The organism is Streptomyces shaanxiensis, assembly GCF_039537145.1.
Lineage (GTDB): Bacteria > Actinomycetota > Actinomycetes > Streptomycetales > Streptomycetaceae > Streptomyces > Streptomyces shaanxiensis.
In genome coordinates this window covers 452,954-510,624 of record NZ_BAAAZY010000007.1, presented here as the reverse complement: position 1 = coordinate 510,624, position 57,671 = coordinate 452,954, and the positions used below count along the sequence as shown (strand labels likewise).

Genomic DNA, 57,671 nt, shown 5'->3' with positions numbered 1-57,671 from the left:
GCTGGGCATGATCATCGAGCCGCCGCTGACCGACAAGGACCTCGGCGCCTTCCTCGCCAAGCTCGCCGAACTCGCCAAGGGCGGCGACTACAAGACGGCCATGCTGCCCGTCCAGACCGACGGCACGCTGAGCGCCCAGGCCAGCGGCAGCGTCGTCAAGAACGTCCTCGGCGGCACCGCCAAGAGCCCCGACAAGGACGCCGCGGTCCGCGTGTCCGTCCAGAACGCCAGCGGCACCAAGGACAACACCGAGAAGGCCCGCGTGGTGCTGCTGAACGGCGGCTTCACCTTCCTGGAGGGCGGTACGGCGTCCGCGGAGGCCACGTCCGAGGTCGTCTACGCCGACGCCGCCGACAAGGCGAACGCCACCGAGGTCGCCAAGACCCTCGGCCTGTCCGCCGGCGCGGTCACCAAGGGCGAGGTCTCGGGGAACGCGGACGTCTCGGTGGTCCTGGGCCAGGACTACGCGCCCTCGTCCTCATGACCACAGGGCACCCCACGTGAGCGGATAACCACAGGGCACCCCACGTGAGCCGATAATCACGTGGGGTGCTGTCGGCGGTCCGTGAGACCCTTGGTGTCAAGTGCCCACCGACCCGAAAGCCTTGTAGTGACCGCTACCGACCGTTCCCTCGAGCTCGTCACCACCGCCGCCCAGGCGGCCGCCGACAAGCTCGCGCACGACATCATCGCCTACGACGTCAGCGACGTGCTGTCGATCACGGACGCCTTCCTGCTGGCCTCCGCACCCAACGACCGCCAGGTCAAGTCGATCGTCGACGAGATCGAGGAGCGGCTCCAGAAGGAGCTCGGCGCCAAGCCGGTGCGCCGTGAGGGCGACCGCGAGGCCCGCTGGGTGCTGCTCGACTACGTCGACATCGTGGTGCACGTCCAGCACAGCGAGGAGCGCGTCTTCTACGCCCTGGAGCGGCTGTGGAAGGACTGCCCCGAGCTCGAGCTGCCCGACGACGCCAAGGCCACCCGCGGCAAGGCCGAGGAGCACGCCAAGCTGCAGGCCTCCGAGGAGGCGGCCGAGCTGGGCGGTGAGTGGCGATGAGCGCCACCGGCGAGGTGCTCGCGGGCAAGCCCGGCCGGGGCCGCCGCGTCATCCTGTGGCGGCACGGCCAGACCTCCTGGAACGTGGAGCGCCGCTTCCAGGGCTCCACGGACGTCGCCCTCACCGAGGCCGGCGTCTCCCAGGCCCGCCGCGCCGCCCGGCTGCTCGTCAGCCTCAAGCCCGACGCGATCATCGCCTCCGACCTCCAGCGCGCCGCCCACACGGCCGCCGAGCTGGCCGGGCTCACCGGCCTGGAGGTGACGCACGACGAGGGCCTGCGCGAGACCTACGCGGGCGTCTGGCAGGGGCTGACGCACGACGAGATCATCGCCCGCCACGGCGAGGAGTACGCCGCGTGGAAGCGCGGCGAGCCGGTGCGCCGCGGCGGCGGTGAGCTGGAGACCGAGGTCGCCGACCGCGCCGCGCCCGTGGTGCTCCGGCACGCCGAGAAGCTCCCGGACGACGGCACGCTCGTCGTCGTCAGCCACGGCGGCACGATCCGTACGACCATCGGCCGCCTCCTGGGCCTGGAACCCCGGTACTGGGAGAGCCTCGGCGGCCTGACCAACTGCTGCTGGTCCGTCCTCGGCGAGGGCGCCCGCGGCTGGCGTCTGCTGGAGCACAACGCCGGCACCCTGCCGGAGCCGGTGCTCGGCGACGACGACTGACGTCGGATTTCACTTTCCGGCAGGTCGCAGGCTACAGTTCTTCTTGTTCGCCCGCCGAGCGGGAGGACGAGACGACATGCGGCTTACGCCGCGTGGCGCGGGGCTATAGCTCAGTTGGTAGAGCGCCTGCATGGCATGCAGGAGGTCAGGAGTTCAATTCTCCTTAGCTCCACAGTGAGACAACAAGATCCCGCCGATCGCTTCGATCGGCGGGATCTTCTGGTATCCGCCCCGAACTGTTCCGCGCCCGGCTTGAGTCACTTGGGCCTCCGAGGCGTATACCTCTCAAGAGGCGCTTTGGGGTGCGTGTTCGCACGGTTCGTACGGCCGCCACGGCTGCCGTGTCCGGACTGGTACTGAGGCGTCGCTGACCGTATTGGTCCGGCCGTGGCAGAATCAAACGGCCGGAAGGGGGCGCGACCCGACGGGAGGGAGTGGTGATGCCTGCGAGCATCCTCGGAGAGGTCGGTCACCTCTTCGAAGCAGCGTTGACACGGGATACGATCACCCGCCTCAGCTGCCCTTCCTGCGGCTCCGTCCATGTCGCCCAGCTCCTCGGAGACAACGGCGGAATTTCCTACGTGTGCACGGCCTGCGGCCACAGCTGGAGCTGATCGATGGGTGCACACAGGCGAAAGTGCGACTGGTGCGGCAGCGGAACGCCGATCGTCCGTGACATGGAACCGGTGAACCCCGACTACCAGTACTGGTGCGAGGAATGCGCCCGGGCGCTGATCATAAAAGGCGACCCCATCGAGACCTACCGTGAACTCGAGGGCGAACCGATCTACGGCCGCCTCCTCGAAGAGCACTGCACACTCAAGCGCTTCTATTCCTTCGTCACGGCTTGACGACGGCCGGGGTTTCGCAGAGTGACCCCGGCGATCAAGAGGAAAAGGCAGCCTGCCGTTCCGTAGCCGGCTGACAACATCAACTCGATGCCGTTCTGACGCAGTTCGTGCCGCCCCGGGCCGTGTGGCACCCACCACAGGGCGTACGAGGAGAACAGCAGCAGCGTGCCCAGGGCTGCGGCCCGGTACGCGTGCGTGGCGAGAAGCAGGACGACCGGCACGCACCACACCCAGTGATGCGACCAGGACACCGGGCTGACGAGCAGCGCCGTCACCGCGCACACGGTCACCGCCCAGGCCCGCCGCCCGCGCAACTCCGCCGCCACCGCCACGCCCAGCCCCGCCGCAGCCACCACGGCCGCCGTGACCGCCCAGACGGCCCCGGGCTCCGGTGTGTGCAGCAGCCGCGCGAGAACGCCGCGCAGGGACTGGTTCGCGGTGTCCTCGGCATGCCCGGCGCGGCTCGCCGCGAACACCACGCGGGTCCAGAAACGCCAGGAGTCGTACGGCAGTACAGCCGCGGCCAGCAGGGTCGCTCCGGCGAACGAGGCGGCCGCCACGCGCGCGTGCCGCAGCCAAGGGCCGCCCGAGCCGTGCCGACGACGCGCGACGACACCCGTGACGAGCAGGAACACCGCGAACAGCGCGGGCGTCAGCTTGACGGCCGCCGCGAGGCCGATGCCGACGCCGGCCCAGCGCTCGCCCGGGCGCCGTGACAGATCCCACAGCACCAGGACGGCCACCAGCAGGTTGATCTGCCCGTACCGCAGCGTCGTCCACACCGGTTCGCACCAGACGGCAAGCGCCGCGACCCACCAAAGGCTCGCCACGCGCGCGTGTCCGGCCAGCCGCAGGGACAGCCGTACGAACACCACGAACAGCGCGAGGTTCCCCGCGGTCCCCAGGGTGCGCATCGTCGCCGTGTCGAGGAGCGTCAGCGGGGTGAACAGCAGGGCCGCGAACGGCGGGTAGGTGGTCGGGAGCCGGGCGGCCGTCGTCCGCAGCGCGTACAGGTCACCTCCGGCCCGGACGGTCGCGCCCTCGGCCCGGTACACCATCAGGTCGATCATCGAGACCTGCGCGGCGCGCTGTGCGACCCAGAACGCGGCGAAGGAGACCAGGCAGGCGACCAGGGCGACCGGCGCTCGACGGCGGACTGCGAGGGACGCGATCACGGTCACGAAGGCCGACATTAACGCCCGTATCGGAGCGGACCGGAAACGATTTGGTGCTGCACCAGGTCGACCGGTAATGTTGGCGTCGCCGCCGGGGAAACCGGGCGGACCAAAGCAAGGGGCTATAGCTCAGTTGGTAGAGCGCCTGCATGGCATGCAGGAGGTCAGGAGTTCAATTCTCCTTAGCTCCACAGTAGATCCCGCCGGGTCAGTTGATCCGGCGGGATTTTTTTGTGTCCGCGGAAGCCGCTGCTGCGGAGGCCGTTGAGGAACAGGCAGAGGGGCCGTCCCGCTTGGACGGCCCCTCTAGGCGTGCGTGCCCGGTGTCAGCGTCCCAGTGCGCGCCTGCCGCGGCCCTGGGAGAGGACCGGCAGGTTGTTGCGGGAGGAGTCCTGTGCGCGCGTGTCCTCCTCGAGGCGCAGGGCGAGGGCCGGGCAACGGCGCACCGCGCGCAGGGCCTTGGCCTCGGCGTAGCGCGGCACCTTCGCCTGGGCGACGGTCGGGAAGCCGTCGGCGCCGAGCTGGAAGACCTCCGGGAGGATGTCAGCGCACAGGCCGTGGCCGCGGCACAGGGTCCAGTCGACGTAGATCTTCTGGCGGCTGGGGCCGTTCTCCTCCGCCTCGGCGCCGCCCGGGATGCCCGAGGGGCCCCTGCCGCCCTCGAAGAGCGGCAGAACGCCCTCCACGGGCCGTCCGCAGCCGTTGCCGAGGACGTGCGCCGCGAGGTCGTCGGTGAACGCCTTGATGGTCGACTCCAGGAACATCGCGGAGCCGTCCGGGTGTGAGCACGCGCCGCGCCGCTTCACGTTCTTCGCAACCTGCTTGAGCGCCTCCAGGGCGGCGGGACCACCGCCGTTGAGGATGTCCTCCATGCCGCGCGCGGCGGCCGGCAGACCGAGGTAGCAGGGGCCGCACTGGCCCGCGCTCTCCTCGGCCAGCCACTGTGCGACGCGGAGGGACTCGCCCAGGGGGCACGTCTCCTGAGTGATCGGCAGGATCGCCCCGGCGCCCAGCGAACCGCCCACCGCGTCCAGGGAGTTGCGGGAGACGATCGCCTCGTTGACCGTCGCCGCGTCGATCCACTTGCCGTGGTAGCCGCCGGTGAGCACGCCCTGTGGGACCGGCGGAGCGCCGGCGAGCTGGAGGACGTAGCGCAGCGGTACGCCCGTGGGCACCTCGATGACCATCGGTCGGGCGACCGCGCCGGAGACCGTGAGCATGACGGTGCCCGGCTCGTCGTACAGGCCGGTGTTGCCGTAGCGCTCCGGGCCGATGCGGGCGGCGATGGCCAGCTGGGCGAACGTCTCGGCGTTCGACAGCAGGGTCGGGGCGCCGCCGACGCCGTTCTGCGAGGCGCTGACCTTGCGGCCGGGCGGGATCGCCGGGCCGCCGTCGATGGAGCGGATCACGGAGGCGGCGGCGCCGGTGACCATGCGCACCGGGTTGCGCTGGACGAACGCGCGTAGCGCGGAGCGACGGCTGTTGCTGAGGCCGCGCTCGGCGAGGGCGGCCTCCATGGAGCGCTGGGTCGATTCCCGGGTGACCGCAACCACGAGCGTGCGGGCACCCATGGCCTCGGCGCACAGCAGGGCACCGTCCAGGATGAGATGCGGGGCACGGTTGATCATCACCGTGTCCTTGCGGCAGGCCGGTTCGTCCTCACTGCCGTTGACGACCACGACCGGACGCACCCCGCGCTTGATCGCGGCCTCCGCGACCGAGCGCAGCTTCTTGTGGAAGGGGAAGCCCGCGCCGCCGCGGCCCTTCAGGTTGATGTTCTCGGCGAGCTTCGCGAGCTGCTCGCCGCCCAACGGTTCGAGCGGCCCGTGCACCTTCAGGTGCATGGGTAGGTCAAGTCTTTCGACAAGGTCGAAGCCCGACGTGAGCTGGGGAAGTCCGACCACGCGGACTTCGGGTACGTCGGGCAGGGCCTCGTTCACTTAAAGCCTCCGGAAGGCGTGTTCCAAGGTTCGCCCGAACCCGGTGCGTCGAAGTCGTAGGACGCACCGGGGAAAGTTTCAGTGGCGGGACCGCTGTTGTTGTACGTGTCGTTCTGGTTGTACGTACCGAAGACGGCGTTTGTCTCAGAGGTGTCGTACACGTCACTCGAGCCATAGCCCGAAGCGCCCGAGCCGTAGCCCGGGGTGCCTGAATTGTCGTAGACCGGGATGTTGTATCCCGTGTCGTTGAGTGGATCGTAGGACGACGGGGGGGCCTCGCCGACCGGCGGTGGGGAGGGAATCGGCCAGCTGCCGGTGCCGCCTGCGCCGCCGTCGACGCGGGGGATCGCCTCCGTCGGCTGCATGTCCAGGGGCAGGTCCATGCGCGCGGTCTGGTCGGCGTACGGCTGCTGTTGTTGCCCGCGGGAGCGGGGGTTGACGGCACGGTAGGCGGCTGCGAAGCCGCCCGTGGTCTCCGCGGCCGACGGGGACTGGGCGGGCATGCCGGGCAGCGGGCCGGTCCGTTCGTCGCGCGACGGCCGTGACGAGCGGGACGGGCGCTGGTCCTCGTAACCCGGCAGCCCGGACGCCGCCCTGGCGCGGCTCTCCTCCAGGTCCTCGCGGGCTCCCGGCTCGTTGCCGATGATCTGGGCGATCCGGTCGGCGAACTTGCGCTTGACCGGGCGCGGGGCGGCGCGCAGCGCGAGGGCCGCGGCGACGGCCACCACGCACAGCTCGTAGCAGACCATGAAGAAGGTCTTCGCCGGGCGGCCCGCGAACAGGCCGTGGATCAGGGCGGCACACCAGGCGGGGTAGGCCAGCATGTGCATCGCGCGCCAGCGCGCGGCGACCGGCGCGGGGGAGGCGAACCGGTTGCGCAGCGCGCCGGTGACGCCCACGAAGATCATGAGCAGCGCGGCCAGGGAGCCCAGGCCGATGAGGAAGGCGCTGCCGGGGATCTCGTCGCCGCCGAAGAGCACGAGGCTGAAGGGGATCAGCGCGGCGATCGGGCTTGCGTGCTCCAGCGCCAGCTTGACGCCGATGTGCACCAGGAGGAACGCGATGGAGGCCACGGCGGTCACCCGGTGGACGCCCTGCGCGATGATCCGCTGGCGGGTGTTGAGGATCATCCGGTCCTGGGCGACCAGGCCCCAGATCACCGAGCAGGTGAGGCAGACGAGCGACAGGACACCGGCACCGAAGTTGAGGAACTCCTGGAGCCAGGTGCCGCCGAGCAGCACGACCAGGGGTATGAGCAGCACAACAGCAGCGGTCGCCACCCCGTAGGCCGACCGGCCCGTCCTGGGGAGCGAACTGTTACTACGACGAGGGTTCATGGGGGCAACTCCGAGCGGTTCGGGAAGGCGGTCCCGCTGCCGCACTCTAAGTGGCTCCATACCGGTGGGTACGGCGTTTGAGTTATTGCGTTGTTATCTACGGGCTGTATGGGGCTTGTGATGTCCCTTAGCGACTGTTACGCCAGGTAACAGTTGAGCGTTGTTCAACTTCTTGAGGTCTTCACAACTCTGAGGTACGCAATCGGGGGCGCTGTTGTTCATGCGTGGACCCTCCGGAAGCTCCCGCGCGCCCCCTCCGGAACCTCGTCGCGACCCGCTCGTGCGCTGCGGTACCCTGACGCCATGCGTGCCGTACGCCTTCTGCTTAGCGGGCCGCGCTGATCAGTCCCGACCGCCGGGTGAATCGGATGGTCGGAATCGGCGCGGCGTCCCCTCCTGTGCGAGGGGATTTTTCGTTTCCAGAGAACCGCAGCCGCCGGCAGAGACGATCGATGGAGCTTTGAGGATCATGAGCGAGACGAACCCCGCTGCCGCCGCCGAGGCAGCAGCGCCGCACCGCTACACGGCCGCCATGGCGGCCGAGATCGAGGCACGCTGGCAGGACTTCTGGGACGCCGAGGGCACGTACGCCGCGCCGAACCCGAAGGGTGACCTGGCGGGCGACCCCGCGGTCGTCGCCCGGCCCAAGAAGTTCATCATGGACATGTTCCCGTACCCCTCCGGTGCGGGCCTGCACGTCGGTCACCCGCTGGGGTACATCGCCACCGACGTCTTCGCGCGCTTCCAGCGCATGACCGGCCACAACGTCCTGCACACCCTGGGCTTCGACGCCTTCGGCCTGCCCGCCGAGCAGTACGCCGTGCAGACCGGCACGCACCCGCGTGTCTCCACCGAGGCCAACATCGAGAACATGAAGGTCCAGCTGCGCCGGCTGGGCCTGGGCCACGACAAGCGCCGGTCGTTCGCCACGATCGACCCGGACTACTACAAGTGGACCCAGTGGATCTTCCTGCAGATCTTCAACTCCTGGTACGACGACGAGGCGAAGAAGGCCCGGCCGATCTCCGAGCTGGTCGCCGAGTTCGAGTCCGGTGAGCGTGCCGTACCCGGCGCCGACGGCGGTGCCGATGGCGGCACGCGCGCGTGGAGCGAGCTGAGCGCCGCCGAGCGCGCCGACGTCCTGGGCGAGTACCGGCTGGCGTACGCCTCCGACGCGCCGGTCAACTGGTGCCCCGGCCTGGGCACCGTGCTGGCCAACGAGGAGGTCACCGCCGAGGGCCGCTCCGAGCGCGGCAACTTCCCGGTGTTCAAGGCCAAGCTGCGCCAGTGGAACATGCGGATCACCGCCTACGCCGACCGGCTGCTGGACGACCTGGACGAGCTGGACTGGCCCGAGGCCATCAAGCTGCAGCAGCGCAACTGGATCGGCCGCTCCGAGGGCGCCCGCGTCGACTTCCCCATCGACGGCGAGAACATCACGGTCTTCACCACCCGCCCCGACACCCTGTTCGGCGCGAGCTACATGGTGCTGGCTCCCGAGCACCCGCTGGTCGACAAGTTCACCCCGGACGCCTGGCCCGAGGGCACCCACGATGTGTGGACCGGCGGTCACGCCACCCCGGCCGAGGCCGTCGCCGCCTACCGTGCGCAGGCCGCCTCCAAGTCCGACGTCGAGCGCCAGGCCGAGGCCAAGGACAAGACGGGCGTCTTCATCGGCTCGTACGCGACCAACCCGGTCAACGGCGAGAAGATCCCCGTCTTCATTGCCGACTACGTCCTGATGGGCTACGGCACCGGCGCGATCATGGCCGTACCGGCCGGCGACCAGCGCGACTTCGAGTTCGCGCGCGCCTTCGAGCTGCCGATCGTGTGCATCGTCGAGCCGACGGACGGGCGGGGCACGGACACCTCGACGTGGGAGAACGCCTTCGGGTCGTACGACGCGAAGATCATCAACTCCACGGGTGAGGGTGTCTCCCTGGACGGCCTGGGCGTCGCCGAGGCCAAGGTGCGCATCACCGAGTGGCTGGAGCGCGAGGGCATCGGCGAGGGCACCGTCAACTTCCGGCTGCGCGACTGGCTGTTCAGCCGTCAGCGCTACTGGGGCGAGCCCTTCCCGATCGTCTACGACGAGGACGGCATCGCCCACGCGCTGCCCGAGTCGATGCTGCCGCTGGAGCTGCCCGAGGTCGAGGACTACTCGCCGCGCACCTTCGACCCGGACGACGCCGACACCCAGCCCGAGACGCCGCTGTCGCGCAACGAGGAATGGGTCAACGTCACGCTGGACCTGGGCGACGGCCCCAAGCGGTACCGGCGTGAGACCAACACCATGCCCAACTGGGCCGGTTCCTGCTGGTACGAGCTGCGCTACCTGGACCCGCACAACAGCGAGCAGCTGGTCGACCCGGAGATCGAGCAGTACTGGATGGGCCCGCGCGAGGGCCAGCCGCACGGCGGTGTCGACCTGTACGTCGGTGGCGCCGAGCACGCCGTGCTGCACCTGCTGTACGCCCGCTTCTGGTCCAAGGTCCTGTTCGACCTGGGGCACGTCTCCTCCGCGGAGCCATTCCACAAGCTGTTCAACCAGGGCATGATCCAGGCCTACGTCTACCGCGACAGCCGTGGCATCGCCGTGCCGGCCGCCGAGGTGGAGGAGCGCGACGGCGCGTACTACTACCAGGGCGAGAAGGTCTCCCGGCTGCTGGGCAAGATGGGCAAGTCCCTGAAGAACGCGGTCACTCCGGACGAGATCTGTGCCGAGTACGGCGCCGACACGCTGCGGCTGTACGAGATGGCGATGGGCCCGCTGGACGTGTCCCGGCCGTGGGACACGCGCGCGGTGGTCGGTCAGTTCCGGCTGCTGCAGCGGCTGTGGCGCAACGTCGTCGACGAGACGACCGGTGCCGTGACGGTGGTGGACGCCGAGCCCGACGAGGACACGCTGCGTGCCCTGCACAAGGCGATCGACGGGGTGCGCGGGGACCTGGAGGGCATGCGCTTCAACACCGCGATCGCCAAGGTCACCGAGCTGAACAACCACCTGACCAAGGCGGGAGGCGCGCTGCCGCGCTCTGTCGCCGAGTCGCTGGTGCTGATGGCCGCGCCGCTGGCCCCGCACATCGCCGAGGAGCTGTGGCGCAAGCTGGGGCGCACCGACTCGGTGGTCCACCAGGACTTCCCGGTCGCCGACCCGGCGTACGTCGTCGACGAGACCGTGACCTGTGTCGTGCAGATCAAGGGCAAGGTCAAGGCCCGCCTGGAGGTCTCGCCGGCCATCTCCGAGGAGGAGCTGGAGAAGGTCGCGCTGTCCGACGAGAAGGTCGTGGCGGCTCTGGACGGGGCCGGGATCCGGAAGGTGATCGTGCGGGCGCCGAAGCTGGTGAACATCGTTCCGGCGTAGGGCTCGGTGGGGGCCTGCGCCGCAGGCCTTCGGCGCAGGGCTGCGGTGGTGGGGCTCCGGCGGTTTGGCTCCGGCGGTTGGGCCGGGGCCGGTCGCCGGGCGGCTCTGGGTTGCCGGGAGCGTGCGGGCGGCTCGGGGTTGCGTGAGCTTGGCTCGGGGTGATCCCTTACGGGCAGGTTCGGGGTTCTGTTGGAACTCCGGGCCTGCCCGCTGCGTTTACCGTTGAGGAGTGACGCGGCGTGTGTCGTGTCAGGCTGGAGGAGGAGCTCGTGGAAGCAGTGATCGCAGTCGTAGCCCTGCTTTTCGTGCTCTTCGTCGTGCTTGGCGCGTACGCCACGGTGAAGGTGGTCGGCGCGGCCAAGCGTCGTGTGGACGAGACGATCACCCACGCCCGGCGCACGGTCGAGGACACGACCCTGCGGGCAAAGTCCCTGGCCCAGCCGGGCTCGGCCGGAGAGCTCGCCCAGCTGCGGCTGAAGCTGCGTACCTCCATGCGGGCCACCCAGGACGCGCTGCACGCGGGCGCGACCGAGGACGAGTCCCTCAAGGAGTCCCTCGGCCTCTTCGAGCGCCTCAGCGCGCACGGGCACGAACTGGACGCCGAACTGCGGCGCCTGGAGTCCGAGCCCGACCGCTCGACCCTTGCCGAGCGGCTGCCCGACCTGCGCGAGCGCACCGCACGCATCGTGCAGGCAGCGGACTCCCTGCGCTGGGCGGCCCGCGACCGCGCCCACCGCTTCGCCGACGACGACCTGGACTCCCTCAGCGCGCAGATCGACGTGGAGACCGGTGCCCTGCGGCACTGGCAGACGACGGAGCCCTCGGCGTCGGCGGCGGCGTCGACTTCGGCGCCCACGTCGGCGCCGGGGTCGGAACGTCCGGCGCCGGAACGTCCGTCGACGCCGCCCCCGTGGCCGGAGGCTCCGGCTCCCGAGGCCGCCGCGACGACCGAGCAGACCTGGCCGGACACCCCTCAGACACAGCGGGCCGAGGAGCCGACCAGGCCCGCCATCACCCCGCCCGGCCCCCGGCCGACGTACCCCTGGCAGAAGAAGACCCGCCCCGAGAGCACGACTTGAGCCTGCGGAGCACGCGATGATCCGGTCAAGGAAGCACCGGCTGAGCGGGGTCGGGCTGCCGCCCGGGCGCTACGCCAGGTAACCTCCAGCTCATGTCCCGCCATGTCGCGATCGTCACCGATTCAACGGCCTACCTGCCGCAGCGGACGATGGAGCGCCACGGCATCACCGCGGTGCCCCTGACCGTGGTCCTCGGCGATCAGGCGCTGGACGAGGGCACCGAGATCTCGACCCGTTCCCTCGCCCAGGCGTTGCAGAAGCGACGCCCCGTCACCACCTCGCGCCCCAGCCCCCAGGTCTTCGCGGAGCACTACCGCAAGGTCGCCGAGTCCGGCGCCACCGGCATCGTCTCCCTGCACCTGTCCGCCGAGCTCTCCGGCACCTACGACGCGGCGGTCCTCGCGGCGCGTGAGGCACCGGTGCCGGTGCGGGTGGTGGACACCGGGATGGTCGCCATGGCGCTCGGCTTCTGCGCGCTCGCCGCGGCCGAGGCGGCGGAGACGGGCGGCACCGTGGACGACGCCGTGACGGCCGCGGAGAAGCGAGCCGGGGCCACGGCCGCCTACTTCTACGTCGACACCCTCGACTATCTGCGCCGCGGTGGCCGTATCGGCGCCGCGCAGGCCCTGCTGGGCTCCGCGCTCGCGGTGAAGCCGCTGCTGCAGCTGGAGGGCGGCCGGATCGGCCCTCTGGAGAAGGTACGGACGGCGTCCAAGGCGATCGCCCGCCTCGAGGAGATCGCGGCCGACCGTGCGGGCAGCGCACAGGTCGACATCGCGGTGCACCATCTCGCCGCTCCCGACCGGGCGTCGGCGCTGGCGGATCGGCTGCGGACGCGGGTGCCCGGGCTGGCCGATCTGCATGTGAGTGAGGTGGGGGCGGTGATCGGGGCGCATACGGGGCCCGGGTTGTTGGGGGTAGTGGTTTCGCCGCGATGACTATGAAGTCCGCGATGACGATGAAGTCCGCGATGACGATGAAGTCCGCGATGGCTGCGATGACCGCGATGGCTGCGATGACCGAGTTGGCCGGCCTGTCAGGCGGTTGAGTCACTCGTGTGGGTGGCCGAGTTATCCACAACTGGGCGGTAATCCCCGGGAATTGAGCAAGATCATCGCGAGTTGGGCGAGGTGTTCGATCCTCGTCGCATGGCACTTCGATCACGTACACGTACGGGCTCACCCACACCCACACGTACCCGCACACGCACGGCCACGGTCACCAGCGGCCCGGGCCGCGGTCCTCACTCCGACGTCCGCGCTCGTCACCAACGCCTGCGTGGCCGGGCACGGCGGCGGTATGCGTCGGCGGAGGAGCTGCGCCGACGGGCGGAGGTGATTTTCGCCGAACGGGCCGAGGAGTGGAGGGAGTCGGGGGCGGGGCCGCCGACGGGCGATGCCCGGGGTGATGATGCTGCGGTGCTGGCCTCGGGCGCGGTGGATGTCGCTGCGGTCGCCGTGGACAGGCATGGTCACGGTGCTGATCCGGAAGGTCCCGCGAGTTCCCCGCGTCCAGGGAGTCCCGAAAATCCCGGGAGCCTTGGGAGTGTTGGGAGCAGTGGCTCCGGGAGCGGGGACTGGCGTGCGCGGGCCGGGCTGGCGCTGCGGGAGCGGATGCCGGTGTGGCTGCAGGCGAGGTGCGGGCTGGAGCGGCGGAGCGTGGTCGCGCTCACCGTGGTGCTCGTCCTGGCCGCCGGGTTCGCCGTGCAGCACTTCTGGAGCGGCCGGACGCAGTCCGTGCGGGCGCCCGAGGTGGTGCGGGCGGCGCCTCCGCACGGGAGCGGGGAGCCGGGTGCCCCGTACGGGGGCGGTGAGTCGGGCGGGGAAGCCGGTGCGGGGGCGTCGGCGGGCGGCGTGCCGGGTGCTGAGGGCGCGGCAGCGGCGGAGATCGTCGTGGATGTCAGCGGCAAGGTGCGTGAGCCGGGGATCCATCGCCTTCCGGCGGGCTCGCGGGTCGCGGACGCATTGCGCGTGGCCGGTGGAGTGCGTCCCGGCACGAACACCGACGGTCTCAACCGGGCCCGGTTCCTGGTGGACGGCGAGCAGGTGATCGTCGGCGGTCCGGTGGCCGTGCCGGGGGCAGCGGCTGGTACGGGTGGCTCGGGCGGTACTGCGGTCGCCGGTGCGGCGCCTGCCGCGCCGGTCTCCCTCAACACGGCCACCGTGGACCAGCTGGACACCCTCCCGGGCGTCGGCCCGGTGCTGGCCCAGCACATCATCGACTACCGCACCCAGCACGGCGGCTTCCGCTCGGTGGACGAGCTGCAAGAGGTCAACGGCATCGGCACGCGTCGTTTCGCCGATCTCCGGAATCTCGTGCGGCCATGAGCCACGACGCCCGCACACCCGCCCGCACACCCGTCCTCGCGCCCTCCCGCGCCGCCGTTCACGCCGCGTCGGGAAGCCGGCTCGGCACCTCCCACCCCCGACAGGAAGGACCGACGGACCTCCGACTCGTCCCACCCGCGCTCGCCGCCTGGGGAACCGCGGCGCTGATGCTCGATGCCTCACCAGTGTGGGTGGCCGGTGCGGCTGTGCTCTGTCTGGTCGTGGCAGGCGTACTGGTGGTGGTACGGCGGGGCGGTGGGCGCGCCGGTCATGCGACCGAACTTCCACGGGGTTCCGCTGCCGGGTGGGACAGAGCGGCCCGGCAGGCGTCTCCGGCAGGTCCGCTCAGGTGGCCGCGCAGGCAGGACACCGCGCCCGTGCGACTCACCTGGCCGCGTACCTCGGTCACCGCCGTGCTGCTCTGCGTCGCCGCGGCCGCCGTCTCCGCCGGGCTGCACGGGGCCGATCTGCGGCGGGGGCCGGTGCCGGGGCTGGCCCGGGAGTACGCCACCGTGACCGCCGAGGTCGAGGTCACCGCCGATCCGCGGCTCACCCGGCCCCGGGTCCGAGGGAATCACATGGCGCCGACGTCCGTGCTGATCAACGCGGACGTACGGCGCGTCGAAGAGGCGGACGGCACGGCCGTGGTGACGCGGGCGCCGGTGCTGGTGATCGTCGACGGTGGATGGGGGGCCTCCGGCGACGCCGATGGGCCGTCCCACTCCGCTGCCGCCCGGCATTCGCCCTGGCTGCGGCTTCTCCCCTCCACGCGGCTGCGCGTGACCGCCCGCCTCGCGCCCTCCTTGGCCGACGGGGACCGGATCGCTGCCGTACTGCGAGTCCGGGACTCGGCCGTGCCGGAGGTCGTGGGGCAGCCGACTGCGGCGCAGCGGTTGGCGGGTCGGTTGCGGGGCGGATTGCGGGAGGCGACCGACGGGTTGCCGGCGGACGCGCGGGCGCTGCTGCCGGGGCTGGTCGTGGGCGACACGTCGCGGATCACGCCGGAGCTGGACGAGGCGTTCAAGGAGACCGACCTCGCGCACACGCTCGCCGTCTCCGGCAGCAACCTCACGATCATCCTCGCCCTGCTGATCGGCCCACCCGGCCTGGCCCAGCGGGTCGAGCGTCGTGGCCTCGCACCTCGCCTCGGCATCTCCCTGCGGACCACCGCGCTGCTCGGCGGAGGTCTCACTCTGGCGTTCGTCATTGTGTGCCGGCCGGACCCGAGCGTGCTGCGGGCCGCGGCCTGCGGGACCGTCGCGCTGCTGGCACTGGCGACCGGACGCCGTAGATCACTGGTCCCGGCGCTGGCGACGGCCGTACTGCTGCTGGTGCTGTACGACCCGTGGCTGGCCCGTAGTTACGGCTTTCTGCTCTCCGTGCTCGCCACGGGAGCCCTGCTCACCCTCGCGCCCCGCTGGAGTGCGGCGCTGCGCCGCCGACGGGTGCCACCACGGTTGGCCGAGGCGCTGGCGGCCGCGGCTGCCGCGCAGGCACTGTGCGCGCCGGTCGTGGCCGTGCTCTCGGCCCGGGTGAGCCTGGTTGCGGTGCCGTGCAATCTGCTTGCGGAGTTCGCGATCGCACCGGCCACGGTGCTGGGCTTCGCGGCACTGGCGACGGCACCGCTCGCGATGCCGGTGGCCAAGGCGCTGGCCTGGTGCGCGAGTTGGCCGGCCGGGTGGATCGCGGACGTCGCCCGGACAGGCGCCGCACTGCCCGGGGCGGGCGTGGACTGGCCCGGCAGCTGGACGGGGGCGGCGCTGCTCGCCCTCGCCACGGTGGTCGTCCTGCTCGCCGGTCGGCGCCTGTTGCGGCACCCCTGGTGGTGCGGTGTCTGCGGGCTGCTGCTCCTGCTGGTGGTGCTGCAGCCGCCGCCGCTGACCAGGGTGGTCACGGGGTGGCCGCCGCCAGGGTGGCGGTTCGCCATGTGCGATGTGGGGCAGGGCGACGCGACGGTGCTCGCGGCGGGCGAGGGCACGGGTGTGGTCGTGGACGCCGGCCCCGATCCGACGCTGGTCGACCGGTGCCTGCGCACGCTGGGGATCACCAGGATCCCGCTCGTCGTGCTGACCCACTACCACGCGGACCACGTCGCGGGCCTGCCCGGCGTGCTGCGGGGGCGTGAGGTGGGTGCGATCGAGACCACGGGGCACGAAGAGCCCGTGGACCAAGTGGAGTTCGTACGCAGGGAGGCGGCCGCTCGGGGCATCCCCCTGGCGCGGGCCGCGGCCGGGGAGGAGCGGCGGACCGGGGCGCTGAGCTGGCAGGTGGTGTGGCCGCCGACCCACCCGGTGCCCGCCCCGGAGGGGCCGAACGACGCCAGTGTCACCCTGCTCGTCCGGTCGGCCGGGCTGCGGCTCCTGCTGCTCGGGGATCTCGAACCCCCGGCCCAGCGGGCGCTGTTGAGATCGCCGGCCGGGTCGCTGCTGGGCGGCGTGGATGTGCTCAAGGTCGCCCACCATGGCTCGGCGTACCAGGACCCGGAGCTCATACGCCGGGCGGCGCCGCGGCTGGCGTTGATCAGCTGCGGTGAGGACAACCCGTACGGGCACCCCGCTCCCGGCACCGTCGCGGCACTGCGGGCGCAGGGTGCGGTGGTGCTGCGGACGGACGAGGACGGGGCGCTGGCGGTCGTGGGTACGGGCGCGGAGCTCGCGGTGGCGGGAGACTGAGGGCATGGATTCCGTTGAGGTTGATGCCTATCTCCGTCGCCTGGGGGTCGAGCACCCGGCCTGGCCCACCGTGGACGTGCTGCGCGAGCTGCATCTGCGCCATCTGCAGACCGTGCCGTTCGAGAACCTGTCGATCCACCTCGGCGAGGAGATCGTGCTGGACGAGAAGCGACTGCTGGACAAGGTGGTGGGTGCCGGACGGGGTGGGTTCTGCTACGAACTGAACGGGGCGTTCGGGGCGTTGCTCACCGCGCTGGGCTTCGACGTGACACTGCTCGCGGCGCGGGTGCACGGGAAGGAGGGGCGGCTCGGGATCCCCTACGACCACATGGCGCTCAAGGTCAGGACGGTGGACGGGGGAGCGTGGCTGGCGGACGTCGGCTTCGGGGCGCACAGTCACTATCCGCTGGCGTTCGAGGCGCGGGGTGAGCAGGTGGATCCCGCGGGCGTGTTCCGGATCGTGGAGGCCGGGCCGGATGAGGCCGGGGTGCGTGGCGGGCACGACGTGGCGGAGGCGGCGGACCTGGAGGTCGGTATGGCCGGTCGGCCGGAGTACCGGCTGGAGCAGCGGCCGCGGGTGCTCGGCGACTTCGTGGCGGGGGCGTGGTGGCACAGCACCTCGCCCGGGTCGCACTTCACGCAGTCCCTGGTGTGTTCGCGGGTGACGGAGGAAGGAGGGCGGATCACGCTCAGCGGCCGCACGTTCAAGGCGACGGCGGCCGACGGGACGCGTGAGGAGCGGGAGTTGGGCACGGACGAGGAGGTGCTGGAGGTGTACCGGGAGCGGTTCGGGATCGAGCTGGACAGGGTGCCGACGGTACGGAAGCCGGGCAGGGAGGGCTGATCCCGAGCCCGAGCTGGGCAGAGAGGCCGCTCGGGCGAATCCGGCGAATCCGACCGTGGGGTTCACGGGTTGCCCGGGGTTCACGGGTTGGCCGGGGTGCATGGGGTTGCCCCGGGTGCCTCAGGGCTGCGCTGTGCCGACGGGCGGCTGTCCGCGCTCGGACCCCGGCGTGCGTTCGTGCCTCCTCGGGTGCCTGAGAATTGCTCCGTGAGCGATGTGAGACATGTACTGGTGCTGCCCGATCGTGACGCGGCGGAGGAGGCCGCGGAGGCGCTCGGGGAGCGGTTCGCGATCGATGAGCAGCCGCGGCTGGTACGGGATGCGCTGGCCGGGGAGGACGATGCCGAGGACGCGCAGTGGCTGGTGGTGCTGCGGGACGAGGCGGGGCGGCTGGATCCGGGGGAGCTGGACGAGTTCGCGGGGGAGTGGGACGGGTGGCGGGAGGAGCCGTAGCCGGACGCCTGCTCGGCGTGGGCCGGGGCTGGGCCGAGGATGGGCCGCGTCGCCCGGAGCCGACGGGGGCCCAAACTCTTCGAGCAGGGGGCGCCCCCGGTGTCCACCTGCGGCAGGAGGCGCCCCGGCGTCCACCTGTGCCGCCCCCAGCCCCCACCCATGCCGCCGGCGCCCACCCGCGCTGCCCCAGCGGCACGACCGCCCCCACGCTGAGCGGGCCCCGGCGCCCGACCGCCCCCGCCTGCGCAGACACCGCTCCCGCCCCCGCTGTCAGTCCCCCGTGCCATGCTGTACGCGATGGCCAGGAAGACTGCGAACGACGACCCCCTTGCCCCTGTGACCCTCGCCGTGGGTCAGGAGGAGCTGCTGCTCGATCGTGCCGTGCGGGAGGTGGTGGTTGCCGCCAGGGCCGCCGATGCCGACACGGACGTGCGGGAGCTGACTTCGGACCAGTTGCAGCCGGGCACGCTGGCCGAGTTGACCAGCCCCTCGCTGTTCGCGGAGCGCAAGGTCGTGGTCGTGCGCAATGCGCAGGATCTGTCGGCCGACACGATCAAGGACGTGACGGCGTATCTGGGGGCGCCCGCCGAGGAGATCACCCTGGTGCTGCTGCACGCGGGCCAGGCCAAGGGCAAGAAGCTGCTCGACGCCGCGCGCAAGGCGGGGGCGCGGGAGGTGGCGTGCCCGAAGATGACGAAGCCGGCGGACCGGCTGGCGTTCGTCAGGCAGGAGTTCCGGGCGACCGGGCGGTCCGCGACGCCGGAGGCCTGTCAGGCGCTGGTCGATGCCATCGGGAGCGATCTGCGGGAGCTGGCGTCCGCGGTGAGCCAGCTGGTCGCCGATGTCGAGGGGACCGTCGACGAGGCGGTCGTCGGCCGGTACTACACCGGCCGGGCCGAGGCGTCGAGCTTCACCGTCGCCGACCGGGCGGTCGAGGGGCGGGCCGCGGAGGCGCTGGAGGCGCTGCGGTGGTCGCTGGCGACGGGCGTGGCGCCGGTCATGATCACCAGCGCGCTCGCGCAGGGCGTGCGGGCCATCGGGAAGCTGTCCTCGGCCCGGGGTGGGCGGCCCGCCGACCTCGCGCGTGAGCTTGGCATGCCGCCGTGGAAGATCGACCGCGTCCGGCAGCAGATGCGGGGATGGACACCGGACGGAGTGGCGGTCGCGCTGCAGGCGGTCGCCGAGGCCGACGCCGGAGTGAAGGGCGGCGGGGACGACCCCGGCTACGCCCTGGAGAAGGCGGTCGTGGCGGTCGCGCGGGCGGCTCGGTCCAGAGGGCGCGGCTAGGGGCAGGAGAGGAGAATCGGGCGTATCAGCCGTATCGCCGGACTGGGAAAGGTGGCGACCGACATGGCTGAACACCCGCACGCACAACTCGTCCGCAAGGGCTACGAAGCCTTCTCACGGGGTGACATGGACACCCTGCGCACCTTGCTCTCCGGAGACTGCACGCACCACGTGCCCGGCAGCCACCCGCTCTCGGGGGACTACAAGGGGCAGGACGCGTGTATCGACATGTACGGTCGGCTCTTCACCGAGACGAACGGGACGTTTCGCGTCGAAATGAGCAACGTCCTCGTAGACGGCCGAGGCCATGCCGTGTCCGTGCACCGCTTCACCGCCGAGCGCCAGGGCAAGCGCATAAGCGAGAACGGAGCCCTCGTCTTCCGGATCGTCGGAGACAAGGTCACCGACATCGACGAGTGCGTCGAGGACATCGAGAAGGGCAACGAGTTCTGGTCGTGAGATCCGCGCCTCGCCCATACCGAAGGCCCGGACCTCCCATGCCGAAGGCTCCGTACCCCGCTCATGCCAAAGGCCCCGCCGCTCGCCCTGGGGAAGGGCGAGCGGCGGGGCCTTCGGTTCAAGCTGCTGAGCCCGTACCCGCGTGGCGAACGCAGGCCGCGTACAGGCTCGGGGTGCCGGACGGGAGCGGATGAGAGAGGGCCCGCTCGATTCCCTCCGGCGGTCAGATCAAAGAAGAGGTTCAGCCCTTGAGGGATTCGACCTTCGAAGCAAGCGCCGACTTCTTGTTGGCGGCCTGGTTCTTGTGGATGACGCCCTTCGAGACGGCCTTGTCGAGCGCACGCGACGCGGCGCGCTGGTACTCGGTGGCCTTCTCGACGTCACCCGCGGCAGCAGCCTCACGGGCCTTGCGGATCGCGGTCTTCAGAGAGGACTTGACGGCCTTGTTGCGCAGCCGGGCCTTCTCGTTGGTCTTGATCCGCTTGATCTGGGACTTGATGTTCGCCACGAATGAGCCTTTTCAGGTTCAGGCACAGGACCGCAAGGGTCCCGCACCGGTGATTTTCTGGAGAGTGCCTCGTGCTGAGAGGGGCATGAGACACAGCCACCCAGAGTACCAGTGGCCCGGCCGACGGCCCAAAACGGTCGCCGGTCGCCGCCCGTGGGACCATGGAACCTACGTATCGATCCGACCCGAGGCATAAGGCGCCTCAAGAGACAGGACCCTGCGTGCCCGCGACCCCTAACAATGTGCCCGAGCCGAGCCGTACCGACCCGGCTCTGATCCGCAATTTCTGCATCATCGCGCACATCGACCACGGCAAGTCCACGCTCGCCGACCGGATGCTCCAGCTGACCGGTGTGGTCGAGCAGCGGCAGATGCGTGCTCAGTACCTCGACCGGATGGACATCGAGCGCGAGCGCGGCATCACGATCAAGTCCCAGGCGGTGCGGCTGCCGTGGGCTCCCACCCACGAACCCGGCAACACGCACATCCTCAACATGATCGACACCCCGGGGCACGTCGACTTCACCTACGAGGTCTCACGGTCGCTCGCGGCCTGTGAGGGGACCGTCCTCCTCGTCGACGCCGCCCAGGGCATCGAGGCGCAGACCCTCGCCAACCTCTACCTGGCGATGGAGAACGACCTCACGATCATCCCCGTACTGAACAAGATCGACCTGCCGGCCGCGCAGCCCGAGAAGTTCGCCGAGGAGCTCGCCAACCTCGTCGGCTGCGACCCGGACGACGTGCTGCGGGTGTCCGCGAAGACCGGCCTCGGCGTCGACGCGCTGCTCGACAAGGTGGTCAAGGAGATCCCGGCCCCGGTCGGCGTCAAGGACGCCCCCGCCCGCGCGATGATCTTCGACTCGGTCTACGACTCCTACCGCGGCGTCGTGACGTACGTCCGTGTCATCGACGGCCAGCTCAACAAGCGCGAGCGCATCAGGATGATGTCGACGGGCGCCACGCACGAGCTGCTGGAGATCGGGACGAACTCGCCCGAGATGCTGTCCGCCGACGGTCTCGGCGTCGGCGAGGTGGGCTATCTGATCACGGGTGTGAAGGACGTCCGCCAGTCCAAGGTCGGTGACACCGTCACCAGCCAGCACAAGGGAGCCACCGAGGCGCTCGGCGGGTACAAGGACCCGAAGCCGATGGTCTTCTCCGGTCTGTATCCGCTGGACGGCTCCGACTACCCCGAGCTGCGCGAGGCCCTCGACAAGCTCCAGCTCAACGACGCCGCGCTCGTCTACGAGCCGGAGACCTCCGCCGCGCTCGGCTTCGGCTTCCGCGTCGGCTTCCTCGGCCTGCTGCACCTCGACGTGATCCGCGAGCGGCTGGAGCGCGAGTTCGGTCTCGACCTGATCGCCACCGCGCCGAACGTGGTCTACCGGGTCGTGATGGAGGACGGAACCGAGCACACCGTCACCAACCCGAGCGAGTTCCCCGAGGGCAAGATCAACGAGGTGTACGAGCCGGTCGTACGTGCCACGATCCTCGCGCCGACCGAGTTCATCGGCTCGATCATGGAGCTGTGCCAGACCCGGCGCGGCACCCTCCTCGGCATGGACTACCTGTCCGAGGACCGGGTCGAGATCCGCTACACCCTGCCGCTCGCCGAGATCGTCTTCGACTTCTTCGACCAGCTGAAGTCCAAGACCCGCGGCTACGCCTCGCTCGACTACGAGCCCACCGGTGAGCAGACCTCCAGCCTGGTCAAGGTCGACATCCTGCTGCACGGCGACAAGGTCGACGCCTTCTCCGCGATCACCCACAAGGACCAGGCGTACGCGTACGGCGTACGGCTCGTCGCCAAGCTCAAGGAGCTCATCCCGCGGCAGGCCTTCGAGGTGCCCGTCCAGGCCGCCATCGGCTCCCGGGTGATCGCCCGCGAGACCATCCGCGCCATCCGCAAGGACGTCCTCGCCAAGTGCTACGGCGGTGACATCTCCCGTAAGCGGAAGCTGCTGGAGAAGCAGAAGGAAGGCAAGAAGCGGATGAAGATGGTGGGTTCCGTGGAGGTTCCGCAGGAGGCCTTCATCGCCGTACTGAGCAGTGATGACAGCGCGGGATCGGGCAAGGGCAAGAAATAGTCCCGAGGTGTACCGATTCGATGGGCCCGTCGCGCCGTAGTGTGGCGGGCCCTCCGCTTTCCTCTGTAGGAAGTGACAGCCCGCCGCCCCTTACGCACCGGCCGGTCGGCATCTACTCTGATCCCTGCTCGATAGTTACTCGCGAGTTAAACAACAGCCGCAACCTGAGCCAGCCGCACTGTCGCGGGCCCCGGAGGACGTCGTGAGCGACACACAGACACTGATCGAGAACCGCCCGCCGAGCGTGGCGACCCTCTTCCTGGAGCGCGTAGCGGCCACGCCGGACGCCGAGGCATACCGCTATCCGGTGCCCGCCGCCACCGGCCAGGGCCCGGACGAATGGAAGTCGCTGAGCTGGGGGCAGGCCGCCGAGCGGGTCTACGCGATCGCGGCCGGGCTCATCGAGCTGGGCGTCCAGCCCGAGCAGCGGGTGGCCCTCGCCTCCTCGACCCGGATCGAGTGGATACTCGCCGACCTGGGCATCATGTGCGCCGGCGCGGCCACCACCACCGTCTATCCGCAGACCAACGCCGACGAGTCGGCGTTCATCCTCGCCGACTCCGAGAGCCGCGTGCTGATCGCCGAGGACGCGGCGCAGCTGGCCAAGGCCAAGGAGAAGCGCGCCGAGCTCCCGCACCTCACGCATGTCGTCGTGATCGACCCGGCCGGTGTCGAGACCGCCGACTGGATCCTCACCCTCGACGAGCTGGAGAAGCGCGGCGCGGCCCGGCTGGAGAAGGACGCCGACCTGGTCAAGGAGCGCGTCGGCGCGATCACCAAGGACCAGCTCGCCACCCTGATCTACACCTCCGGCACCACCGGCCGCCCCAAGGGTGTACGGCTGCCGCACGACAACTGGGCGTACATGGCGAAGGCGATCGCCGCGACCGGGCTGGTCGGCGCCGAGGACGTGCAGTACCTGTGGCTGCCGCTCGCGCACGTCTTCGGCAAGGTGCTCACCTCCGGCCAGATCGAGGTCGGTCACGTCACCGCCGTCGACGGCCGCGTCGACAAGATCATCGAGAATCTGCCGGTCGTGCAGCCGACGTACATGGCTGCCGTGCCGCGCATCTTCGAGAAGGTCTACAACGGGGTCGCCGCGAAGGCCCGCGCGGGCGGCGGCGCCAAGTACAAGATCTTCCAGTGGGCCGCCGGGGTCGGCCGTGAGTACGCCAAGGTCACCCAGGACAACTTCCGCCGCACCGGCACCCACTCCGCGCCGTTCGGCCTCGCCGCCAAGCACAAGGTCGCCGACACGCTCGTCTTCGCCAAGATCCGCGAGGCCTTCGGCGGCAACCTGCGTGCCTGCGTCTCCGGCTCGGCCGCCCTCTCCCCGGAGATCGGCTACTTCTTCGCCGGCGCCGGCATCCACATCCTCGAGGGCTACGGCCTCACCGAGTCCTCCGCGGCGTCCTTCGTGAACCCGGGCGAGGCCTACCGCACCGGCACGGTCGGCAAGCCGCTGCCCGGCACGGAGGTGCGCATCGCGGACGACGGCGAGATCCTGCTGCGCGGCCCCGGCATCATGGAGGGCTACCACGGGCTGCCCGACAAGACCGCCGAGGTGCTGGAGGCCGACGGCTGGTTCCACACCGGTGACATCGGCGAGCTGTCCCCGGACGGCTACCTGCGCATCACGGACCGCAAGAAGGACCTCATCAAGACGTCGGGCGGCAAGTACATCGCGCCGGCCGAGGTCGAGGGGCAGTTCAAGGCGGTGTGCCCGTACGTCTCCAACATCCTGGTGCACGGCGCCGACCGGAACTTCTGCACGGCGCTGATCGCGCTGGACGAGCCCTCGATTCTGGCCTGGGCGGAGGAGAACGGGCTGGCCGGGAAGTCGTACGCGGAGATCGTGGCCGCGCCGGCCACCGTCGAGATGGTCGACGGCTATGTGAAGCAGCTCAACGCCGGGCTGCAGAAGTGGCAGACCATCAAGAAGTTCCGGTTGCTGCCGCGGGATCTCGATGTGGAGCACGGGGAGATCACGCCGAGTCTGAAGCTGAAGCGGCCGGTTGTGGAGCGGGAGTACAAGGGGCTGATCGAGGAGATGTACGCGGGTACGCGGGAGGCGTAGCGCCCAAGGGGGGTGGCGGGGCTTGTGTGCGACTGGCCGGTCCGTTGTGGCTGGTCGCGCCCACGCGGCGAAGCCGCACATCGATACGGTCCCGCGCCCCTCGGGTCAGGACACTTGCCGTCCGCCTGCCAGGTGCCGTAGCTCTCGGACCTGGTCGCGCAGCCTTTCGAGGTCTGGTTCCTTCGCGTCCAGTTCCTCCTCCAGGGCTGCCAGCCGTATGAGGAACTCGGTGTTGTGCTTCGGGTTCCGGGACAGGAGCCGTTCCAGCTCCCGGCTCTTGCGGTACAGGTCCAGGAACACCGTCACCTTCGCACGCAGCACCCACGGATCGAACGGCTTGGTCAGGTAGTCCGCGGCGCCCGTCGCGTAGCCGCGGAAGGCGTAGCCGGGGTCGTCCTCCGCTCCGGTCAGGAAGATGATCGGGACGTCCTTGGTCTGGTCGAGCCGTTTGATGTTCGTCGCCGTTTCGAAGCCGTCCATGCCCGGCATGCGGACGTCGAGCAGGACCAGGGCGAAGCGTTGGCGCAGCAGCGCCTTCATCGCCTCCTCGCCCGAACGTGCGCGGACGAGCGGCTCGTTGAGGGACCCCAGGACGGCCTCCAGCGCGATCAGGTTGTCCTCCATGTCGTCGACCAGGAGGATGCCGGCGCGCTCGTCGGTCGTTGCCTCAGCGCTCATGGTGTAGTGGCCTCATTCGGTGATGGTCGGCGGGACCTCTTCCTCCTTGGAAGTGTTCGGTCCCGGTTCTGCGGTGTTCTCCGGCTCCGCGGACTGTTCCTCTCCGCGTTCCGCGCCCTCGGGGTCCAGGAGGTCGCAGACGACGGTCAACAGCTGATCCACGTCCACCGGCTTCGGTACGTAGTCGTTGGCGCCCCGCGCGATGGATTTCTCCCGGTCTCCGGGCATCGCCTTCGCGGTCAGCGCGACGATGGGCAGGTCGGTCCAGCGCGGGGTGCGGCGGATGGCGGAGATCGTCTCGTAGCCGTCCATCTCCGGCATCATGATGTCCATCAGGACGAGTTCGACGTCCGGGTTGCGCTCCAGGGTCTCGATGCCCTCGCGGCCGTTCTCCGCGTACAGCACCGGCATGCCGACCCGGCCCAGGACATGGGTGAGCGCGAAGACGTTGCGGATGTCGTCGTCGACGATCAGCACCCGTCGGCCGGGGAGCACACGGCCCGCCCGGCCCGTCTGCCACGCCTCCAGCTTGGTCGGTGTCGGCCAGCTCTCGTCGGCGTCGTGGGTGGCCGTGAAGGGCTCGGTCGACAGTTGCTCCGGGATGGGGAGAGCGCGGTTCTCGGAGACCGGCCCGGTCGCGGCGTGGCCGGGGCTGACGACCGGGACGTACAGCGTGAACGTGGAGCCCTCGCCGGGCTCGCTCTCGGCGACGATACGGCCGCCCAGCAGGCCCGCGATCTCCCGGCTGATGGACAGGCCGAGGCCGGTGCCGCCGTACTTGCGGTTGGTGGTGCCGTCGGCCTGCTGGAACGCCTCGAAGATCACCGGGAGTTTCTCCTGCGCGATGCCGATGCCGGTGTCGGACACGGCGAACGCGATCACCTCGTCGCCCTCGCGGACGTAGTGGTTGTCGGGGTCCTTCACCCGGTTCACACGCAGCTCGACCCGGCCGGTCGCGGTGAACTTGATCGCGTTGGACAGGAGGTTGCGCAGGATCTGCTGCAGGCGCTGCTCGTCCGAGTACATCTCGCGCGGCACGTCCTCGCCGACCGACACCTCGAAGGCGAGCCCCCGGTCCAGGGTGAGGGGGCGGAAGGTGGCGTGGACGTAGTCGAGGAGTTTGATGAGCGGGAGTTTCTTCGGGCGTACGTCCATCCGGCCCGCCTCGATCTTCGACAGGTCCAGGATGTCGTTGATCAGCTGGAGGAGGTCGGAGCCGGAGCGGTGGATCGTCGTCGCGAACTGCACTTCCTGGTCCGACAGATGGCCGTCCGGGTTGTCCGACAGCAGGCGCGCCAGGATCAGCAGCGAGTTCAGCGGCGTGCGCAGCTCGTGCGACATGTTCGCCAGGAACTCCGACTTGTACTGGGAGGATGTGGCCAACAGGGCCGCCTTCTCCTCCAGTTCCGCGTTCGAGCGCTGCAGCTCCGCCTGCTGCATCTGGAGTTCGTCCGAGCGTTCCTGGAGCTGCATGGCCAGGCGCTGGGACTCGCCGAGCAGGGACTCCGTACGGGAGTTGGCGATGATCGTGTTGATGGCGACGGCGATGGTGTTCACGAACTGGTCGAAGAACGCCAGGTGCACGTCGGAGAAGCGGGAGAAGGACGCCAGCTCGATCACGCCGAGGAGCTTGTCCTCGAAGAGGATCGGGATGATGACGACGCTCGTGGGCGCCGCCTCGCCGAGCCCGCTGTTGATCTTGATGTAGTCCGGCGGGGCCTCCTCGACGAGGATCCGCTTCTTCTCGCGGGCCGCCTGCCGGACCAGGCCGTGCACGGGGAGGCCGCCGGTCTCGACGGTCGCGCCCTGCGCCGAGCCGTACCCGGCGATGAACGCGAGCCCCTTCGCCGGAACGGTCGTACGCAGTGCGGCGCTCTCCTCGTCCGGGTCGGCCAGGAAGAACGCGCCGTACTGGGCGTTGACCAGCGGGGTCAGCTCGCGCAGCAGCAGGTCGGCGACCTCCATCAGGTCGCGGTGGCCCTGCATCAGGGCGGCCAGGCGGGCCAGGTTGGACTCCAGCCAGTCCTTGGCGCGGGTCGTCTCGCGCAGGTTGGCCACCATCAGGTTGATGTTGTCCTTCAGCTCGGCGACCTCGCCGCGCGTCTCGACCGTGATCGAGCGGGACATGTCGCCCTGGGCCACGGCGGAGGCGACCTCGGCGATCGCGCGGACCTGGGTGGTCAGGTTCGACGCGAGTTCGTTCACGTTCGTCGTCAGGCGCTTCCAGGTGCCGTAGACGCCCTCCACCCGGGCCTGGCCGCCGAGTTGCCCCTCGGAACCCACCTCGCGGGCCACGCGGGTGACCTCGGAGGAGAAGGAGGACAGGGTGTCGACCATCGTGTTGATGGCGGTCTTCAGCTCCAGGATCTCGCCGCGCGCGTCGACGTCGATCTTCTTGGAGAGGTCGCCGTTGGCGACGGCCGTGGTGACCTGGGCGATGTTCCGCACCTGGGAGGTGAGGTTGTCGGCCATGTAGTTGACGTTGTCCGTCAGGTCCCGCCAGACCCCGGAGACGCCCAGCACCTGCGCCCGCCCGCCGAGCCGGCCGTCGGTGCCGACCTCGCGGGCGACGCGGGTGACCTCGTCGGCGAAGGCGCGCAGCTGCTGCACCATCGTGTTGACGGTGTCCTTGAGTTCGAGGATCTCGCCGCGGGCGTCCACGGTGATCTTCTTGGAGAGGTCGCCGTTGGCGACGGCGGTGGTGACCTGGGCGATGTTGCGGACCTGGGAGGTCAGGTTCAGCGCCATGAAGTTGACGTTGTCGGTGAGGTCTTTCCATACGCCGCTGACGCCGCGTACCTGGGCCTGACCGCCGAGGTTTCCTTCGGTGCCGACCTCGCGGGCGACGCGGGTGACCTCGTCGGCGAAGGCGGAGAGCTGGTCGACCATCGTGTTGATGGTCGACTTGAGTTCGAGGATCTCGCCCTTCGCCTCGACCGTGATCTTCTTGCCGAGGTCGCCCTGGGCCACGGCCGTGGACACGAGGGCGATGTTGCGGACCTGGGAGGTCAGGTTGTCCGCCATGAAGTTGACGTTGTCGGTGAGGTCTTTCCATACGCCGCTGACGCCGCGTACCTGGGCCCGGCCGCCGAGGTTTCCTTCGGTGCCGACCTCGCGGGCGACGCGGGTGACCTCGTCGGCGAAGGCGGAAAGCTGGTCGACCATCGTGTTGATGGTCGACTTCAGTTCGAGGATCTCGCCCTGGGCGTCGACGGTGATCTTCTGGCTCAGGTCGCCGTTGGCGACGGCGGTGGTGACCTGGGCGATGTTGCGGACCTGGGAGGTCAGGTTCGACGCCATGAAGTTGACGTTGTCGGTGAGGTCCTTCCAGACTCCGGAGACGCCCCGGACCTGGGCGCGTCCGCCCAACTGGCCCTCGGTGCCCACCTCGCGGGCGACCCTCGTCACCTCGTCGGCGAAGGCGGAGAGCTGGTCGACCATCGTGTTGACGGTCAGCTTGAGTTCGAGCAGCTCGCCGGTCGCCTCCACGGTGACCGTGCGGGTCAGGTCCCCGCGGGCCACCGCCGTGGTCACCAGGGCGATGTCGCGCACCTGGGCTGTCAGCCGGGACGCCATCGTGTTGACCGCCTCGGTCACGTCCCGCCAACTGCCGGACAGACCCGTCACCTTGGCCCGGCCGCCGAGCCGGCCCTCGGTGCCGACCTCGCGGGCGACGCGGGTGACCTCGCCGGTGAACAGGGAGAGCTGGTCGACCATCTTGTTCACGGCCCGGCCGAGGCGGCGCAGGTCGCCGCGTAACAGGCGGGTGCCGTCGTGCAGGTCGACGCGCTGGGTGAGGTCGCCGCCGGCCACCGCGTCCAGGACGCGCGTCGCGTTCGCCGCCGGGGCCACCAGGGCGTCGAGCAGCTGGTTGACGTCGTTGACCCGGGTCATCCAGCAGCCCTGCCCCGGGCTCGCGGACAGCCGCTCGTCGAGTCGGCCGTGCCGCACCAACTCCCTCTTGACGCGCTGCACTTCACCGTTGAAGTGGGTGCTGCGGTCCACGATCTGGTTGAAGACAGCCGTCAGCTCGGCGACGACCCCGTCACCCGTCTCCGGGAGCTTGCGGAAGTCGCCGTCTCGAGCCGCGGTCATCGCGGCGAGCAGCGCGCGCAGTTCCGATGCTCGAATCTGACCGTCTTTCTGTCCGTCTTCGAGCACACGCGTAGCACGGTTCTCACTCATGGCGGCCCACTTCGGTAACTCGGTGCTTATGGGCGTGGCCAGTCTGTCACTCTGTCGGCGTCGACTGAGGCGTATTCGTCCGAACCGCTCGGGGAGCTGTCCATGGGGGCCATTCCGGTGCAACGGGAGACCGTTACCCGTGCCTCTGATGTGCCTGCGCATGAGGGCGCGCGCCCGCGTACCGGGGAAGGTGTGCGCCCCCAGACCCGTACGACCCTCCCCGGCACCCCCCTCTCCCCGGGCTCCGCCCGCTCCCTCGTGCGCGCCGCCCTCACCGAGTGGGCCGCCTCCGGACTTCCCGGCACCGAGCGCGTCAGCGACCGCCTGGTCGAGGACGCCGTCCTCGCCGTCAGCGAACTCGTCACCAACGCCGTCGTGCACGCCGGTACCGATGTCGAGCTCAGCTGCCGGCTGGAGGAGGACACCGGCGCACTCCTCGTCGAGGTGCTGGACCACCACCCCTCGCGCGCCCCGCGCGACGGCGAGGTCGACGCTGTGTACGAGACACCGGAGTACGGCCGTGGCCTCAGGCTGGTGTCCCGGCTCGCCGAGTCCTGGGGCGTCACCTACCGCACCGGTGCCAAGACCGTGTGGGCACGGCTGCCCGCCGAGGATCCCGTGGCGGCCAGGGACGACATCGAGGCGTACGCCGAGGAGCGTGCGCTGGAGCGCGGGCTGCGCGTCGCGGAGATTCTCGCGCCGGAGCCGCTGCCGCTCTCGGCCGGGCGCCCGGTCGCGGCTTCGGGCGATCAGGGGGATCAGGGCGATCGGGGCGATCAGGGCGGCACTTCGGTGTCACTCGACCAAGGGAGCGCTCCGGCGTCGCTCGATCAAGGGGGCGCTCCGGCGTCGCTCGATCAGGGGAGCGCCCCGGCTTCCCTCGATCAGGGGGATCCTCACCTTCCCCCTCCCCCTCGCCCCGAACGGGACTGGCTCAACCGAGGCGCCCTGTCCTTCCTCGCCGAGGCCTCCGACCTGCTCGCCGGGCAGCTCGACGAGAACCTCGTCGCCGCGCTCGCCGGTCAGCTGATCGTGCCGCGGCTGGCGGACTGGTGCGCGGTGTGGCTGGAGGACGAGGTCGCCGGGCGCTGGGGCTACCCCCGATCAGGTGAGGCCGGGGGCGAGGGAGGCCGGCCGATGGACGGCGGCGCGGGGGCCGGGCCCCGGCTCGCCCGCGTCTGGCACGGCTCCGAGAACCTCATCGAGGAACTCCGCCGCGCCCTGGAGAAGGAGCCGCCCGAACCGTCCGACCAGCACCGCACCGGCCCCGTCCCCTACCCCTGGCCCGGTGAGGCGCTCGGTGAGCGCGGGATCCGCGGCACGGCGCTCGCGTACCGCCTGATCGCGGGCGGCCGCCCGCTGGGCACGCTGGTCATCGGGCGGGCCGGCCTCAGCCGCTTCCCCGACGAGGTCACCGGGCTCGTGGAGGACCTCAGCCGCCGGGTGGCCCTCGCCATCGGCGCGGCCCGCCAGTACGCCCGGCAGGCCACCATCAGCCGGGTCCTGCAGCGTGGACTGCTGCCCGGCGCGGTCGCGGAGATCCCCGGGGTGGTCAGCGCCCTGGTGTACGAGCCGTGCGACAAGGGCGGCCCGAGCGGCGACTTCTACGACCTCTTCCCGGCCGGCGACGGCCGCTGGTGCTTCGCCATCGGCGACGTCCAGGGCAAGGGCCCGGAGGCCGCCGTGGTGATCGGCATCGCGCGGCCCTGGCTGCGGCTCCTCGCCCGGGAGGGCTACCGGGTCGCCGACGTCCTCGACCGCCTCAACCAGCTCCTCCTCGACGACGCCACGGAGGCCGCCGACGCCGCCGCCCGCGCCCTGGTCGGCCCGATGGCACCCGGCGACGGCCCGCAGACCCGCTTCCTGTCCCTGCTGTACGGCGAACTGACCCCCTTCGACGGCGGCATCCGCTGCACCCTCGCCTCCGCCGGACACCCCCTGCCGCTCCTCCTCGGCGCGGGCGGCGAGGTGCACACGGCCGCGCAGCCCCAGACCCTCCTCGGGGTCTTCGAGGACGCGACGTACACCAGCGAGACCTTCGAGCTGCGCTCCGGCGACACCTTGCTGTGCGTGACGGACGGGGTGACCGAGCGGCGCAGCGGCTCCCGCCAGTTCGACGACGGCGACGGCCTCGCGACCGCCCTCGCCGGGTGCGCGGGCCTGAACGCCCAGCTGATCGCGGAACGGATCCGCAGGCTGGTGCACGAGTTCGGCGGCCGCCCGCCGGAGGACGATCTGGCGCTGCTGGTGCTGCAGACCGAGTAGCCGGCGGGGTACGGGACAATAGAACCCATGCCCTCCGCACTCCCCGACGGCGAGCCCGTCTCCGCCGACGGCGCGCTCCCCGCGTCCGCGCTCGCCGACGCGGCCGACCGCCCCCTCGGCTTCTACCTGCACGTCCCGTACTGCGCGACCCGCTGCGGCTACTGCGACTTCAACACCTACACGGCGACCGAGCTGCGCGGCACGGGCGGGGTGCTGGCGTCCCGCGACAACTACGCCGAGACGCTGATCGACGAGATCCGCCTGGCCCGCAAGGTCCTCGGCGACGACCCGCGCGAGGTCCGCACGGTCTTCGTCGGCGGCGGTACGCCGACGCTGCTGGCCGCCGACGATCTCGTACGGATGCTGGGGGCGATCCGCGACGAGTTCGGACTGGCGCCGGACGCGGAGATCACCACGGAGGCGAACCCGGAGTCGGTGAACCCGGAGTACCTGGCCACGCTGCGCCGGGGCGGTTTCAACCGCCTCTCCTTCGGCATGCAGAGCGCGAAGCAGCACGTGCTGAAGATCCTGGACCGCACGCACACGCCCGGCCGTCCCGAGGCATGCGTCGCGGAGGCCCGCGCGGCGGGCTTCGAGCACGTCAACCTGGACCTGATCTACGGCACCCCGGGCGAGTCGGACGACGACTGGCGGGCCTCGCTGGAGGCGGCACTGGGGGCCGGACCGGACCACATCTCGGCATACGCCCTGATCGTCGAGGAGGGCACCCAGCTGGCCCGCCGGATCCGCCGGGGCGAGGTTCCGATGACGGACGACGACGTCCACGCGGACCGGTACCTGATCGCCGAGGAGACGCTCACGGCGGCCGGTTTCGACTGGTACGAGGTTTCCAACTGGTCGACCTCCGAGGCCGCCCGCTGCCTGCACAACGAGCTGTACTGGCGGGGCGCCGACTGGTGGGGCGCGGGTCCGGGAGCCCACTCGCACGTCGGCGGGGTCCGCTGGTGGAACGTCAAGCATCCGGGCGCGTACGCGGCGGCGCTGGCGGCGGGGCGGTCGCCGGGGGCCGGGCGGGAGCTGCTGTCGGAGGAGGACCGCAGGGTGGAGCGGATCCTGCTGGAGCTCAGGCTTCTGGAGGGGGTGCCGCTGGAGCTGCTGCGGGCGGACGGCCTCAGGGCCTCCCGCCGCGCCCTGTCGGACGGACTTCTCCAGCAGGAGCCGTACGACGAGGGACGCGCGGTACTGACGCTGCGCGGGCGCCTGCTGGCGGACGCGGTGGTGCGGGACCTGGTGGACTGAGGGGCGCTACGGCGCTACGCCGGAGCCGTCACGAAGTCGATCAGCTCCTCCACCCGCCCCAGCAACTCCGGCTCCAGATCCTTGTAGGACCCCACCCGGGCCAGAATCGCCTGCCACACCGCGCCGGTGTTCTCCGACGGCCACCCCAGCGCCCGGCACACCCCCGTCTTCCAGTCCTGCCCGTGCGGCACCCGCGGCCACCCCGGGATGCCCAGGGACGACGGCTTCACCGCCTCCCAGATGTCGATGTACGGGTGGCCCACCACCAGGGCGTGCTCGCTGGTCACCGACTCGGCGATGCGCCACTCCTTCGTGCCGGGGACCAGGTGGTCGACCAGGACACCGAGGCGGGCGTCCGGGCCCGGGGCGAAGTCGGCGACGATCGACGGCAGGTCGTCGACGCCCTCCAGGTACTCCACGACCACGCCCTCGATGCGCAGATCGTCGCCCCACACCTTCTCGACCAGCTCGGCGTCGTGCCGGCCCTCGACATAGATACGGCCGGCGCGGGCCACGCGCGCGCGTGCCTGCGGGACGGCGACCGAACCGGATGCCGTACGGGTGGGACGTACCGGAGCCGACGACGAGGGGCGTACGAGAGTCACCACCTTGCCCTCCAGCAGGAACCCGCGCGGCTCCAGCGGGAACACCCGGTGCTTGCCGAAGCGGTCCTCCAGGGTCACCGTGCCCGCCTCACAGCGGATCACCGCGCCGCAGAACCCCGTGCCCGCTTCCTCGACGACCAGGCCCGGGTCGGCGGGTACCTCCGGTACCGGCTTGGGCTTCTTCCACGGCGGAGTCAGGTCCGGCGAGTACTGGCGCATTCGGATGACGATAGGAGAAGCGTGGGCCGTGTGGCGTACGGATCACCCCGACACGCCGAAGCGGGCCGCGAGGGCGTCGCGCTGGCGCCGTACGAACTCCGCGTCCACCACCGCTCCGTGACCGGGCACGTACAGCGCGTCCTCGCCGCCCAGCTCCAGCAGGCGGTCCAGGGCCGCCGGCCAGTGGGACGGTACGGCGTCCGCGCCGGCCTGGGGCTCGCCGGACTCCTCCACCAGGTCGCCGCAGAAGACCACCTCCGGGTCGCCCGGCACGAGCACCACCAGGTCGTGGGCCGTATGGGCCGGGCCCACGTTCGCCAGCAGGACCTGGCGGCCGTCGTCAAGGTCGAGGGTCCACTCGCCGCTCACCTGATGGTGGGGGTGGATCAGCGCGTCCACGGCCTCCTCCGCGACGGCCGCGTCCAGGCCGTGGCGGACCGCGTCCGCGCGCAGCTCCTCGCGCGCGTGCCGTCCGGCGAAGACCGTGTCCATGCCCACCGCGCCGTACACCTCCGCGCCCGCGAAGGCCGCCGCCCCGAAGGCATGGTCGAAGTGGGGATGGGTCAGCGCGAGATGAGTCACACGGTGACCCGCGAGCCACTGCGCCTGGGTACGCAACCGCGCGCCCTCTCCGAGGCTTGACCCGGCGTCGACGATCAACGCGGTCCCGTCCCCGACGACCAGCCCCGCCGTGCAGTCCCACACCGGAAGCCGGCACCGCCCCACCCCGGCCGCCAGCCGCTCCCATCCCAGCTCTTCCCAAGTCACCGTCATACAGGGACGCTAACCAAGACACGACCGGCCGGCACTGTCGTGCCGGACCGGCCTTGCCCGGGGCGTACCCCACAGCCGTACACTGGGCCGGGGACGGCTGGCACTCACAAGCACAGAGTGCCAGGAAGGCGCCAAGGGGAACGACATCTGGAGGTGTGCGCGAGATGCTGAGTGAACGCAGGCTCCAGGTGCTGCGCGCCATCGTCCAGGACTACGTCGGGACCGAGGAGCCGGTGGGCTCGAAGGCCCTGACCGAGCGGCACAGCCTCGGCGTCTCCCCGGCGACCATCCGCAACGACATGGCGGCCCTGGAGGACGAGGGGTACATCGCCCAGCCGCACACCAGCGCCGGGCGGATCCCGACCGACAAGGGCTACCGGCTGTTCGTCGACAAGCTCGCCGGCGTCAAGCCGATGAGCCCGCCGGAGCGGCGCGCCATCCAGAACTTCCTGGACGGGGCCGTCGACCTCGACGATGTCGTGGCCCGGACCGTACGGCTGCTCGCGCAGCTCACGCGGCAGGTCGCCGTCGTGCAGTACCCCTCGCTCACCCGGTCCACCGTCCGGCACGTCGAGCTGCTCTCGCTCGCGCCCGCGCGTGTGATGCTCGTGCTGATCACGGACACCGGGCGGGTCGAGCAGCGGATGGTGGACTGCCCGGCGCCCTTCGGCGAGGCCTCGCTCGCGGATCTACGCGCGCGGCTGAACAGCAGGGTCGCGGGGCGGCGCTTCACCGATGTGCCGACGCTCGTCGAGGACCTCCCCGAGGCCTTCGACGTGGAGGACCGCGGCACCGTCTCGACCGTGCTCTCCACCCTCCTGGAGACGCTCGTCGAGGAGAACGAGGAGCGGCTGATGATCGGCGGCACCGCCAATCTCACCCGCTTCGGACATGACTTCCCCCTCACTATCCGACCGGTCCTGGAGGCGCTGGAGGAGCAGGTCGTGCTCCTCAAGTTGCTTGGCGAGGCCGGGGATTCGGGCATGACCGTACGCATCGGTCATGAGAACGCCTATGAGGGACTCAACTCCACGTCCGTCGTGTCGGTCGGCTACGGTTCGGGCGGCGAGGCAGTCGCCAAGCTCGGCGTGGTCGGACCGACCCGCATGGATTACCCGGGAACGATGGGAGCGGTACGCGCAGTGGCACGGTACGTCGGACAGATCCTGGCGGAGTCGTAAGTGGCCACGGACTACTACGCCGTTCTCGGCGTGCGTCGCGACGCGTCGCAGGAAGAGATCAAGAAGGCCTTCCGGCGGCTCGCACGCGAGCTGCACCCGGACGTCAACCCGGATCCGAAGACCCAGGAGCGGTTCAAGGAGATCAACGCCGCTTACGAGGTGCTGTCGGACCCGCAGAAGAAGCAGGTCTACGACCTCGGCGGCGACCCGCTGTCCCAGGCGGGCGGCGCGGGCGCGGGCGGCTTCGGGGCCGGTGGCTTCGGCAACTTCTCGGACATCATGGACGCGTTCTTCGGTACGGCGTCCCAGCGCGGTCCGCGCTCGCGCACCCGGCGCGGCCAGGACGCGATGATCCGGCTGGAGGTCGAGCTCGACGAGGCGGCCTTCGGTACGACGAAGGACATCCAGGTCGACACGGCCGTCGTCTGCAACACCTGTAACGGTGAGGGCGCGGCGCCGGGGACCTCGGCGCAGACATGTGACATGTGCCGCGGTCGCGGCGAGGTGTCCCAGGTGACGCGGTCCTTCCTGGGCCAGGTCATGACCTCGCGTCCCTGCCCGCAGTGCCAGGGATTCGGCACGGTGGTACCGACGCCGTGTCCCGAGTGTGCGGGCGATGGCCGCGTACGGTCCCGCCGGACCCTGACGGTCAAGATCCCGGCCGGTGTCGACAACGGCACGCGGATCCAGCTCGCCGGTGAGGGCGAGGTCGGGCCGGGTGGCGGTCCCGCTGGTGACCTGTACGTCGAGATCCACGAGCTGCCGCACTCGACCTTCCAGCGGCGCGGCGACGACCTGCACTGCACGGTGACGATTCCGATGACCGCGGCGTCTCTCGGTACGAAGGTGCCGTTGGAGACGCTGGACGGGCTGGAGGAGGTCGACATCCGGCCGGGGACCCAGTCCGGGCAGTCGATTCCGCTGCACGGGCGGGGCGTGACGCATCTGCGCGGTGGCGGGCGGGGCGATCTGATCGTCCACGTCGAGGTGCAGACGCCGACCAAGCTGGATCCCGAGCAGGAGCGGTTGCTGCGGGAGCTGGCCAAGCTGCGGGGTGAGGAGCGGCCGCAGGGGCAGTTCCAGCCGGGGCAGCAGGGGTTGTTCTCGCGGTTGAAGGACGCGTTCAACGGTCGCTGACCGGTGGGTGGGGTTGCTCGCCCGAGTGGGGGTTGCTCGCCGTGGCTGGGGGCTGCCGCCCCAGGCACCCGCTTCGGCCCTGAAGGGGCCTTGTCCTCAAACGCCGGACGGGCTGATTTTCGTTGGCCTGCACCAAGAGACAGGGCCGATTCGGACTTGTTCGGGGGACGTGACAACATGCCGTCATGTCCTCCGCACTGACCGATCTCTTCCCCTTCCCGATCGTGCAGGCCCCCATGGCGGGCGGCGTCTCCGTGCCGCATCTCGCCCAGGCTGTGTCCGAGGCCGGTGGGCTGGGGTTCCTTGCCGCCGGGTACAAGACCGCCGACGGGATGTACCAGGAGATCAAGCAGTTGCGGGGGCTGACCACGAAACCCTTCGGGGTCAACCTCTTCATGCCGCAGCCCGAGTACGCCGACAGGGCCGCGGTCGACGTCTACGCGCATCAGCTGGCCGGCGAGGCCGCCTGGTACGACACCGAGCTCGGGGATCCGGACAGCGGGCGGGACGACGGGTACGAGGCCAAGCTGGCCGTGCTGCTCGACAATCCGGTGCCCGTCGCCTCCTTCCACTTCGGCGTGCCCAGCAGCGATGTGCTGGAGTCCCTCCGGCGTGCCGGAACCTTCACCCTCGTCACCGCCACCACCCCCGACGAGGCCCTCGCCGTGGAGCGGGCCGGTGCGGACGCGGTGATCGCGCAGGGCGTCGAGGCGGGTGGCCATCAGGGGACTCATCGCGACAATCCCGAGACCGACGGCACCGGCATCGGGCTGCTCTCGCTCATCGCCCAGATCCGCGAGGCCGTCGGCCTGCCCATCGTCGCCGCCGGCGGCATCATGCGCGGCAGCCAGATCGCCGCCGCGCTCGCCGCCGGTGCCAGTGCCGCCCAGCTGGGGACCGCCTTCCTCGCCACCCCGGAGTCCGGCGCCACCGCCCTGCACAAGCAGGCGCTGACCAACCCCCTGTTCGCACGCACCGAGTTGACGCGCGCGTTCTCCGGGCGGCCGGCCCGTGGCCTCGTCAACCGCTTCCTGCGCGAGCACGGGCCGTACGCCCCCGCCGCCTACCCCGAGGTCCACCACCTCACCTCGCCGCTGCGCAAGAAGGCCGCCTCGTCCGGCGACCCGCAGGGCCTGGCACTGTGGGCGGGGCAGGGGCACCGGATGGCACGTGAACTGCCCGCCGGGCAGCTGGTGGAGGTGCTGGCGGCCGAACTCGACGCCGCCAGGACAGCGTTGTCGGCCAAGGGTGAGATCCGATGACCGCGCCGGTGTTCGTGGTCGACTCCCTGGAGGGCGTGGGCCCCGGTTCGATCATCGACGTGGAGGGCCCGGAGGGGCGGCACGCCGTCTCCGTACGACGGCTGCAGCCCGGCGAGGACGTGGTGATCACCGACGGGCGGGGCCGGGGCGCGGCCGGCGTCGTTCTCAGCGCGTCGGGCAAGGACCACCTGGTCGTCGAGCCCTTCGAGTTCCCTGTCGAACCCGAGCCCAGCCCCCGGATCACCGTCGTCCAGGCCCTCCCCAAGGGTGACCGCGGCGAGCTGGCGGTCGAGACGATGACCGAGACCGGCGTGGACGCGATCGTGCCCTGGTCCGCCGCCCGCTGCATCACCCAGTGGAAGGGCGACCGCGGCCTCAAGGCGCTCGCCAAGTGGCGGGCCACGGCCCGCGAGGCCGGCAAGCAGTCCAGGCGCCTGCGCTTCCCGGAGGTCGCGGACGCGGCGACGACCAAGCAGGTCGCCGCGCTGCTCGCCGAGGCCGACTTCGCCGCCGTACTGCACGAGGAGCGCGACTACGGCAGCGAGCCGCTCGCGACCGCCGAGCTGCCCGCCGAGGGCGAGATCGTGCTGGTCGTCGGGCCCGAGGGCGGTGTGTCCCCGGAGGAGTTGGCCCTCTTCGAGGAGGCGGGCGCCAAGGCGTACCGTCTGGGCCGTTCCGTCCTGCGTACCTCCACCGCCGGGACCGCGGCGACGGCACTGCTCCTCGGCCGTACCGGCCGCTGGTCCTGACGTCGGTGGCGGGTTCGGTGCGCAACCCTATGGAGTGGCTGCTGCCGCGCGCCTGAGGTCGACCGCCTCGGCGACCGCGGGGAACAGCTCCCAGCCGTCCAGCTCCGCGCCGCCCGACAGCAGTCCGCGCGTCTCGGCCTCGTCGACGAGGGCCCGTACGACGCCGGGTTCGCGCAGGTTGAGGAGGTCGCCGCGGCCGTCGGCGACGCAGCCCGAGAAGAAGTAGCCCTCGGCGACCACACGGCCCGAGCCCGGTTCCCCCTCCCGGAACACGATCCGGGTGCGGGCGCCGTCCCGGTAGAGGTTGAGGACCTCGCGGCAGACGTCACCGTCCCGGTGCTTGTGCCGGACGCTCCAGAGGTACGTCGTCCGCTCGTCCACGACGAGCCTGCGCAGTCGGCGGTCGTTTCGCACCCGGCCACGCTACGGCGCCGGACACCGCTTGGTCTCCGGGTTTTTCGCCGGGATGAGCCGGACGTCCTCGCGGCGGACGGCGAAGGACTCCTGGACCTTGCCGTTGTGGCGCTCCGGGTCCCACAGCCGGATCCAGTCGCCGGAGGTGCCGAAGGACACCACGGGGTGGTCGGTGGGGACCGGGCCGTTCTCCACCGCCACGGGCTTGGCGGCGTCCACCGGGCGTACGCACATGAAGTGGCCGTAGATGCCGAAGTAGTCGGGCGGGTGGTCGCCCTGGCGTGCGGCGTTCTCGGCATCCCGGCCGGCCGCGCTCGCCGCCTGTCCGATACCGAGGGCGACCGCGCTCAGGGCATAGACCACGACGATCAGGGTGGCCAGGACGATGGCGAAGAAGCGGCTGCCGGCGTCCCGCCCCAGATGGAAGTGGCGCAGCCAGCCCACGACCGCCACGATGACCAGCACACTGCCCAGCGCGAGGCCCATCGGCTCGGCGGCCACCAGATACGTGCCGAGCCGCGGTGCGGGCACCCACTCCGCGCGGATGTCGAAGCGGTCCAGGTAGGCGTCGTGCATCTGCCCGCCCAGCCAGCCCACCATCGACCACAGCACCGGCACGGACAGCGGCACCAGCCACGCCGCGTGCCGGGTGAAGAAGGTGCGGCGCAGGGCGAGGACCACCCCCGCGCCGGTGAACCCGCCGACGGCGAGTACCAGTGCGCCCGCCCACAGCACCCCGGGCTCGGTGTCCTGGCCCACCAGGGCCCCGAAGGCGGCCAGTGCCGTGGTGCCGGCGACTCCCGCGGCCCACTGGACCACGGGCCCGCGTGTCCGTGTCTCCTTGAGGGTCCGGCCCAGCGGCAGCGCCCCCGCCGGGCTCAGCAGCGCGGGCAGCAGCTTCCAGGCCCCGTCCGCCCAGACGACGTACATCCCGCAGACCACCGCGAGGACGACGCCGGCGATCCCCTCCCACAGCCAGACCAGCCGGACCCGGCGCTCGTGCGGAGTCTCGTCACGCGGCGGGTCCGCGTCCGAGTGGCCCGGCACCCGCAGGCCGTGCGCCTCGGGGTCGAAGGGGCGGCCGCCCAGCGGACGCGCCGCCAGCTCGGCCGCCGCCTCCTCCCGGGAGCGCGGGCCCGCCGGTACGGTCACGGCACGCTGCTCGTCCGCCCCGCCCAGCCGGATCCACAGCCGCCCCAGCGTCGGCAGCGCACGGTGGACGTTGTACGTCGTCCGGGCCGGCCGCTCGTGCTCGACCAGGGCGGCGTCCCGCACCCATGCGCCCAACTCGGCCTGCTGGGCGAGGCGTTCGACCTCCAGCGTGGCGGTGCGCAGGGCACCGAGGCGGGCCCCGTGCAGCCGGACCTCGACGACGAGCGTGCAGCGGTGCGCCACGCCGGGCGCCGCCTCGTCGTCCTCCGCCGGGCGCACGGTCCAGCCGCGCTCCTCGAACAGGGCGGTCACGTACGCCACTTCGTCCGGATGGTCGACCACGTCGACGAGTATCCGGACCCGGCGCCGGCGCGGCGGCGCGGGCGGTCCCGCCGCCGGGGCCGGCACGGCGTCGACGCCGCTGCGGTCGGCGTCGTCCGAGGCGCGGGGCGTGGGTACGGCAGTGCGGGCGGGGATCCGCGAGGGGGCCAACGGTCCTCCGGGCAGGGGCGGTCGGGCGGCGACACCCGATTGTGACGTGTGCGAGCAGGGAGTGGCCGTATGCGCCCTACCGCGTCGGCGGGGACAGTGGCAGGCTGCCGTCCATGGGGGCATTCAGGAGGGTTTGGGGTCGCACGGGCCGCACAGGTAGCGCACGTTCCGCCGTTCGCCGTGCCTACGGCGCACGGGTGGCAGGTGTGGCGGGGCTCGCCGTGGTCGCCGTCGGCGGGGCGGTGGCCTGTGATCCGGGCGGGCTGAGCAGCGCGACCGTGGCGTTCACGACCGACCAGACCGTGACCGAGGAACTGGAGCGGCAGAAGGCCGATGTGCAGTGGCTCAACTGCACGGGCTCGTACGAGGGCGGCAAGGGCGGCTCCGCCGCGCCGACGGCGACCGAGAACACCGTGGTCAAGGTCGACTGCGAGGGCGAGACCAAGGACGGCAAGGACATCGTCGTCACCGGCCGGATCACCCGGGCCGTCAGCGGTTCGTGTGTGCGCGGGGACCTCGTCGCCAAGATCGACGGCAAGGAGTGGTTCCACGTCAACGGCCTCGGTGACTGCGACTCCGCGCCCTCGCCCGTCAATCCCGGCAACGGACAGCAGCCCGGGCCCACCGTCACGGTGACCGTGACCAAGACCGTGTACTGCAAGGAGCATCCGAACTGCTGGCCGGAGGGCAAGTGAGCGGGCCCGCAGGGGAGTTCGGGCAAGAGATCCAAAGGCCTGTCCGTGGCCGCCGCCCTTGCTTAGGGTGATCGGGTGACACAGACCTCGACCCCGGCCCCGGCCCCGGCCCCGTCCTCGTCCTCATATCTCCGGTATCCGCATCCGCACGGCGACCTGGTCGCCTTCACCGCGGAGGACGACGTCTGGCTCGCCCCGCTCGACGGCGGCCGCGCCTGGCGGGTCAGCGCCGACAACGTCCCGGTCAGCCTGCCGCGCATCTCGCCCGACGGCACGACCGTCGCCTGGACCTCCACCCGCGACGGCGCCCCCGAGGTGCACATCGCGCCGGTCGACGGCGGCCCGTCCAGGCGGCTCACCCACTGGGGCAGCGGGCAGACCCGGGTGCGCGGCTGGACCCCCGACGGCCAGGTCCTCGCGATCAGCACCCACGGCCAGGCGGGCCGCCGCCGCACCTGGGCCCACACGGTCCCGCTCGACGGCGGACCGGCCACCAGGCTGTCGTACGGCCCCGTCGCCGATGTCGCCTACGGACCGCACCTCGTGCTCGCGTCCGCGCCCATGGGCCTGGAGGCGGCGCGGTGGAAGCGCTACCGGGGCGGTACGGCGGGCAAGTTGTGGATCGACCGGGAGGGCGCCGGGGAGTTCGTACGGCTCCACGAGGAGTTGGACGGGAACATCGAGTACCCCGTGTGGGTGGGGGAGCGGATCGCCTTCCTCTCCGACCACGAGGGCGTCGGTGCGGTGTACTCCTCCCTCGCCGACGGATCCGATCTGCGAAAGCACACGCCGATCGACGGCTTCTACGCCCGGCACGCCGCGAGCGACGGCACGCGCGTCGTCTACGCCTCCGCCGGTGAACTGTGGATCCTCGACGACCTCGACGGGGCCGAGCCGCGCCGGCTCGACATCCGGCTCGGGGGGCAGCGCACCGACCGGCAGCCGTTCCCGGTGAACGCCGCCCGCTGGTTCGGGTCGGCGGCCCCGGACCACACCGCGCGCGGCAGCGCGGTCGCCGTGCGCGGCGCCGTGCACTGGGTCACCCACCGCTCCGGTCCCGCCCGCGCGCTCGCCGCCGAGCCGGGCGTACGGGCCCGGCGGCCCCGTACCTTCCGGGCGGAGGGCGAGGAGTGGGTCGTCTGGGTGACGGACGCGGAGGGCGACGACGCCCTGGAGTTCGCTCCCGCGACCGGGCTCGCGCCCGGGGCCACCCCGCGCAGGCTGGCCGCCGGGCAGCTCGGGCGGGTGCTGGGGCTCGCCATGGCGCCCGACGGGAGCCGGGCCGCGGTCGCCGCGCACGACGGGCGGGTGCTGCTCGTCGAGCGGGAGACCGGCGAGGTGCGCGAGGTCGACCGCAGCGCGGACGGCGACGTGGACGGGCTGGTCTTCTCGCCCGACTCGGCCTGGCTCGCCTGGTCGCACCCCGGACCGCGCCCGCTGTCCCAGCTGAAGCTCGCCAACACCACCGACCTGTCGGTCTCCGAGGCGACCCCGCTGCGCTTCCAGGACTACGCGCCGGCGTTCACGCAGGACGGCAAGCACCTGGTGTTCCTGTCGACGCGGGCCTTCGACCCGGTCTACGACGAGCACGTCTTCGATCTCGCCTTCGTGGTCGGCTCCCGCCCGCACCTGATCACCCTCGCCGCGACCACCCCGTCCCCCTTCGGCCCGCAGCGGCACGGCCGCCCCTTCGACGCGCCCGACAAGGACGAGACACCCGACAGCGAGGGCACCCCGACCACCCGCATCGACCTCGAAGGGCTCGCCGACCGGATCGTGCCGTTCCCGGTCGAGGCCGCCCGCTACACCAACCTGCGGGCCGCGAAGGACGGCGTGCTGTGGCTGCGGCACCCCGTGCGCGGCGCCCTCGGCGCCGCCCGGGCCACACCCGACGACCCCGAGCCCAAGACCGAGCTGGAGCGCTACGACCTCGTCCAGCGGCGCGTCGAGCATCTCGCCGACGACGCCGACCACTTCGAGGTCAGCGGCGACGGCAAGCGGGTGCTGCTGTGGACCGACGGCCGGCTCAAGGTCGTACCGAGCGACCGGCGGGCCTCCGGCGACGAGGACAGCGACTCGAACATCACCGTGGACCTGTCGCGCGTACGGCAGACGGTCGACCCGTCGGCCGAGTGGCGGCAGATGTTCGAGGAGACCGGCCGCATCATGCGGGACCACTTCTGGCGGCCGGACATGAGCGGCGTGGACTGGGCGGGTGTGCTGGACCGCTACCGGCCGCTGGTGGATCGCGTGGCGACCCATGACGACCTGATGGACCTGCTGTGGGAGGTCCAGGGCGAGCTGGGCACCTCGCACGCGTACGTCGCGCCGCGCGGCGGCTACGGCGGCGGGGCCCGGCAAGGTCTTCTCGGCGCCGACATCTCCCGCCACCCGGACGGGAGTTGGCGCATCGACCGGATCCTGCCCTCGGAGACCTCCGATCCCGAGGCCCGGGCGCCGCTGGCCGCGCCCGGGGTCGCGGTGCGGGCCGGCGACGCGATCGTGGCCGTGGCCGGGGTGCCGGTGGATCCGGTGACCGGGCCCGGGGCGCTGCTGGTCGGTACGGCGGGCAAGGCGGTGGAGCTGACGATCTCGCCGGCGGGCGGCGGGGACGTACGGCATGCCGTCGTGGTCCCGATCGCGGACGAGCAGCCGCTCAGGTACCACGCGTGGGTCGCCGACCGGCGGGCGTACGTCCACGAGAAGTCCGGCGGACGGCTGGGCTATCTGCACGTGCCGGACATGCAGGCGCCCGGATGGGCCCAGATCCACCGTGACCTGCGGGTCGAGGTGGCGCGGGAAGGGCTCGTCGTGGACGTCCGCGAGAACGGCGGCGGCCACACCTCGCAGCTCGTCGTGGAGAAGCTGGCCCGCCGGATCGTGGGCTGGGAACTGCCGCGCGGGATGCGGCCGTACAGCTATCCGACGGACGCCCCGCGAGGGCCCGTGGTGGCGGTGGCGAACGAGTTCTCCGGCTCCGACGGGGACATCGTCAACGCGGCCATCAAGGCGCTGGGTCTCGGACCGGTGGTGGGAACCCGGACGTGGGGCGGCGTGATCGGCATCGACAGCCGCTACCGGCTGGTCGACGGCACCCTGATCACCCAGCCGAAGTACGCCATCTGGCTGGAGGGCTACGGCTGGGACGTGGAGAACCACGGGGTCGACCCGGACGTGGAGGTGGTCCAGCGCCCGCAGGACTGGGTGGCGGGGCGCGACGCCCAACTGGACGAGGCGATCCGCATCGCGTTGGAGGGACTGGAGACCAGTCCGGCGAAGACGCCCCCAGCTCTGCCAACCTGATGGGGGCGCGGGGCTGTATCGATATGCGGCTCCGCCGCGTGGGCGCGACCAGCCACCGATCACCCGCACCCGACGACGATACGATGCCCCCCGTAAAGACCCGCCCAACCCCCGGAGGGAACCCGCATGGCAGCGGAGCCGCAGGACGACTGCCTGTTCTGCAAGATCGTCGAGGGGCATGTCCCGGCGACGATCGTGCGGGAGACGGAGACGACCGTCGCCTTCCGGGACATAAACCCCCAGGCGCCCACGCACGTCCTGGTCATTCCCAAGGCGCACTACCCGGACGCCGCCGCCCTCGCCGCCGCCGAGCCGACGCTCGCCGCGGACGTCCTGCGTGAGGCCCAGGCCGTCGCCGACGAGGACAAGCTGGAGAGCTACCGCATCGTCTTCAACACCGGTGCGGGCGCCGGGCAGACGGTCTGGCACGCCCACGCCCACATCCTCGGCGGGCGCGGCATGCAGTGGCCCCCCGGGTAACGAGAAGTAAGCCGAAGTCACCGTGTCCGTACGTGAATTGGTCGTCCTCGGGACCGCGAGCCAGGTCCCGACCCGGCACCGCAACCACAATGGCTACCTGCTGCGCTGGGACGGGGAGGGCATCCTCTTCGATCCCGGCGAGGGCACGCAGCGGCAGATGCTGCGTGCCGGAGTCGCGGCGCACGACCTGAACCGGATCTGCGTCACCCACTTCCACGGGGACCACTCGCTCGGTCTCGCCGGTGTCATCCAGCGGATCAACCTCGACAAGGTCCCGCACCCCCTCACCGCCCACTACCCGCGCTCCGGGCAGCGCTTCTTCGACCGGCTGCGCTACGCCACCGCCTACCGCGAGACCGTCGACATCGCCCAGGCGCCCATCAGCGCCGACGGGGTCATCGCCGACACCGGCGGCTACGCGCTGCACACCGCCCGGCTGTCGCACCCCGTCGAGTCGTACGGCTATCGCCTGGTCGAACCCGACGGGCGCCGCATGCTCCCCGACCGGCTCGCCGCGCACGGCATCAAGGGGCCGGACGTCGGGCGGCTCCAGCGGGAAGGGGTGCTCGGCGGGGTCTCCCTCGACGACGTCAGTGAGGTGCGGCGCGGGCAGCGGTTCGCGTTCGTCATGGACACCCGGCTGTGCGACGGGGTGTACACCCTCGCCGACGGCTGCGACATGCTCGTCATCGAGTCCACCTTCCTGGACGAGGACACCGAACTCGCCGTCGAGCACGGGCATCTGACCGCCGGTCAGGCCGCTCGCGTCGCCCTCGACTGCGGCGTACGGCATCTCGTGCTCACCCACTTCAGCCAGCGCTACACCGAGCCCGACGAGTTCGAGCGGCAGGCCCGGGACGCCGGCTTCGACGGGGAGCTGACGGTCGCGCACGACCTGCTGCGGGTGCCGTTGCCGAAGCGGCGCTGACCTCGCCGTACGATGCTTCGATGCCCCTCCCCAAAGCAGAACTGCACCTCCACATCGAGGGCACCCTCGAACCCGAGCTCGCCTTCGAGCTGGCCGCCCGCAACGGCGTGCGGCTGCCGTACGGCGACACCGACGAGCTGCGCAAGGCCTACCAGTTCGAGGACCTCCAGTCCTTTCTGAACCTGTACTACGAGCTCATGGCCGTCCTGCGCACCGAGCAGGACGTCGCGGACCTCGCGAACGCCTATCTCGCCCGCGCCGCCGCCCAGGGCGTGCGGCACGCGGAGATCTTCTTCGACCCGCAGGCGCACACCAAGCGGGGCGTCGAGCTGGGCACGGTCGTCGAGGGGCTGTGGCGGGCGCTGGGGAGCAGCGAGGCGGAGCACGGCGTCTCCACCCGGCTCATCATGTGCTTCCTGCGCGACGACTCCGCCGAGTCGGCCATGGAGACGCTCCGGGCCGCCGAGCCGTATCTCGACCGGATCACCGGCGTCGGCCTCGACTCGGCCGAGGTCGGGCATCCGCCGGTGAAGTTCCGCGAGGTGTACGAGGCCGCCGCCGCGCTCGGGCTGCGCCGCGTCGCGCACGCCGGCGAGGAGGGGCCGCCCGCCTACATCACCGAGGCCCTCGACGTCCTCGGCGTCGAGCGCGTCGACCACGGGCTGCGGTGCATGGAGGACCCGGCGCTGGTCGAGCGGCTGGTGCGGGAGCGGGTGCCGTTGACGCTGTGTCCGCTGTCGAACGTGCGGCTGCGGACCGTCGACGTCCTCGCCGACCACCCGCTGCCCGCGATGCTCGACGCCGGGTTGATGTGCACGGTCAACTCCGACGACCCGGCCTACTTCGGCGGCTACGTCGGCGACAACTTCGACGCGGTGCGCTCGGCGCTGGGCCTGAGCGAGGACCGGTTGCGCGAGCTCGCCCGGAACTCCTTTGTGGCGTCCTTCCTGGAGGATGACGAGGAGCGGCGGGAGAGGTATCTCGCGGAGGTCGAGGCGTACGAGTTCCCCTAGCCGAGTGCCCCTTCAGGGCGCTCAGGCTGCCGTTGCCTTGTCGTAGGCAGGTGCCTCCACCGGGATCTCCACCACCGGCAGTGGGCGCCTGCCCGCACCCAGCGCCACCGCCGTCAGCGGTACGGCGATCACCAGCAGCCCGGCCGCCAGCACCGCCCCCATGACCGGGAAGCCGGCCTGCGCCGACAGCAGGCTCCCGGTCAGCGGGCCCGCCGCCGTGCCCAGCGACGACGCCGAACCGACGAGCACCGCCCAGCGGCCGCGCCCGTCGAGGGAGGCGGCGAGGCCGATGACGTACGACAGGACGATCGGGTAGAGAGTGTTCCAGGCGATCTCGCCGGTCGCGAAGGTCGGCAGGTCGGTGGCGGACGCGCTGAGCGCGATGCAGGCCGCGATGAGGGCCGTGCCCGCGCCGATGGGCAGCGCGCGGCCGAGGCGCGGGCCGAGCGCGCCCGCTCCGGTGACGCCGAGCAGCCCGGCGCCGAGCGCCACGGCGAACACCGCGCCGACCGTGGTCTCGGTCAGGTGCGCCTGCGTCAGGCCGATCCGGCCGCTGACGCCCCAGAGGGAGTTCTGGGCGAGGGACCAGCACAGCATGCAGGCGGCGAGGGTCAGGCCCTGGCGGCGGTGGGGGAGCGGGGACTTGTCCCAACCGCTTCGGTGCGACCTGGCGGTGGCGGCCGGGAGCCGGCCCGTCAGCGGCCATACGGCCAGTGCGGTGAGGGCGATCGCGGCGAGCGGGAGTCCGTGGCCGGGGCCCAGGTGGGGGACCGTCAGATAGACGGCGCCCGCGAGGGCGGAGACGCCCAGGAGGCCGACCGTGGTGGCCCGGTGCGGGTCCGGCTGGGCGGCGATGCGGGTGGCGGCGACCGCGGTGGCCGTACCGGATCCGAAGCCGCCGACGAGCACGCCGAGGACGACGGCCGGCACGGGGTGCGCGAGGGCAGCGCCGCCGTAGCCGAGGAGCGCGAGGGTGAGGCCGACGCGGGCCAGTCTGCGAGCCCCGATCCGTTCGACCCGCGATGCCAGCGCGAACCCCGCCGATGCCGAGCTCAGCAGCAGTGCGCTGCCGACGGCACCCGCCTGGGTGGGGGAGAGCGGAAGCCCGGAGTCGAGCCTGCCGACGACCGTCGGCAGCAGATACGGGGCGAGGTACCCGGCCGTGAAAAGGGCGACGAGGGGCCAGGGGGTGGTGCGGGGGGCGAACACGGGCGTTCCCAGGGCATGCGAAAGGAGCGGCTCGAGAGGAGCCAAGAGGGGGAGGGGCGCAGGCCGTCGACGGACAGGAACGCGCGGAGAATTTGTATCAAGGAGGGGGAGCCGCGAAGAAGTGGGGGCGGTGTGATGTGGGGCACGTTCTGTTTGGGGTGAGGGAGGCCGGGTAGACGAGGGCCCCGCAAACACCCCTCAAGTGCCCCCAAGTGCCCCGGCCCCGGTCCTCACCTGCGCCAGTGCACCGACCCGCCGCCACCCGGAACCGTCGCCTCGATCTTCGCCCTGATCTCCCGCATCACCGCGACGATCCGCTCCTCGTGCCCCGCCGACAGCCGTGCCACCGGCACCGAGCAACTGATCGCGTCCTGGGCCGGGATGTCGTAGCGCAGGGCGAATCCGAAGCCGACGATGCCGAGGACGCCCTCCTCGCGGTCGACCGAGTAGCCCCGCGCCCGCACCTCGGCGAGGTCCGCGGCGAGGGAGTCGCGCGTGGTGTGGGTGTTGGGGGTGAGGGCCTCGTACGGGCCCTCGGCCAGTTCCGCCTCCGGGCGCTCCGCCAGGAGTGCCTTGCCCAGCGCCCCCGCGTGCGCCGGGAGGCGGCGGCCGACGCGGCTGATGGTCCGCAGGTATTCGTGCGACTCGCGCGTCGCCAGGTACGCCACGTCCCGGCCGTCCAGCCGTCCCAGGTGGATCGTCTCGCCCAGCGCGTCGGAGGCCTCGTCGAGATACGGGCGTACGACGCGGACGCGCGGGTCGGAGTCGAGGTAGCTGGTGCCGGTGAGCAGGGCGTGGATGCCGATGCCGTAGAGCGAGCCGGTGACGTCGGTGCGGACCCAGCCGCGGGAGATCAGGGTCTGCAGCAGCGCGTACATGGAGCTGCGCGGCACGTCCAGCTCGTCGGCCAGCTCCTGGAGGCGTGCCGGGCGGTCGCCGCGCGCGGCGAGGAGTTCCAGCAACTCGACCGTCCGCGCCGCGGACTTCACCTCGCGGACGCCGCCTGTCTCTGACATGGGGCGATGGTAATCGGATCGAATCGGCTCGACCGCGCCATTGACGGTCGGTGTTCGCGTATCTAATCTCCATTTTCATACGTGGATGACATCTACATGGGGAGATGACGAGGGTGAGTCTCGATACGAGCCTCGATACGCGCACGGCCCGGCGTCTGCGGGACGGCATGGCACAGGGCGTGCTGTCGTTCCCGCTCACGAGCTTTGCCGAGGACGGCTCACTGGACCCGGACGGCTTCCGCGCCTACGTCGCCGATCGGCTCGCCACCGCCCCCGGCGCCCTCTTCCCCGCCTGCGGCACCGGCGAGTTCTTCTCGCTGGACGAGGACGAGTACCGGCAGGTCGTCTCGATCGCCGTCGAGGAGTCGGGCGGCCGCGTGCCCGTCGTCGCCGGGACCGGATACGGCTGGGCGCAGGCCGTCCGGTTCGCCCGCATCGCCGAGGAGGCCGGCGCCGACGCCCTGCTCGTCCTGCCGCACTATCTGATCGCCGCCCCGCAGGACGGCCTGGTCGCCCAGCTGGAGCACATCGCCGCCCGCACCCGCCTCCCGCTCATCGCCTACCAGCGCGGTCAGGTCGCCTTCACCGTCGCCTCGTTGAAGCGCATCGCCGCCATTCCGAACGTCATCGGCCTCAAGGACGGCCACAGCGACCTCGACCGCCTCCAGCGCCTCACCCTCGCCGCCCCCGAGGACTTCCTCTTCTTCAACGGGGCCCTCACCGCCGAGATCCAGGCCCGCGCCTACGCCGCCGTCGGCGTCCCCGCCTACTCCTCCGCCGTGCACGCCTTCGCCCCCGAGATCGCCGACGCCTTCTTCACCGCCCTCCAGGACGGCGACCACGGCACGGTCGACAAGCTGCTGCGCGACTTCTACGTCCCGCTCGTCGAACTCCGCGACCGCGTGCCCGGATACGCCGTGTCCCTGGTCAAGGCGGCGGCCCGGCTGCGCGGCCGCCCCGTCGGCCCCGTACGCGCCCCGCTCACCGACCCGTCGGCCGCCGACCTGGCCGAGCTGCGCACCCTCCTCGCCGCCGGACTCGACCTCGTAGGAGCCACCCTGTGAACCTCACGATCACCGATGTCCGTCTGACGCCGATCCTGGTGGCCGACCCGCCCCTGCTGAACACCCAGGGCGTCCACCAGCCGTACACGCCCCGGCTGATCGTGGAGGTCGAGACGGCGGGCGGGGTCGTCGGTGTCGGTGAGACGTACGGCGACACCAAGTACCTGGAACTCGCCCGGCCGTTCGCGCAGAAGCTGATCGGTCGTCAAGTCGGCGATCTCAACGGCCTGTTCGTCGTCGTGGAGGAGGTGGCCGTCGATAGGTCCCGGGTGTCCGGGCAGGTCGACGTCGGCGGGCTGCGGGGCGTGCAGACCGCGGACAAGCTGCGGCTGTCCGTCGTCTCCGGCTTCGAGGTGGCCTGCCTCGACGCCCTCGGCAAGGCGCTCGGGCTGCCCGTGCACGCGCTGCTCGGCGGCAAGGTGCGGGACGCGGTCGAGTACAGCGCGTACCTGTTCTACAAGTGGGCCGACCACCCGGAGGGCGTCCGCGCGGAGAAGGACGACTGGGGTGCCGCCGTCGATCCGGCCGGGGTCGTCGAGCAGGCGCGGCGGTTCAAGGAGCGGTACGGGTTCACGTCCTTCAAGCTCAAGGGCGGTGTCTTCCCGCCGGAGGAGGAGATCGCCGCCGTACGTGCGCTCGCGCGGGCCTTTCCCGGGCACCCCCTGCGCCTCGACCCCAACGGGGCCTGGTCCGTGGAGACTTCACTGAAGGTCGCGCGGGAGCTGGGGGAGGTCCTGGAGTACCTGGAGGATCCGGCCCTCGGTACGGCCGCGATGGCCGAGGTGGCCGCGCGCAGCGGGGTGCCGCTGGCGACCAACATGTGCGTGACGACGTTCGCGGAGATCAAGGAGGCGTTCACCAAGGACGCCGTGCAGGTCGTCCTCTCCGACCACCACTACTGGGGCGGGCTGCGCAACACCCAGCAGCTTGCGGCGATCTGCCGCGCCTTCGGCGTCGGGGTGTCCATGCACTCCAACACCCACCTGGGCATCTCCCTGGCCGCGATGACCCACGTGGCGTCGACCGTGCCGGACCTCCACCACGCCTGCGACTCCCACTACCCCTGGCAGTCCGAGGACGTCCTCACCGAGCGCCTCACCTTCGACGACGGCAAGGTCACCGTGTCGGACGCGCCCGGCCTCGGCGTCGACCTGGACCGTGACCGGCTCGCCGTGCTGCACCGGCGGTGGCTGGAAGACGACGGCTCGCTGCGGGAGCGCGACGACGCGGCCGCCATGCGGATCGCCGATCCCGGGTGGGTGACGCCAACGGTGCCGCGCTGGTAGGAGGCCGCCGACCTGCCCGGACGGGGTGGATCGGGCCGGATCGCCGTGGCGTTGTCGGTGGCGTGGTGCACACTGGCCAGATCAGCACCACGCCAGGGAGCGCACCGTGACCACGCCCACCGCGCCCAATGGGAAGGGACCCTCGCCGCAGGGGAAGGCGGCCAGGGGGAAAACAGCCACGGGGACGACAGCCGTGGGGAAGACAGCCATGGCAGGCGGGCCGTACCGCCGGGCCCAGGCTGCCCCATCGGCCCAGGTCGACCCCCTCGCCGGCCTGCGCACGCCCGCCGACCCGCCCTGGGACGTCTACCTCACGGGCACGGTCTTCCTCGACATCATCTTCACCGGCCTCGACTCGGCCCCGGTGCGCGGGACCGAGTCGTGGGCGCGCGGGATGGGATCGAGTCCCGGCGGCGTCGCGAACATGGCGACGGCCCTGGCCCGCCTGGGCCTGAAGACGTCGCTCGCGGCGGCCTTCGGCGACGACCACTACGGCGAGTACTGCTGGGACGCGCTGGAGCACGGCGAGGGCATCGACCTCTCACCGTCGCGGACGGTGCCGGACTGGCACTCGCCGGTGACGGTCTCGATGGCGTACGAGGGGGAGCGCACGATGGTCTCCCACGGCCACGAGCCGCCCCCGGAGGAGCCGGCGCCGGACTGCCCGCCCCGCGCGCGAGCCGCCGTCGCCTCCCTGGTGCCGGGCACCCGGGCACCCTGGATCGCCCAGGCCGCGAGCAAGGGCGCCCGCATCTTCGCCGACGTCGGCTGGGACGACACCGGGGCGTGGGACCTGGCGGGGCTGGCCGACCTGGAGCACTGCGAGGCGTTCCTGCCGAACGCCCAGGAGGCGATGCGGTACACGGGCGCAGAAAGCCCGCGTGAGGCGGCGCACGCACTCACCGAGTACGTCCCGGTCGCGGTGGTCACCCTCGGCGCGGAGGGCGCGTACGCGGTGGACGGCAGGACCGGGGAGACCGCCGTGGTCCCGGCCATCGCGGTGGAGGCCCTCGACCCGACCGGCGCCGGGGACGTCTTCGTCGCCGGCTTCGTCGCCGGCACCCTGGCCGACTGGCCCCTCGCGGACCGCCTCGCGTTCGCGGGCCTGACCGCTGCCCTCTCCGTCCAGGAGTTCGGCGGCTCCCTCTCGGCCCCCGGCTGGGCGGAGATCGGCGCCTGGTGGCGCCAGGTCCAGTCCCTGGACCGGCAGGACCCCGAGGCCCTGCGCCGGTACGCGTTCCTGGCGGACCTGGTGCCGGAGGACGTGGGCAGACCATGGCCGCTGCGGCGGGCGGTGCCGACGATCGGGTTCAGACGGTCGGCGTGACAGCGACAGTGCCCGTCGGCAGGGTCAGCTCGGCGGCGCCGGCTTCAGCACCACGAAGTCCGCGTCCGAAGGGTCGAGGCACACCGCCAGGCGCCCCACGCCCTCCGCGTCCGCCGGCCCCATCTGCACGCTGCCACCGTTCTCGGTGACCTTGGCGACCGCGGCGTCGCAGTCGTCGACGTTGAAGACCGGGTGCCAGTACGGCTGCCCGCCCGCCAGCGCGAGGTTCTCCTTCGGCAGCTCCATGAGGCCGCCCTGCATGCGCTCCTCGGGCTGCCCGGCGGGCGTGATGAGGGTGTACGTGCCCTCGCCGCCCGGCATCGCCATGTCGCTGTACTGCCAGCCGAAGACGGAGCCGTAGAACTCCTTCGCGGCCCCCGCGTCGCTCGTGTACAGCTCGGTCCACGACAGCGACCCCGTCTCGTCCGCCAGCTCGAAGCCCGTGTCCTTCCCCGGCTGCCAGACGGCGAACTGACCGCCCAGCGGGTCGCTGAACTGGGCCATCCGACCCCAGTCCTCGAGGTCCATCGGCGCCACCCGCACCGTGCCGCCCGCGCCCTCGACCGCCTGCTTCGCGGCGTCCGCGTCGGTGACGGTGTAGTAGATCATCCAGGCCGAGCGGGCGCCCTCCTCGGTGAGCTTGCCGAGCCCGGCGACCGTCTTGCCGTCCTTCTTGAACATCCCGCCGTCGAAGTCCTCCGCCTCGCCCATGGGCTCGTACTCCCAGCCGAGCACCGCGCCGTAGAAGGCCGCGGCGGCCCGCACGTCGGGGGCGCCGAGGTCGAGCCAACAGGGGGAGCCGGGGGTGAGGTCGGTGGTGATCATGGCGATTCCCTTCGCAGATCCTCTGACCTCAGCGTGACACCCGGCACTGACAATCGCCCGCCGGATGCTCCCCGGGCGCGGAGTCGGCCTGCTCTGGTTAGCATCCGGCCATGAGCGACGACGCGCGTGCGGCCCCGGAAGCACAGGACGCCGACCGGCTCGCCGCCCTCGCCCACGACTGGGCGGCGGCCATGGTCTCCGACGACCCCGCCCGGATCGCCGACTTCATGGCCGACGACTGGGTCATCGTCTCCGAGTCGGGCATCTCCACCAAGGCGCAGTTCCTGGCGTACGTCGAGTCCGGCGACCTGACCCACTCGGCGTTCCGGCTCGTCGGCGAGCCGCGCGTCCAGGTGTACGGCGACTCGGCGGTGGTGACGGTGCGGGTGACGAACACGGCTCACTACAAGGGCGAGCGCTTCGACGCCGACGAGTGGACGACCGATGTCTTCGTGAGGGGCGACGGCGGCTGGCGCTGCGTGCTCAGCCACATCACGGCGGCGGCCCGGACTTGAAGCGCCGGTCCGCATATGTCAGCCCGTCCGGCGTTTGAGGACGAGGCCCTTTCAGGGCCGAAGCGGGGGTCTGGGGGCCGCAGGCCCCCAGGGCAGGGGCGACAACGCCCCGAGCCTCAACCCGCCGTAACCGTCGTACGCACCGCCCCGTCCGGCCCCGCCACCAGCACCGGCGTCTCCGGCCCGCCCAGATCCCGTACCGCCGCCCGGTCCTCCGCCGACGGTGACTCCGCCTCCGTCACGACCGCCGCCGCCTCCAGCGACTTGGCCCCGGACGCCACCGCCATCGCCACCGCCGTCCGCAGCGCGCTCAGCTTCAGGGAGTCCAGGGCGACGGTCCCTGCGACATACGTACGGCCGGTCTCGTCCCGTACGGCCGCGCCCTCGGGCACGCCGTTGCGGGCCCGGGCGGAACGGGCCAGGGTGACGATCTTGCGGTCCTCGGGGTCAAGCGCGCTGTTGTCGGTCATGACCTGAGCATACGAAGCGACGCCCCGCCTAACCGGCCACGGGGTACATGGCCCCGCGCCGCCCCTCCGGCGAGGCCAGCCACTCGAGCTTCGCCGCCGTGTTCGCCTCGTCCAGCGGCGTGTGCAGGACGATCGACAGATCGGGCCGCACCGGCATCTGCATCACGCTCGACTCCAGGCACAGCACCCCGACCAGCGGATGGTCCAGCTCCTTGCGGATCTGCCCGGCGTCCTCGATGTCCCGCCGCTCCCACAGCTCGCCGAACTCCGGGCTGGACGCCTTCGCCTCGGCCAGCACCGCCTGGAACCCCTCGTCGTCGGGGGAGGCCGAGCACACCGCGCGGAACTGGGCCACGACCGTTCCGGCGTTCTCCTCCCAGTTCTTCGCCCGCGCCCGGTACATGGGATCCGTGAAGAAGTCGATCAGGCAGTTCCACCGCTTGCCGGGCCGCATGCCGAGCACCGTCGCGGCCGCCTCGTTGTACATCACGCCGTTGTAGTACCGGTCCATGATGTGCGCCGGATACGGCATCCACGCGTCGATCAGCCGTCGCAGCCCGTCGCACATGTGCTGCTTCTCGGGCGCCACTTCGCGCTCGGGCGGATTCAGCCCGGCCAGCAGGTACAGATGCCGCCGTTCGGCGTTGCTCAGCCGCAGCACCCGCCCCACCGAGTCCAGCACCTGAGGCGACACGGATATCTCCCGCCCCTGCTCCAGCCACTGGTACCAGGAGGCGCCCACCCCGGCGAGCACGGCGACCTCCTCGCGCCGCAACCCCGGTGTGCGGCGCCGCGCCCCGCCGTCCGGCAGACCCGCCTCGGCCGGCGTCACCCGCGCCCGCCTGCTCATCAGGAACTCGCGCAGCTCGTGCCGCCGCCTGCTCTTCAGCGTGCCCTGAGACACGTACGGATCCCCCTTGTGCTGTTGGCTGGTGGTGCCACCACCAGGACAACTGCCCGCTCCCCACGGCTATTCCGGCGCCTGCAGTCTCTTGCCCATGGCGATCGACACCGACAGTCCCACCCCCGGTTCCACCACGACCCCGCCGCTCGACACCCCCCGGATGTCGACGCGCGACAAACTCGTCCTGTTCGTCCTGTGCGCCGCCCAGTTCATGGTCGCGCTGGACTTCTCCGTCCTGAACGTCGCCCTCCCCGTCCTCGGCGCCGACCTCGGCATGAGCCAGTCGGCGCTGCAGTGGGCGGTCACGGCGTTCGCGCTGCCGTCCGGCGGCTTCCTGCTCCTCTTCGGCCGCATCGGCGACCTCTACGGCCGCCGCAAGCTGTTCCTCATGGGCCTCGCCCTGTTCGCCGCGGCCTCGGTGCTCGCGACGTTCGCCTGGGACCCGGCGTCCTTCCTCGCGGGCCGCGCCCTGCAGGGCCTCGGCGCGGCGGTCATCGTCCCGTCGGGCATGTCCCTGCTCACCACCACCTTCGCCGAGGGCCCCGCCCGGGACCGCGCCCTCGGTATCTCGGGGACGCTGATGTCCCTCGGCTTCACCATCGGCATGGTGGCGGGCGGCGTCCTGACCGACGCGCTCGGCTGGCGCTCCACGATGGGCCTGCTCGCGATCTTCGCGCTGGTCGTGCTGCCCCTCGCGCCCGGCCTGCTGCCCGAGTCCCGCACCCCGGACCGCCCGCACCTCGACGTGCCCGGCGCGGTCACCGTCACCGGCGGTCTGCTGTCCCTGATCTACGCCCTGACGACGGCCGCGGACCACGGCTTCGCCCGCACCGATGTCATCGTGACCTTGATCGTCGGCCTCGTGCTCCTGGCGGCCTTCGTGGTCGTCGAGTCCCGCACCGCGGCACCGCTGGTCTCCCTGCCCATGCTGCGCCGCCGCACGGTGGCGTGGGGCAACCTGGGCGGCCTGGTCACCTTCTCGATGATGTCGACGGTGATCTTCGTCCTCACCCTGTACCTGCAGGAGATCCTGCACCTGTCGGCCTGGGAGACGGGCCTGGTCTTCGGCGTCCAGGGCGTCATGTCGGTGCTCGCGGGCACGCTCACCCCGAGGTTCGTCAGCCGGCTCGGCGCCCGCCGCACCCTGGCGGTCTCGCTCGCCGGCCAGGGCGCCTTCGTGGCCGCCCTGCTGTTCCTCGACACCCACACCTGGTCCGTCTGGCTCGCCACGGCCGCCGTCTCGCTGGCGAGCATGTTCCACCTGGGCGCGATCATCTCCTACGGCCTGACAGCCACCTCCGGAGTCCCCGACGAGGAGCAGGGCCTGGCCACCGGCCTGGTCACCTCGACCCAGCAGATCGGGCTCACGGTCGGCATCCCGCTGCTGGGCGTCCTCGCCACGACCTCCGACGACCTGCTGTCCGGCACCCGCACGGTGCTGGCGCTCAACGCGGCGATCGTGCTGGCCGCCGCCGCCCTGGTCGCGTTCGGCCTGCGGACCCGGCGGACGGCCGGCTCAGGGGCGGTCGAGGCGGAGTCGTTCGGCTCTCGGTAGACCGGCCACGACGAGGTCGTACGAGTCCTCGATGAGCTCCCGGACCAGGCGGTCCGGGAGTTCGCCGTCCACCGTGACGGTGTTCCAGTGCCGCTTGTTCATGTGATACCCGGGGATGATCAGCCCCGCGTGCTCGCCGCGGAGCCGCAGCGCGTCCTCCGGGTCGCACTTGAGGTTGACCTTGAGGGGGCGGGCGTCGATCCAGCTCAGCGCGAACATCCTGCCCAGCACCTTGAAGACCGAGATCTCCGGGGCGAAGGGGAAGTCCTCCACGGCCGCGTTGAAGGACAGGCAGAAGGCACGCAGTTCCTGAGGGGTCATACCGGGGTCTCCTCGCCGCCCGTCGGCGTCCGTCACTCGTCCTGCTCCTCCTTGGCCCCGGTGGGTCCCACCGGCTCCACCAGCACCGTCACGATCTTGTTCCGGCGGCCGGCCGCCGCCTCCGCCGTCAGCCGCAGCTCACGGCCGTCGGGCAGTTCGACCGTAGAGGACGCCCCCGCGATCGGTACCCGGCCCAGTG

At 71.4% G+C, this 57,671-nt stretch carries 48 protein-coding genes and 2 tRNA genes (2 of these 50 running past the window's edge); 33 read left to right on the top strand and 17 right to left on the bottom strand.

All coding sequences use genetic code 11. The features are described 5' to 3' along the window. The 5 genes from ABD932_RS11465 to ABD932_RS11445 form a co-directional block, all read left to right on the top strand. Positions 1-484: the 3' portion of an LCP family protein gene (locus ABD932_RS11465; RefSeq protein ID WP_345011371.1), read on the top strand. Its footprint begins 1,217 nt before the window's first position; only the last 484 of its 1,701 coding nucleotides appear in the window; its start codon lies off the left edge, out of view; it ends in the stop codon at positions 482-484. Positions 485-610: 126 nt separating this feature from the next. Beyond that, complete coding sequence (gene rsfS / locus ABD932_RS11460; RefSeq protein WP_126392180.1) at positions 611-1,057, top strand: ribosome silencing factor; 447 nt, start codon at positions 611-613, stop codon at positions 1,055-1,057. Continuing rightward, entirely contained in the window at positions 1,054-1,725 is a 672-nt protein-coding gene (locus ABD932_RS11455) for a histidine phosphatase family protein (protein WP_345011368.1), read from the top strand. Before rsfS ends, ABD932_RS11455 begins: the two co-directional genes overlap by 4 nt. Positions 1,726-1,824: 99 nt before the next feature. Then, positions 1,825-1,897, top strand: a tRNA-Ala gene (locus tag ABD932_RS11450). 445 nt (positions 1,898-2,342) lie between these two features. Then, positions 2,343-2,576: a hypothetical protein gene (locus tag ABD932_RS11445; RefSeq protein ID WP_003976229.1), complete on the top strand. Its 234-nt coding sequence runs from the start codon at positions 2,343-2,345 to the stop codon at positions 2,574-2,576. Here ABD932_RS11445 and ABD932_RS11440 read toward each other — a convergent pair. Beyond that, on the bottom strand, positions 2,555-3,757 hold the full coding sequence (locus ABD932_RS11440; RefSeq protein WP_425587439.1) for a glycosyltransferase 87 family protein: 1,203 nt from the start codon (positions 3,755-3,757) through the stop codon (positions 2,555-2,557). The two genes, ABD932_RS11445 and ABD932_RS11440, sit on opposite strands and share 22 nt — an antisense overlap. 112 nt (positions 3,758-3,869) lie before the next feature. Between ABD932_RS11440 and ABD932_RS11435 the strand changes: the two genes are divergently transcribed. Then, positions 3,870-3,942 (top strand) — tRNA-Ala (locus ABD932_RS11435). Positions 3,943-4,077: 135 nt separating this feature from the next. On the opposite strand, the gene ABD932_RS11430 is transcribed toward ABD932_RS11435, so the two are convergent. Together ABD932_RS11430 and ABD932_RS11425 are read right to left on the bottom strand one after the other, a co-directional pair. Continuing rightward, positions 4,078-5,691 carry an NADH-ubiquinone oxidoreductase-F iron-sulfur binding region domain-containing protein gene (locus tag ABD932_RS11430; RefSeq protein ID WP_345011364.1) on the bottom strand — a complete coding sequence of 538 codons (1,614 nt, stop codon included), beginning with the start codon at positions 5,689-5,691 and terminating at the stop codon, positions 4,078-4,080. Further along, a complete protein-coding gene (locus ABD932_RS11425) occupies positions 5,688-7,028 on the bottom strand; it encodes a ferric reductase-like transmembrane domain-containing protein (RefSeq protein WP_345011362.1) in 1,341 nt (446 codons plus the stop codon). Before ABD932_RS11425 ends, ABD932_RS11430 begins: the two co-directional genes overlap by 4 nt. A 469-nt stretch (positions 7,029-7,497) precedes the next feature. On the opposite strand from ABD932_RS11425, the gene leuS reads away from it, so the two are divergent. The 9 genes from leuS to ABD932_RS11380 all read left to right on the top strand — a co-directional run bounded on the left by leuS (position 7,498) and on the right by ABD932_RS11380 (position 19,513). Beyond that, positions 7,498-10,392, top strand: coding sequence for a leucine--tRNA ligase (leuS, locus tag ABD932_RS11420; RefSeq protein ID WP_345011360.1), 2,895 nt, complete (start codon positions 7,498-7,500; stop codon positions 10,390-10,392). A 269-nt stretch (positions 10,393-10,661) separates the two neighbouring features. Continuing rightward, a complete protein-coding gene (locus ABD932_RS11415; protein WP_345011358.1) occupies positions 10,662-11,471 on the top strand; it encodes a hypothetical protein in 810 nt (269 codons plus the stop codon). 92 nt (positions 11,472-11,563) lie between these two features. Continuing rightward, positions 11,564-12,409: a DegV family protein gene (locus ABD932_RS11410; protein ID WP_345011356.1), complete on the top strand. Its 846-nt coding sequence runs from the start codon at positions 11,564-11,566 to the stop codon at positions 12,407-12,409. Positions 12,410-12,619: 210 nt separating this feature from the next. Then, a complete protein-coding gene (locus tag ABD932_RS11405; RefSeq protein WP_345011354.1) occupies positions 12,620-13,798 on the top strand; it encodes a ComEA family DNA-binding protein in 1,179 nt (392 codons plus the stop codon). After that, the gene (locus ABD932_RS11400) at positions 13,795-16,470 is read left to right on the top strand and encodes a ComEC/Rec2 family competence protein (RefSeq protein WP_345011352.1); all 2,676 of its coding nucleotides are present in this window, start codon (positions 13,795-13,797) and stop codon (positions 16,468-16,470) included. The genes ABD932_RS11405 and ABD932_RS11400 overlap by 4 nt, the downstream gene beginning before the upstream one ends. A gap of 4 nt (positions 16,471-16,474) precedes the next feature. Next, entirely contained in the window at positions 16,475-17,314 is an 840-nt protein-coding gene (locus tag ABD932_RS11395; protein WP_345011350.1) for an arylamine N-acetyltransferase family protein, read from the top strand. Between the two features lie 207 nt (positions 17,315-17,521). After that, on the top strand, positions 17,522-17,767 hold the full coding sequence (locus tag ABD932_RS11390) for a hypothetical protein (RefSeq protein ID WP_345011348.1): 246 nt from the start codon (positions 17,522-17,524) through the stop codon (positions 17,765-17,767). 297 nt (positions 17,768-18,064) lie between these two features. After that, positions 18,065-19,054 carry a DNA polymerase III subunit delta gene (gene holA, locus ABD932_RS11385; protein WP_250087981.1) on the top strand — a complete coding sequence of 330 codons (990 nt, stop codon included), beginning with the start codon at positions 18,065-18,067 and terminating at the stop codon, positions 19,052-19,054. Positions 19,055-19,117: 63 nt separating this feature from the next. Further along, a complete protein-coding gene (locus ABD932_RS11380; protein ID WP_345011345.1) occupies positions 19,118-19,513 on the top strand; it encodes a nuclear transport factor 2 family protein in 396 nt (131 codons plus the stop codon). Between the two features lie 241 nt (positions 19,514-19,754). On the opposite strand, the gene rpsT is transcribed toward ABD932_RS11380, so the two are convergent. Then, a complete protein-coding gene (gene rpsT, locus ABD932_RS11375) occupies positions 19,755-20,021 on the bottom strand; it encodes a 30S ribosomal protein S20 (RefSeq protein WP_126392167.1) in 267 nt (88 codons plus the stop codon). 221 nt (positions 20,022-20,242) lie between these two features. On the opposite strand from rpsT, the gene lepA reads away from it, so the two are divergent. Beyond that, positions 20,243-22,111 carry a translation elongation factor 4 gene (gene lepA, locus ABD932_RS11370; RefSeq protein ID WP_345011341.1) on the top strand — a complete coding sequence of 623 codons (1,869 nt, stop codon included), beginning with the start codon at positions 20,243-20,245 and terminating at the stop codon, positions 22,109-22,111. A gap of 202 nt (positions 22,112-22,313) precedes the next feature. Beyond that, positions 22,314-24,188, top strand: a complete 1,875-nt coding sequence (locus ABD932_RS11365) for an AMP-dependent synthetase/ligase (protein ID WP_345011339.1) — start codon at positions 22,314-22,316, stop codon at positions 24,186-24,188. Positions 24,189-24,293: 105 nt separating this feature from the next. Here ABD932_RS11365 and ABD932_RS11360 read toward each other — a convergent pair whose 3' ends face one another. Together ABD932_RS11360 and ABD932_RS11355 are read right to left on the bottom strand one after the other, a co-directional pair. Continuing rightward, positions 24,294-24,866 (bottom strand): response regulator, encoded by a 573-nt coding sequence (locus ABD932_RS11360; RefSeq protein ID WP_345011337.1) that lies wholly within the window; start codon positions 24,864-24,866, stop codon positions 24,294-24,296. Positions 24,867-24,878: 12 nt separating this feature from the next. Continuing rightward, positions 24,879-28,961, bottom strand: coding sequence for a HAMP domain-containing protein (locus ABD932_RS11355; protein WP_425587438.1), 4,083 nt, complete (start codon positions 28,959-28,961; stop codon positions 24,879-24,881). Between the two features lie 192 nt (positions 28,962-29,153). On the opposite strand from ABD932_RS11355, the gene ABD932_RS11350 reads away from it, so the two are divergent. Further along, on the top strand, positions 29,154-31,316 hold the full coding sequence (locus ABD932_RS11350) for a SpoIIE family protein phosphatase (protein ID WP_345011333.1): 2,163 nt from the start codon (positions 29,154-29,156) through the stop codon (positions 31,314-31,316). A 27-nt stretch (positions 31,317-31,343) separates the two neighbouring features. Beyond that, positions 31,344-32,576: a radical SAM family heme chaperone HemW gene (gene hemW / locus ABD932_RS11345; RefSeq protein WP_345011331.1), complete on the top strand. Its 1,233-nt coding sequence runs from the start codon at positions 31,344-31,346 to the stop codon at positions 32,574-32,576. Between the two features lie 14 nt (positions 32,577-32,590). Here the strand turns inward: hemW and ABD932_RS11340 are convergent, their stop codons facing one another. Together ABD932_RS11340 and ABD932_RS11335 are read right to left on the bottom strand one after the other, a co-directional pair. Then, on the bottom strand, positions 32,591-33,400 hold the full coding sequence (locus ABD932_RS11340) for a DUF3097 domain-containing protein (protein WP_345011329.1): 810 nt from the start codon (positions 33,398-33,400) through the stop codon (positions 32,591-32,593). 42 nt (positions 33,401-33,442) lie between these two features. Next, positions 33,443-34,174 carry an MBL fold metallo-hydrolase gene (locus tag ABD932_RS11335; RefSeq protein ID WP_345011327.1) on the bottom strand — a complete coding sequence of 244 codons (732 nt, stop codon included), beginning with the start codon at positions 34,172-34,174 and terminating at the stop codon, positions 33,443-33,445. 164 nt (positions 34,175-34,338) lie between these two features. Here ABD932_RS11335 and hrcA point away from each other — a divergent pair, with 164 nt between their 5' ends. The 4 genes from hrcA (at position 34,339) to ABD932_RS11315 (ending at position 38,503) form a co-directional block, all read left to right on the top strand. Continuing rightward, complete coding sequence (gene hrcA / locus ABD932_RS11330) at positions 34,339-35,355, top strand: heat-inducible transcriptional repressor HrcA (protein ID WP_250087970.1); 1,017 nt, start codon at positions 34,339-34,341, stop codon at positions 35,353-35,355. After that, a complete protein-coding gene (gene dnaJ, locus ABD932_RS11325; RefSeq protein ID WP_345011324.1) occupies positions 35,356-36,492 on the top strand; it encodes a molecular chaperone DnaJ in 1,137 nt (378 codons plus the stop codon). A gap of 185 nt (positions 36,493-36,677) precedes the next feature. Beyond that, positions 36,678-37,754 (top strand): nitronate monooxygenase, encoded by a 1,077-nt coding sequence (locus ABD932_RS11320; RefSeq protein ID WP_345011322.1) that lies wholly within the window; start codon positions 36,678-36,680, stop codon positions 37,752-37,754. Next, positions 37,751-38,503 (top strand): 16S rRNA (uracil(1498)-N(3))-methyltransferase, encoded by a 753-nt coding sequence (locus ABD932_RS11315; RefSeq protein ID WP_345011320.1) that lies wholly within the window; start codon positions 37,751-37,753, stop codon positions 38,501-38,503. The genes ABD932_RS11320 and ABD932_RS11315 overlap by 4 nt, the downstream gene beginning before the upstream one ends. 27 nt (positions 38,504-38,530) lie before the next feature. On the opposite strand, the gene ABD932_RS11310 is transcribed toward ABD932_RS11315, so the two are convergent. Both ABD932_RS11310 and ABD932_RS11305 read right to left on the bottom strand, forming a co-directional pair. Next, positions 38,531-38,917, bottom strand: coding sequence for a hypothetical protein (locus ABD932_RS11310; protein WP_345011318.1), 387 nt, complete (start codon positions 38,915-38,917; stop codon positions 38,531-38,533). Between the two features lie 9 nt (positions 38,918-38,926). Then, entirely contained in the window at positions 38,927-40,561 is a 1,635-nt protein-coding gene (locus ABD932_RS11305) for a hypothetical protein (RefSeq protein WP_345011316.1), read from the bottom strand. Positions 40,562-40,758: 197 nt separating this feature from the next. Between ABD932_RS11305 and ABD932_RS11300 the strand changes: the two genes are divergently transcribed. From ABD932_RS11300 to ABD932_RS11280, 5 genes are all read left to right on the top strand, one after another. Next, complete coding sequence (locus ABD932_RS11300; RefSeq protein ID WP_345011314.1) at positions 40,759-41,256, top strand: hypothetical protein; 498 nt, start codon at positions 40,759-40,761, stop codon at positions 41,254-41,256. Positions 41,257-41,331: 75 nt separating this feature from the next. Then, complete coding sequence (locus ABD932_RS11295) at positions 41,332-44,559, top strand: S41 family peptidase (protein WP_345011312.1); 3,228 nt, start codon at positions 41,332-41,334, stop codon at positions 44,557-44,559. 126 nt (positions 44,560-44,685) lie between these two features. After that, positions 44,686-45,039, top strand: coding sequence for a histidine triad nucleotide-binding protein (locus tag ABD932_RS11290; RefSeq protein ID WP_345011310.1), 354 nt, complete (start codon positions 44,686-44,688; stop codon positions 45,037-45,039). Positions 45,040-45,061: 22 nt separating this feature from the next. Next, positions 45,062-45,967, top strand: coding sequence for a ribonuclease Z (locus tag ABD932_RS11285; RefSeq protein ID WP_345011308.1), 906 nt, complete (start codon positions 45,062-45,064; stop codon positions 45,965-45,967). A 20-nt stretch (positions 45,968-45,987) separates the two neighbouring features. Continuing rightward, entirely contained in the window at positions 45,988-46,980 is a 993-nt protein-coding gene (locus ABD932_RS11280) for an adenosine deaminase (RefSeq protein WP_345011306.1), read from the top strand. Between the two features lie 21 nt (positions 46,981-47,001). Here the strand turns inward: ABD932_RS11280 and ABD932_RS11275 are convergent, their stop codons facing one another. Further along, positions 47,002-48,189, bottom strand: a complete 1,188-nt coding sequence (locus ABD932_RS11275) for an MFS transporter (RefSeq protein WP_345011304.1) — start codon at positions 48,187-48,189, stop codon at positions 47,002-47,004. 230 nt (positions 48,190-48,419) lie between these two features. Next, positions 48,420-49,205, bottom strand: coding sequence for an IclR family transcriptional regulator (locus tag ABD932_RS11270; RefSeq protein ID WP_345011302.1), 786 nt, complete (start codon positions 49,203-49,205; stop codon positions 48,420-48,422). Positions 49,206-49,372: 167 nt separating this feature from the next. On the opposite strand from ABD932_RS11270, the gene ABD932_RS11265 reads away from it, so the two are divergent. From ABD932_RS11265 to ABD932_RS11255, 3 genes are all read left to right on the top strand, one after another. Further along, positions 49,373-50,269: a 5-dehydro-4-deoxyglucarate dehydratase gene (locus ABD932_RS11265; RefSeq protein WP_425587449.1), complete on the top strand. Its 897-nt coding sequence runs from the start codon at positions 49,373-49,375 to the stop codon at positions 50,267-50,269. Next, positions 50,266-51,555 (top strand): glucarate dehydratase family protein, encoded by a 1,290-nt coding sequence (locus tag ABD932_RS11260; protein ID WP_345011298.1) that lies wholly within the window; start codon positions 50,266-50,268, stop codon positions 51,553-51,555. The genes ABD932_RS11265 and ABD932_RS11260 overlap by 4 nt, the downstream gene beginning before the upstream one ends. Positions 51,556-51,763: 208 nt before the next feature. Next, a complete protein-coding gene (locus ABD932_RS11255; RefSeq protein ID WP_345011296.1) occupies positions 51,764-52,882 on the top strand; it encodes a carbohydrate kinase family protein in 1,119 nt (372 codons plus the stop codon). A 24-nt stretch (positions 52,883-52,906) separates the two neighbouring features. Here ABD932_RS11255 and ABD932_RS11250 read toward each other — a convergent pair whose 3' ends face one another. After that, positions 52,907-53,707, bottom strand: coding sequence for a VOC family protein (locus ABD932_RS11250; protein WP_345011294.1), 801 nt, complete (start codon positions 53,705-53,707; stop codon positions 52,907-52,909). Between the two features lie 110 nt (positions 53,708-53,817). Here ABD932_RS11250 and ABD932_RS11245 point away from each other — a divergent pair, with 110 nt between their 5' ends. Then, on the top strand, positions 53,818-54,222 hold the full coding sequence (locus ABD932_RS11245; RefSeq protein WP_345011293.1) for a nuclear transport factor 2 family protein: 405 nt from the start codon (positions 53,818-53,820) through the stop codon (positions 54,220-54,222). 116 nt (positions 54,223-54,338) lie between these two features. Here the strand turns inward: ABD932_RS11245 and ABD932_RS11240 are convergent, their stop codons facing one another. Both ABD932_RS11240 and ABD932_RS11235 read right to left on the bottom strand, forming a co-directional pair. Beyond that, on the bottom strand, positions 54,339-54,692 hold the full coding sequence (locus ABD932_RS11240) for a cytidine deaminase (RefSeq protein WP_345011291.1): 354 nt from the start codon (positions 54,690-54,692) through the stop codon (positions 54,339-54,341). Positions 54,693-54,720: 28 nt separating this feature from the next. After that, positions 54,721-55,542: a helix-turn-helix transcriptional regulator gene (locus tag ABD932_RS11235; RefSeq protein ID WP_345011488.1), complete on the bottom strand. Its 822-nt coding sequence runs from the start codon at positions 55,540-55,542 to the stop codon at positions 54,721-54,723. Between the two features lie 148 nt (positions 55,543-55,690). Here ABD932_RS11235 and ABD932_RS11230 point away from each other — a divergent pair, with 148 nt between their 5' ends. Then, complete coding sequence (locus tag ABD932_RS11230) at positions 55,691-57,151, top strand: MFS transporter (protein WP_345011289.1); 1,461 nt, start codon at positions 55,691-55,693, stop codon at positions 57,149-57,151. Here ABD932_RS11230 and ABD932_RS11225 read toward each other — a convergent pair. Continuing rightward, the gene (locus tag ABD932_RS11225) at positions 57,113-57,472 is read right to left on the bottom strand and encodes an MmcQ/YjbR family DNA-binding protein (RefSeq protein ID WP_345011287.1); all 360 of its coding nucleotides are present in this window, start codon (positions 57,470-57,472) and stop codon (positions 57,113-57,115) included. The two genes, ABD932_RS11230 and ABD932_RS11225, sit on opposite strands and share 39 nt — an antisense overlap. A 32-nt stretch (positions 57,473-57,504) precedes the next feature. Next, on the bottom strand, positions 57,505-57,671 hold the final stretch of the coding sequence (locus ABD932_RS11220; protein ID WP_345011285.1) for a hemolysin family protein. The gene runs 1,135 nt beyond the window's last position; only the last 167 of its 1,302 coding nucleotides appear in the window; its start codon lies beyond the right edge, outside the window; the stop codon is at positions 57,505-57,507.

Excerpts from the sequence above, each read along its gene's own strand:
- ABD932_RS11235 (WP_345011488.1), bottom strand. The coding sequence starts at position 55,542 with ATGAGCAGGCGGGCGCGGGTGACGCCGGCCGAGGCGGGTCTGCCGGAC.
- ABD932_RS11380 (WP_345011345.1), top strand. The coding sequence starts at position 19,118 with ATGGCTGAACACCCGCACGCACAACTCGTCCGCAAGGGCTACGAAGCC.
- ABD932_RS11395 (WP_345011350.1), top strand. The coding sequence starts at position 16,475 with ATGGATTCCGTTGAGGTTGATGCCTATCTCCGTCGCCTGGGGGTCGAG.
- ABD932_RS11350 (WP_345011333.1), top strand. The coding sequence starts at position 29,154 with ATGGGGGCCATTCCGGTGCAACGGGAGACCGTTACCCGTGCCTCTGAT.
- ABD932_RS11335 (WP_345011327.1), bottom strand. The coding sequence starts at position 34,174 with ATGACGGTGACTTGGGAAGAGCTGGGATGGGAGCGGCTGGCGGCCGGG.
- ABD932_RS11250 (WP_345011294.1), bottom strand. The coding sequence starts at position 53,707 with ATGATCACCACCGACCTCACCCCCGGCTCCCCCTGTTGGCTCGACCTC.
- ABD932_RS11265 (WP_425587449.1), top strand. The coding sequence starts at position 49,373 with ATGGCACAGGGCGTGCTGTCGTTCCCGCTCACGAGCTTTGCCGAGGAC.
- ABD932_RS11360 (WP_345011337.1), bottom strand. The coding sequence starts at position 24,866 with ATGAGCGCTGAGGCAACGACCGACGAGCGCGCCGGCATCCTCCTGGTC.
- ABD932_RS11225 (WP_345011287.1), bottom strand. The coding sequence starts at position 57,472 with ATGACCCCTCAGGAACTGCGTGCCTTCTGCCTGTCCTTCAACGCGGCC.
- hemW (WP_345011331.1), top strand. The coding sequence starts at position 31,344 with ATGCCCTCCGCACTCCCCGACGGCGAGCCCGTCTCCGCCGACGGCGCG.
- hrcA (WP_250087970.1), top strand. The coding sequence starts at position 34,339 with ATGCTGAGTGAACGCAGGCTCCAGGTGCTGCGCGCCATCGTCCAGGAC.
- ABD932_RS11245 (WP_345011293.1), top strand. The coding sequence starts at position 53,818 with ATGAGCGACGACGCGCGTGCGGCCCCGGAAGCACAGGACGCCGACCGG.
- ABD932_RS11410 (WP_345011356.1), top strand. The coding sequence starts at position 11,564 with ATGTCCCGCCATGTCGCGATCGTCACCGATTCAACGGCCTACCTGCCG.
- ABD932_RS11315 (WP_345011320.1), top strand. The coding sequence starts at position 37,751 with ATGACCGCGCCGGTGTTCGTGGTCGACTCCCTGGAGGGCGTGGGCCCC.
- ABD932_RS11455 (WP_345011368.1), top strand. The coding sequence starts at position 1,054 with ATGAGCGCCACCGGCGAGGTGCTCGCGGGCAAGCCCGGCCGGGGCCGC.
- ABD932_RS11230 (WP_345011289.1), top strand. The coding sequence starts at position 55,691 with ATGGCGATCGACACCGACAGTCCCACCCCCGGTTCCACCACGACCCCG.
- ABD932_RS11425 (WP_345011362.1), bottom strand. The coding sequence starts at position 7,028 with ATGAACCCTCGTCGTAGTAACAGTTCGCTCCCCAGGACGGGCCGGTCG.
- ABD932_RS11355 (WP_425587438.1), bottom strand. The coding sequence starts at position 28,961 with ATGACCGCGGCTCGAGACGGCGACTTCCGCAAGCTCCCGGAGACGGGT.
- leuS (WP_345011360.1), top strand. The coding sequence starts at position 7,498 with ATGAGCGAGACGAACCCCGCTGCCGCCGCCGAGGCAGCAGCGCCGCAC.
- ABD932_RS11405 (WP_345011354.1), top strand. The coding sequence starts at position 12,620 with ATGGCACTTCGATCACGTACACGTACGGGCTCACCCACACCCACACGT.
- ABD932_RS11445 (WP_003976229.1), top strand. The coding sequence starts at position 2,343 with ATGGGTGCACACAGGCGAAAGTGCGACTGGTGCGGCAGCGGAACGCCG.
- holA (WP_250087981.1), top strand. The coding sequence starts at position 18,065 with ATGGCCAGGAAGACTGCGAACGACGACCCCCTTGCCCCTGTGACCCTC.
- ABD932_RS11340 (WP_345011329.1), bottom strand. The coding sequence starts at position 33,400 with ATGCGCCAGTACTCGCCGGACCTGACTCCGCCGTGGAAGAAGCCCAAG.
- ABD932_RS11255 (WP_345011296.1), top strand. The coding sequence starts at position 51,764 with ATGGCAGGCGGGCCGTACCGCCGGGCCCAGGCTGCCCCATCGGCCCAG.
- ABD932_RS11280 (WP_345011306.1), top strand. The coding sequence starts at position 45,988 with ATGCCCCTCCCCAAAGCAGAACTGCACCTCCACATCGAGGGCACCCTC.
- ABD932_RS11320 (WP_345011322.1), top strand. The coding sequence starts at position 36,678 with ATGTCCTCCGCACTGACCGATCTCTTCCCCTTCCCGATCGTGCAGGCC.
- ABD932_RS11270 (WP_345011302.1), bottom strand. The coding sequence starts at position 49,205 with ATGTCAGAGACAGGCGGCGTCCGCGAGGTGAAGTCCGCGGCGCGGACG.
- ABD932_RS11400 (WP_345011352.1), top strand. The coding sequence starts at position 13,795 with ATGAGCCACGACGCCCGCACACCCGCCCGCACACCCGTCCTCGCGCCC.
- ABD932_RS11240 (WP_345011291.1), bottom strand. The coding sequence starts at position 54,692 with ATGACCGACAACAGCGCGCTTGACCCCGAGGACCGCAAGATCGTCACC.
- ABD932_RS11290 (WP_345011310.1), top strand. The coding sequence starts at position 44,686 with ATGGCAGCGGAGCCGCAGGACGACTGCCTGTTCTGCAAGATCGTCGAG.